Source organism: Terriglobia bacterium, assembly GCA_020073085.1.
Classification (GTDB): Bacteria; Acidobacteriota; Terriglobia; order JAIQFV01; family JAIQFV01; genus JAIQFV01.
In genome coordinates this window covers 1-57,671 of sequence record JAIQFV010000008.1, presented here as the reverse complement: position 1 = coordinate 57,671, position 57,671 = coordinate 1, and the positions used below count along the sequence as shown (strand labels likewise).

Annotated in this window: 45 protein-coding genes (1 of these 45 running past the window's edge); 23 read left to right on the top strand and 22 right to left on the bottom strand. The window is 55.6% G+C overall.

The features are described from left to right. A protein-coding gene (locus LAO21_09700; GenBank protein MBZ5552982.1) for a hypothetical protein crosses the window boundary here: on the bottom strand, window positions 1–72 show its beginning. It extends 258 nt beyond the left edge of the window; only the first 72 of its 330 coding nucleotides appear in the window; its start codon is at window positions 70–72; its stop codon lies off the left edge, out of view. A 385-nt stretch (window positions 73–457) separates the two neighbouring features. Here LAO21_09700 and LAO21_09695 point away from each other — a divergent pair, with 385 nt between their 5' ends. From LAO21_09695 to LAO21_09685, 3 genes are all read left to right on the top strand, one after another. Further along, entirely contained in the window at window positions 458–1,300 is an 843-nt protein-coding gene (locus LAO21_09695) for a tetratricopeptide repeat protein (protein ID MBZ5552981.1), read from the top strand. Window positions 1,301–1,457: 157 nt separating this feature from the next. Next, entirely contained in the window at window positions 1,458–2,120 is a 663-nt protein-coding gene (gene rnc / locus LAO21_09690) for a ribonuclease III (protein MBZ5552980.1), read from the top strand. 52 nt (window positions 2,121–2,172) lie between these two features. Continuing rightward, window positions 2,173–4,776 (top strand): AsmA family protein, encoded by a 2,604-nt coding sequence (locus LAO21_09685; protein MBZ5552979.1) that lies wholly within the window; start codon window positions 2,173–2,175, stop codon window positions 4,774–4,776. On the opposite strand, the gene LAO21_09680 is transcribed toward LAO21_09685, so the two are convergent. The 4 genes from LAO21_09680 to holB all read right to left on the bottom strand — a co-directional run bounded on the left by LAO21_09680 (window position 4,770) and on the right by holB (window position 9,184). Continuing rightward, window positions 4,770–6,470, bottom strand: coding sequence for a DUF3352 domain-containing protein (locus LAO21_09680; protein ID MBZ5552978.1), 1,701 nt, complete (start codon window positions 6,468–6,470; stop codon window positions 4,770–4,772). The genes LAO21_09685 and LAO21_09680 overlap by 7 nt on opposite strands. A 5-nt stretch (window positions 6,471–6,475) precedes the next feature. Next, complete coding sequence (pdxA, locus tag LAO21_09675; protein MBZ5552977.1) at window positions 6,476–7,492, bottom strand: 4-hydroxythreonine-4-phosphate dehydrogenase PdxA; 1,017 nt, start codon at window positions 7,490–7,492, stop codon at window positions 6,476–6,478. Then, a complete protein-coding gene (locus LAO21_09670) occupies window positions 7,485–7,667 on the bottom strand; it encodes an RNA chaperone Hfq (protein MBZ5552976.1) in 183 nt (60 codons plus the stop codon). Before LAO21_09670 ends, pdxA begins: the two co-directional genes overlap by 8 nt. Before the next feature lie 488 nt (window positions 7,668–8,155). After that, window positions 8,156–9,184, bottom strand: a complete 1,029-nt coding sequence (holB, locus tag LAO21_09665) for a DNA polymerase III subunit delta' (GenBank protein ID MBZ5552975.1) — start codon at window positions 9,182–9,184, stop codon at window positions 8,156–8,158. 433 nt (window positions 9,185–9,617) lie between these two features. Between holB and LAO21_09660 the strand changes: the two genes are divergently transcribed. Both LAO21_09660 and LAO21_09655 read left to right on the top strand, forming a co-directional pair. After that, a complete protein-coding gene (locus tag LAO21_09660; protein MBZ5552974.1) occupies window positions 9,618–10,862 on the top strand; it encodes a cytochrome C in 1,245 nt (414 codons plus the stop codon). A 159-nt stretch (window positions 10,863–11,021) separates the two neighbouring features. Next, entirely contained in the window at window positions 11,022–12,014 is a 993-nt protein-coding gene (locus LAO21_09655) for a DsbA family protein (protein MBZ5552973.1), read from the top strand. A gap of 35 nt (window positions 12,015–12,049) precedes the next feature. Here the strand turns inward: LAO21_09655 and LAO21_09650 are convergent, their stop codons facing one another. After that, window positions 12,050–12,340 carry a hypothetical protein gene (locus tag LAO21_09650; GenBank protein ID MBZ5552972.1) on the bottom strand — a complete coding sequence of 97 codons (291 nt, stop codon included), beginning with the start codon at window positions 12,338–12,340 and terminating at the stop codon, window positions 12,050–12,052. 1,192 nt (window positions 12,341–13,532) lie between these two features. Between LAO21_09650 and LAO21_09645 the strand changes: the two genes are divergently transcribed. Beyond that, a complete protein-coding gene (locus LAO21_09645) occupies window positions 13,533–13,718 on the top strand; it encodes a hypothetical protein (protein ID MBZ5552971.1) in 186 nt (61 codons plus the stop codon). Between the two features lie 377 nt (window positions 13,719–14,095). On the opposite strand, the gene LAO21_09640 is transcribed toward LAO21_09645, so the two are convergent. Then, window positions 14,096–16,630, bottom strand: a complete 2,535-nt coding sequence (locus tag LAO21_09640; protein ID MBZ5552970.1) for a carboxypeptidase regulatory-like domain-containing protein — start codon at window positions 16,628–16,630, stop codon at window positions 14,096–14,098. 536 nt (window positions 16,631–17,166) lie between these two features. On the opposite strand from LAO21_09640, the gene LAO21_09635 reads away from it, so the two are divergent. The 3 genes from LAO21_09635 to LAO21_09625 all read left to right on the top strand — a co-directional run bounded on the left by LAO21_09635 (window position 17,167) and on the right by LAO21_09625 (window position 21,312). Next, a complete protein-coding gene (locus LAO21_09635; protein MBZ5552969.1) occupies window positions 17,167–18,033 on the top strand; it encodes a universal stress protein in 867 nt (288 codons plus the stop codon). A 208-nt stretch (window positions 18,034–18,241) separates the two neighbouring features. Further along, window positions 18,242–19,060, top strand: coding sequence for an SDR family NAD(P)-dependent oxidoreductase (locus LAO21_09630; protein ID MBZ5552968.1), 819 nt, complete (start codon window positions 18,242–18,244; stop codon window positions 19,058–19,060). 188 nt (window positions 19,061–19,248) lie between these two features. Then, complete coding sequence (locus LAO21_09625) at window positions 19,249–21,312, top strand: (Fe-S)-binding protein (protein ID MBZ5552967.1); 2,064 nt, start codon at window positions 19,249–19,251, stop codon at window positions 21,310–21,312. Window positions 21,313–21,571: 259 nt separating this feature from the next. On the opposite strand, the gene LAO21_09620 is transcribed toward LAO21_09625, so the two are convergent. The 14 genes from LAO21_09620 to LAO21_09555 all read right to left on the bottom strand — a co-directional run bounded on the left by LAO21_09620 (window position 21,572) and on the right by LAO21_09555 (window position 40,966). Further along, a complete protein-coding gene (locus tag LAO21_09620; GenBank protein MBZ5552966.1) occupies window positions 21,572–21,778 on the bottom strand; it encodes a hypothetical protein in 207 nt (68 codons plus the stop codon). A 446-nt stretch (window positions 21,779–22,224) separates the two neighbouring features. Beyond that, window positions 22,225–22,581: a hypothetical protein gene (locus LAO21_09615; protein MBZ5552965.1), complete on the bottom strand. Its 357-nt coding sequence runs from the start codon at window positions 22,579–22,581 to the stop codon at window positions 22,225–22,227. Window positions 22,582–23,859: 1,278 nt separating this feature from the next. Next, window positions 23,860–24,840 (bottom strand): thioredoxin domain-containing protein, encoded by a 981-nt coding sequence (locus LAO21_09610; GenBank protein MBZ5552964.1) that lies wholly within the window; start codon window positions 24,838–24,840, stop codon window positions 23,860–23,862. A gap of 116 nt (window positions 24,841–24,956) precedes the next feature. Then, window positions 24,957–25,544: an OmpH family outer membrane protein gene (locus LAO21_09605; GenBank protein MBZ5552963.1), complete on the bottom strand. Its 588-nt coding sequence runs from the start codon at window positions 25,542–25,544 to the stop codon at window positions 24,957–24,959. A 242-nt stretch (window positions 25,545–25,786) separates the two neighbouring features. After that, window positions 25,787–27,262: an aldehyde dehydrogenase family protein gene (locus LAO21_09600; protein MBZ5552962.1), complete on the bottom strand. Its 1,476-nt coding sequence runs from the start codon at window positions 27,260–27,262 to the stop codon at window positions 25,787–25,789. A gap of 271 nt (window positions 27,263–27,533) precedes the next feature. After that, window positions 27,534–28,415 (bottom strand): metal ABC transporter permease, encoded by an 882-nt coding sequence (locus LAO21_09595; protein MBZ5552961.1) that lies wholly within the window; start codon window positions 28,413–28,415, stop codon window positions 27,534–27,536. 20 nt (window positions 28,416–28,435) lie between these two features. After that, window positions 28,436–29,386 (bottom strand): metal ABC transporter substrate-binding protein, encoded by a 951-nt coding sequence (locus LAO21_09590; GenBank protein MBZ5552960.1) that lies wholly within the window; start codon window positions 29,384–29,386, stop codon window positions 28,436–28,438. An 8-nt stretch (window positions 29,387–29,394) separates the two neighbouring features. Beyond that, window positions 29,395–30,684 (bottom strand): hypothetical protein, encoded by a 1,290-nt coding sequence (locus LAO21_09585; protein ID MBZ5552959.1) that lies wholly within the window; start codon window positions 30,682–30,684, stop codon window positions 29,395–29,397. Between the two features lie 816 nt (window positions 30,685–31,500). Then, the gene (locus tag LAO21_09580) at window positions 31,501–34,092 is read right to left on the bottom strand and encodes a carboxypeptidase regulatory-like domain-containing protein (GenBank protein MBZ5552958.1); all 2,592 of its coding nucleotides are present in this window, start codon (window positions 34,090–34,092) and stop codon (window positions 31,501–31,503) included. 112 nt (window positions 34,093–34,204) lie between these two features. Then, window positions 34,205–34,549, bottom strand: coding sequence for a hypothetical protein (locus LAO21_09575; GenBank protein MBZ5552957.1), 345 nt, complete (start codon window positions 34,547–34,549; stop codon window positions 34,205–34,207). A gap of 184 nt (window positions 34,550–34,733) precedes the next feature. Next, window positions 34,734–37,817: a CusA/CzcA family heavy metal efflux RND transporter gene (locus LAO21_09570; GenBank protein MBZ5552956.1), complete on the bottom strand. Its 3,084-nt coding sequence runs from the start codon at window positions 37,815–37,817 to the stop codon at window positions 34,734–34,736. A 94-nt stretch (window positions 37,818–37,911) separates the two neighbouring features. After that, window positions 37,912–39,123 carry an efflux RND transporter periplasmic adaptor subunit gene (locus tag LAO21_09565; GenBank protein ID MBZ5552955.1) on the bottom strand — a complete coding sequence of 404 codons (1,212 nt, stop codon included), beginning with the start codon at window positions 39,121–39,123 and terminating at the stop codon, window positions 37,912–37,914. Further along, entirely contained in the window at window positions 39,120–40,421 is a 1,302-nt protein-coding gene (locus tag LAO21_09560) for a TolC family protein (GenBank protein ID MBZ5552954.1), read from the bottom strand. Before LAO21_09560 ends, LAO21_09565 begins: the two co-directional genes overlap by 4 nt. A gap of 110 nt (window positions 40,422–40,531) precedes the next feature. Further along, window positions 40,532–40,966, bottom strand: a complete 435-nt coding sequence (locus LAO21_09555) for a hypothetical protein (protein ID MBZ5552953.1) — start codon at window positions 40,964–40,966, stop codon at window positions 40,532–40,534. A gap of 310 nt (window positions 40,967–41,276) precedes the next feature. Here LAO21_09555 and LAO21_09550 point away from each other — a divergent pair, with 310 nt between their 5' ends. From LAO21_09550 to LAO21_09500, 11 genes are all read left to right on the top strand, one after another. Further along, the gene (locus tag LAO21_09550) at window positions 41,277–42,197 is read left to right on the top strand and encodes an ABC transporter permease (GenBank protein ID MBZ5552952.1); all 921 of its coding nucleotides are present in this window, start codon (window positions 41,277–41,279) and stop codon (window positions 42,195–42,197) included. Continuing rightward, a complete protein-coding gene (locus LAO21_09545) occupies window positions 42,197–43,030 on the top strand; it encodes an ABC transporter permease (protein ID MBZ5552951.1) in 834 nt (277 codons plus the stop codon). The genes LAO21_09550 and LAO21_09545 overlap by 1 nt, the downstream gene beginning before the upstream one ends. 214 nt (window positions 43,031–43,244) lie before the next feature. Then, entirely contained in the window at window positions 43,245–45,071 is a 1,827-nt protein-coding gene (locus LAO21_09540; protein ID MBZ5552950.1) for an ABC transporter ATP-binding protein/permease, read from the top strand. A gap of 216 nt (window positions 45,072–45,287) precedes the next feature. Then, window positions 45,288–46,190 carry a YicC family protein gene (locus LAO21_09535; protein ID MBZ5552949.1) on the top strand — a complete coding sequence of 301 codons (903 nt, stop codon included), beginning with the start codon at window positions 45,288–45,290 and terminating at the stop codon, window positions 46,188–46,190. 49 nt (window positions 46,191–46,239) lie between these two features. Then, the gene (gene gmk, locus LAO21_09530) at window positions 46,240–46,869 is read left to right on the top strand and encodes a guanylate kinase (protein ID MBZ5552948.1); all 630 of its coding nucleotides are present in this window, start codon (window positions 46,240–46,242) and stop codon (window positions 46,867–46,869) included. Continuing rightward, window positions 46,866–47,090, top strand: a complete 225-nt coding sequence (rpoZ, locus tag LAO21_09525) for a DNA-directed RNA polymerase subunit omega (GenBank protein ID MBZ5552947.1) — start codon at window positions 46,866–46,868, stop codon at window positions 47,088–47,090. Before gmk ends, rpoZ begins: the two co-directional genes overlap by 4 nt. A 57-nt stretch (window positions 47,091–47,147) precedes the next feature. After that, window positions 47,148–48,350 (top strand): bifunctional phosphopantothenoylcysteine decarboxylase/phosphopantothenate--cysteine ligase CoaBC, encoded by a 1,203-nt coding sequence (gene coaBC / locus LAO21_09520; protein MBZ5552946.1) that lies wholly within the window; start codon window positions 47,148–47,150, stop codon window positions 48,348–48,350. 234 nt (window positions 48,351–48,584) lie between these two features. Continuing rightward, window positions 48,585–49,214, top strand: a complete 630-nt coding sequence (locus tag LAO21_09515) for a uracil-DNA glycosylase (protein ID MBZ5552945.1) — start codon at window positions 48,585–48,587, stop codon at window positions 49,212–49,214. Window positions 49,215–49,300: 86 nt separating this feature from the next. After that, window positions 49,301–51,475 carry a DUF3488 and transglutaminase-like domain-containing protein gene (locus tag LAO21_09510; GenBank protein MBZ5552944.1) on the top strand — a complete coding sequence of 725 codons (2,175 nt, stop codon included), beginning with the start codon at window positions 49,301–49,303 and terminating at the stop codon, window positions 51,473–51,475. A gap of 73 nt (window positions 51,476–51,548) precedes the next feature. Beyond that, window positions 51,549–52,496: a hypothetical protein gene (locus tag LAO21_09505; protein MBZ5552943.1), complete on the top strand. Its 948-nt coding sequence runs from the start codon at window positions 51,549–51,551 to the stop codon at window positions 52,494–52,496. Window positions 52,497–52,691: 195 nt separating this feature from the next. Continuing rightward, a complete protein-coding gene (locus LAO21_09500) occupies window positions 52,692–53,744 on the top strand; it encodes a DUF1175 family protein (protein ID MBZ5552942.1) in 1,053 nt (350 codons plus the stop codon). Window positions 53,745–53,789: 45 nt separating this feature from the next. On the opposite strand, the gene apbC is transcribed toward LAO21_09500, so the two are convergent. Next, window positions 53,790–54,878: an iron-sulfur cluster carrier protein ApbC gene (apbC, locus tag LAO21_09495; GenBank protein MBZ5552941.1), complete on the bottom strand. Its 1,089-nt coding sequence runs from the start codon at window positions 54,876–54,878 to the stop codon at window positions 53,790–53,792. Window positions 54,879–55,118: 240 nt separating this feature from the next. Between apbC and LAO21_09490 the strand changes: the two genes are divergently transcribed. The 3 genes from LAO21_09490 to LAO21_09480 all read left to right on the top strand — a co-directional run bounded on the left by LAO21_09490 (window position 55,119) and on the right by LAO21_09480 (window position 57,007). After that, window positions 55,119–55,676 (top strand): hypothetical protein, encoded by a 558-nt coding sequence (locus LAO21_09490; GenBank protein ID MBZ5552940.1) that lies wholly within the window; start codon window positions 55,119–55,121, stop codon window positions 55,674–55,676. Between the two features lie 499 nt (window positions 55,677–56,175). Then, on the top strand, window positions 56,176–56,589 hold the full coding sequence (locus tag LAO21_09485) for a nucleotidyltransferase domain-containing protein (GenBank protein ID MBZ5552939.1): 414 nt from the start codon (window positions 56,176–56,178) through the stop codon (window positions 56,587–56,589). A 22-nt stretch (window positions 56,590–56,611) separates the two neighbouring features. Beyond that, complete coding sequence (locus LAO21_09480; GenBank protein ID MBZ5552938.1) at window positions 56,612–57,007, top strand: DUF86 domain-containing protein; 396 nt, start codon at window positions 56,612–56,614, stop codon at window positions 57,005–57,007. Window positions 57,008–57,671 lie beyond the last annotated feature (664 nt).

Here is a 57,671-nt window from a genome sequence, read left to right as displayed (position 1 = left end):
ATCCGACAATACTGAGCTGATGGTAAGTCCCAGGGCTTTCAATCGGTCCTTTAATTCGTCGCTCAGTTCCACTGAATCTCCTGCTCCCAATCGGGTTGACCTTTTCTGACGCCAAAAATATTACCCCTCGCCCTCGGGAAAGTCAACGCAGGCGGAGGCCAAGCGGAGGGAGGCGGTTACCGGCAGCCAATCCAGGACGTGTTAGAAATGCCCCCGAGACGACTCAGAATGAACCGGTAAAGCGGGTTGCCCACTGGACGCCAGCCGTCGGCCCTCACCGTCGGCCCTCACCTTGACAGTGCCCCCTCTTTTGGTTAGCATTGCGGGACTCTCTCGGTGCCATGGAGAGTAGGCGTTTGATCGGAATACTGCGGCCATCTGCTCCCAGGTCTTTCTGTCGAGAACTTGCCTTCATCGCCTCCCGGAGAATCAATTCGTGAAGGAGAAAAGCCACTCTATGAAAAAGCGATTTGTCGCGGTCTTGGTCGCCACCATCCTCCTTGGGGGGATCTCCACTTTCGCGGCAGCACAGGCGCAAACGCAGCCCCAGACACCGGCCCCCAAGCCGGTGCCCAAGCAGCCCCAAGCCAAGACACAGCAGGAATATGATGCCTATTCAAAGTTCAGTTCGGAAACCGATTTCACCAAGAAGACAGCGATGGGAGAGCAATTCATCAAGGATTTTCCAGACTCTGAACTCAACGTCCCGTACGTTCTTCCGCAGGTGGTAGTGGGCTATCAACAACTCAACAACTACGAGAAAACCGTCGAGTGCGGTGAGAAGATCCTGGCGGCGGATTCCTCGAACGCCTTTGCCTTATTCATGCTCTCAACGGTGATTCCGGAGCGCATCAAAGACGATGACCTCGACCGCCAGCAGAAGCTCGACCACACCACGGACTATGCCAAGAAGCTGTTGGAGGTCGCAAACTCCATGCAAAAGCCCGCCCCGATGACCGAGGATCAGTGGAAGATGCAGAAGGCGCAACTTCAGGGCGGAGCCTATTCAGCTTTGGGGTTCGTGGCTCTGCACAAGAAGAGCTACGATGAGGCGATTTCCGAATACAAGAAGTCGCTGGAGGTTTATCCCAAGGATCCGATCGCCTATTATCGTCTCGGGCTCTCCTATTCCTTTGCCAAGAAGAATGACGAGGCCCTGAAGGCCTTGGCCACGAGTGTCGCGATGAATGGCCCTTCGCAAGCCAAGTCCTATCTGGAACAGCTGTACAAGGCCAAGAACAATGGCTCCCTGGACGGCTTGGACAAAATGATTAGTGAGGCGGCCTCCGGTTTAAAGTAGGCCGGCCAAGGAGGCTTTTGCCGCTTTCCGGGGGGGGAGCAGGCGCTGGCACGCCCCCTGTCGCGATGAATTGCTGGGGCGAGTCGAGTCGGATGGCGCTAGCCCTTTTCTTATTGTGGTGCACTATCGTATGTTTGAAGAGCTTGAATCAAAAATCGTGTACAAGTTCCATCGGCCTGACTTGCTGGAACGCGCGATGACGCACAGTTCCTGCGCGAATGAACAGGGGCTCTCAGCCGACAACGAACAACTGGAATTCCTTGGAGACTCGGTGTTAGGGCTGATCATCAGCGATCGCCTCGTGAAGCATTACCCCGAGCTCAATGAGGGGAAGCTTTCGAAGTTGAAGTCCTTCCTGGTCAGCGCGAAGAACCTCTACCTGGTGGCGGAGCGTTTGGAGCTCGGCAAATATCTGCGGCTCGGCCGGGGTGAAGAGAAAACCGGAGGTCGCGTCAAGCACGCGTTGCTCGTGGATGGCTTGGAAGCCCTGATTGCGGCCATTTATCTGGATGGCGGTTTTCAATCGGCTGAGCGGTTTGTGGACGAGTTCATCTTCTCCTGCGTCCGTGAAATTGACCTTGAGATGTTGGACATGACCGATCCCAAATCGGCGCTCCAGGAAAAGCTTCAGGCGCTTAAGCGCATGCCCGCCGAGTATATGGTGATCCGGGAGACCGGGCCGGATCATTGCAAGGTTTTCACCGTCGAGGTCCGCGTGGGCGATGATTTCCGAGGGGCGGCGGAGGGCATGAGCAAGAAAACGGCGGAACAGGAAGCGGCGCGACTTGCCCTGCGACACTTCTCAGGCGCTTCCGAATGAATCCGGGGTCCCTCAACCTCTCTCCTGAAACATCCATAGCCTCTTCCTTTTCATGAATCGATCCTCCTTCAAGAAGGTGTTCAAGAAGACCCTGCGGGTGGCCGTTATCCTTCTCCTCGTCGTGGTCATCCTCTCTTTCATCGTCGATATCACCCCCATTCATGATTTCCTGATCAACCGATTTTCCCGCCGAATCGAGACCGCCTTGACCCACGCCATGGGTCGTTCGGTGAAAGGGATCAACCTGAACTTCACCGTTATTTCAGGGCTTGGGTTCAACTTGGAAAATGTCTATGTCGAGGAAGCTCCCGGATTTGGGAGCGAGCCCTTTTTGTACGCGGATCGTGTTCATTTTGTCGTGAGTTGGCGTTCGCTTTTGCTGGGACGATTCGAACTCTCTCGAATCACGCTCCGACAGGCGAGCCTCAATCTTGTCCGCAATGCTGAAGGTCGATGGAATTTTGAAACGTGGTTCGCGGGTTCAGTGCCCCCCCCCGCAGAGGCGACGATCCCGGGCCCACGGGCCCAAGGCCGGCCTTCACCGCCAGGAACCATCCGCCCCCTGCCCTTGAGGATTTATCTTGACGGGGACCGGATTAACTTCAAGGATCTCAGCGGTCCTTACGAGAAGAAGGTATTCATCCTGACCGAGGTCACTGGAAAAATAGAGCCAGCGTGGTTCAGCAACGGGATCGACTTTGACGTAAAAATGAAGCCGACGAGGACAGATGTAGCAATGGAAAATTCAGGATCGCTCCGGTTGAACGGCTCTCTGGGTCCGTTCCCAACTTCTTCATTCTGGTCTGCGGGCATTCAAGGGCAGGCGAGGCTCGAGAAGTTTCCGTACTCTGACGTCTTCTCTTTGCTGACCGGGAGAACAACCTACCTCCATGGCCTGTTCGATGGGCGCGCCAGCTTCAACGGTCCACTGAACGGACCCCTCCATCTGAGCGGTGCGGTCGACCTCCTGGACCTGCACTCGTGGGCCGCACTTCCCCGGGAACAATTTCATTCGGCAACCCTCCAGTTCCCCCACGCGGATCTGCGCATCGGCGGTTCTTTCACGATTTCGGGGGCCCTGTTAGTGGTCGGGACGAGCCAGTTCACGGTCACGGGCGGACTTGATCGTCTTTCCCGGCCCGCCATGGACTTCATGGTGGTTTCGGAGAAATTCATGCTGGACGACGCGTTGAACGTAGCCCGCGGCTTCACCAGCCGGATTCCTCCGGAGACCCATTTGAGAGGTGAAGCAAAGGTGGAATATCGATTGACCGGACCCTGGGGTTCCCCTGTGATGTCGGGAAGGATATCCAGTCCGGAAGGGCGGATGGAAAGCCGGTTTCTAGCGAGTCCGGTGACGTTCGGTCCGGTAAAGATCTCGTTGGCCGATAGGGTTCTGGCCTGGGATTCCATCGAGGTGGGCAACCGCCGGCAACCTCCCGTCCAGTTCAGAGGCTCCCTTGCAAATCTCTTTGCACCTCCGCAGTGGACCCTGGAGATGACAGGGTCCGAAGTCGAGATCGAGGGCTTGGAGAAGATCGGACGCAGCCTGGGTTTCTGGCCCTTGGCTCCAAGGGCTGAAGGGGTGGCGGATTTTGCACTGCACTGGGGGATAGGGAAGAAGCCGGCAGACCGGGCATCCCTTACCGGCAGTTTCTCCGGTCACGACATCACGCTTCACCCGGAAGGCGCGAATGACCTTCACATGGATGCGGTCAAGTATGAAGGGAAGAACGATGCCTCCCTGCTTACCGTCACGCGGTTGACTTGGGGCGCCTCGATGGCGTCAGGCAATCTCCAGTTCCACGGACTGGATTACCGCCAGGGCGAGGCGAGGTTGAGTGCGAGCGTTTTGGATGTCGGTGAATTACTGCAGCTGGGTATTCAGGCGGGGATTCGTTTCGAGGGAACGCCTTCCGGGAACGCTCCGCCCTCATCTCGCCGTTCCGATTTCCATTGGACGGGGACGCTGAGCGCGATGACGCTTCAGTTCAATCGCCTCCGCGTGAATAATCTCCGTTCAGATTTCGAAGTTCTGCGCCATTCGCTGTTGTTGGATCGGTTCTCGCTGGAAGCCTATGGCGGGAGCAGCCAAGGCCACCTGCATCTGGACTGGCCGGAGGGACGCCCCCGTATGCGGGTTGAAGGGAATGCGGAAAACATGAATCTCGATACCCTGACGGCCTTGCTCACTCCGATGGATTCCGTGGTGGAGGGGAATGTCTCGGGCGAATATGCCTTTACCGGGGAAAAGCAAAAGGGCCAGTCGTGGAGAGACGCCCTCTCGGGCCATGTGCGCGCCAGTGTCCGCGATCTCAGAAACGTGGGTTTAAAAATTCCTCTTGCCGCAGCGGAGTTGCGCTCGCGCCTGAATATCTCATCCTCGGCCGTGCCTCGCGACACGCCATTCACGCTCGATCTCGATCTGGACTACACCCCGGAGACCATTAAGATTGGTCACGCCCACCTGATGCGAGGCGATTTCAAGGGGACTTTTTCCGGAACGTGCTCCAGGACGTTGGAACTGGATCTGGCCGGGACAGCCGAAAAATCAGCCCCCAGGAAAGGTCATCCTGCTACACCCATCCCCATCAGTATCCGGGGACCCGTCGACCATGTTCAAATCACCCTCACCGGGCCGGCTCCCCATCAATGAACTGCCCGAGTTCCTTGATCAAGTAAGGCACAAAGAATTCCGCATGATGAAACCTGAAGGAATCGAAAACCACCCTCTTCCTCTTTGATTTCTGAAGCAGAGTTCGTTCGATGCCGGAGGGACGGCGCGGAGTGCGACCCGGCGCCCTGGGAATTCTTTGCGGCGAGCGGCAGGGTAAGCGAAAGATATGGCGCATGAGGGTCGAGAGAGTGCGGAAGAGAAGCCCCCGGAGCCTCCGATTTCTGTTGAAGGGATTCAACGGCGGCAACTAAAGCATCTTTGTCCGGGCCAAAGTAAAGAATGTCGCCGCGAGTGGCGTATGCAGGGGCACCCGTCAGGACGGGGCCGAGGGGTGGGCGGGATTTGGATTCGAGATCTGAATAGAACACTGTGGCCGATCCCACTTGCTGAGATTTTGGCTGACGGTCCTCAGCGATGACTCTGGAAAAGGCATTCTGAAGTTTCAAGGGGTCGCGAGCCTTGAAGGCGAGCAGCCATCCCCTGCCTCTCTCGACGGATGTCCCTTCAGTCTCCAGGAATGCGACCGTCCCCGACAGGTTAGCCAGCAAATCGCGTTGGATGTGGAGGCCGAGCGCCCCCTCGAACATTGCGATCATTAGATCCCGATTCTGCGGGGCCTCCTGATCCGTCAAGATGCCGAGCGCCTTGGCAAAGGTGGACCACATTTCCTGCGCCTGCACGGTCGAGGCGTACCGGACCAACACCGTATTTGACGGAAGTGAACTCAGCGGAATCAGTTCCATCCCCTTTCCACTCTGGTGGACAAAGATCGAAATCAGGGAGGGGGTGGCGGGAGTTGGATCCGCCACTTGGAAATGCCATAGATCACGGACCCCCAGGGAGTCCGCCTGCGCACTGTAATGTATCGCTTGGATCCGGTTTAAACCCAAGGCATCCAAAAACTTTGAAGTTCTTGCGGGGTCTTCAAAGGGGGGATAATTGCGGACAAGGAAGTCGCGCAGGAGATTGAGCACGCTCGGGCCCGCAAAGAAACCTCGAAGAATGGGGCGATCCGGAAATCTCGGCGAGGATGCCTTCCAGGCGGTGGTGTCGGTGACGGATGGAGACAGCCCCTCCATAGCTGACAGGACCTCAGCAAGGGCTTCCCGTTCATTACTCAGGAGCACGGCATCGCGGTACACGGAAACGAGGATTTTTTGCCCCGGCTGGGATCGGGAGAGCACTGCCACATCCTTTCCTCCTAACGTCTCGGTTGTAATAAAAAAGTCCGGGAGGGAAAGTCTCTCTGCGATTGTCCGTGGCGTGAGCTTGAGGTTCTTCACCCAAAATGAATGGATCCGCACCATCAGGACAGCGTTTAATTTGATCGTCTGACCGGCTTCGGCGGAGGCTGAGGTGAAAATCAACCCGACTTGAGTCGAATTCAGCTGGCGCGGGGTCACCTCAAACCGGTTCAACAGGGCTTCCAGCCACGGCCGGGTCGAGGGAGTTTGAACCCCGTCGGTGGTTTCAGCCATGAAGCCGGGAGCGCGAATGAAATGAACGACGTCTTCCAGGTTCGGGATCTCAAAATAACCAATGCAGTCGGCGGGCACGTATGCATTGAATGGTTTGGGTTGCAGGAAGAGAATGGCGGCGACGACAAGAACCAGGGTTCCGACGAGCGCAAAGATCAGTTTTCTTTGTCTGGGGAGACGCAGCATTTTCGTCATGAGGCTCACGGAGAGCGTTTGGGGCGGTGGCCCTGGCGGGCGCGAATCAGGTCCCGACACTTTTCGATCGCATCGACTAGGGCGCTCTCGTTTGCGATCCCCTTCCCTGCGATGTCAAAAGCGGTTCCATGGTCTACCGACGTGCGCACGAAGGGAAGCCCGAGAGTGATGTTCGTGGCATGTCCGAAAGAAAGGGTCTTCACGGCCAGCATCGCTTGGTCGTGATAGGGGGACAGGACAGCGTCAAACTCCCCCTGTGCGGCCCGCAGATAAACGGTGTCGGCGGAATAGGGCCCGGAGACGTCCAGCCCCTTTCTCCGGCATTTCTTGATCGCGGGTGCAAAGATTTTGATCTCTTCATCTCCCAGCAGTCCACCCTCACCGGCATGAGGGTTTACACCGGCCACAGCGAGGCGCGCCTGACGGAATCCCAAGTCTTTTAAGGCTTTCACTGTGAGGTCTACTTTTCGTTCGAGCAAGGTGACGGAGAGCAAAGCGAGGGCACCCTTCAAGGGGAGGTGGGTGCTCAATAGCACCGTGAGAAAGCTCTTGGCAAAGAAGGCCATCGCGAAATCCCGGCTCCCGGTTGCTGACGCCAGCATCTCGGTGTGGCCGGAAAACTTCGAGCCCGCCGCCGCCCAAGCCTGCTTGTGGATAGGCCCGGTCACGATCCCGTCAATTTTTCCAGCAGCGGCCAGGTCGGCGGCCGTTTTCACGTAGTCAATCGACATCCGCCCGCACCGGGCGTCAATGCGGCCGGGTAAAATATTAAACCGGCGATGCTTCAGATCCAACAGGCAGGGATAGGTTCCTCGATCAGCAACCTCTTCGATGGTGGAAAATTGAGGGAGGTTCGGGGCCGTGGAAAAACTGCGCGCGGCGTCTTCGAGAACAAAAAGATCTCCAACCAGTACCAGGTTGACGTGTTGGGAAAGATTTCTCTTACGCAGGGCCTTTAGTGCGATCTCTGGTCCAATGCCCGCAGGGTCGCCGAGTGTCAAAGCGACCACGGGCTTAGTCATCGCCCGCCTTGTCTTCGTTTTCCTTGTACATGTAGCGGATGGCATGTTTCATCAGCAGCATATTGGGCTCCGTGGGACGATTCAGCTTGAGACAGCGCTTGTCGTACCACTCAATGGTGCCCCGCAGGACTTCGCCCTCGGTGAGAACCAACACCATGGGAGTCTTATTCTGCATTTGCTTGACGTAATAAAAATTCTCGGCGTTCGTCTGCTCGGGGGGGACTGGCTTCCTTCGCGGCTGGGTATCCCGGCCTTGATTCGGTTGCCGGATCTCCCGCTCGCTGGAACGGTCCTTGATGTCTGCCAATGAGGGACGAATTAGTTTTCGATTCACCTCTCACACTCCTTCATCCGTTTGGATGCACTTGACGCTTCGCAGGTTAATCATTCGGTCGAGATAAATATGAAGACGCTTGATGATGTAAGTAAAGCTTAGAACGAGAAACGGTATTAATTCATTCCACTTTCGCGGAAGCTCACCAAATATGCGTTAGTTGACGGATTTCAATTTTCGAGGCAGATAGGGTCGCTTCGGACTCCTCATTTACTCCCAACACGCTTCCACTGTGCTCGAATCACGAATGTGAAATTGGCAAAATTCTATCACAGGGGCTTGGGAGCAGCAACAAAAATTGTTGTCACACAGGGTGCTTTGGGATGGATTCAAGCCTCCCGCTCGGGGGAGCGAATTGAACTGGCCGAGGGGATACGGGTGAGCAGAAAGGCAAGATCCTCAAGGGCAATCAGGCGGTTGACGTTGATCCTCAGCCCGGAACTGATCGCATCCAGTTTGAAGAAGATGTCCGGAATCGAGGGCGGGGGAACCAATTTCGAAAGCTTTTGGAGGGACGAGAGGAGGTCAATATTGGTTATTTGCTCCTCCGGAGCCTGATGAATCAAGTAGAACAAATCCTGGAACAGAAGATAAAGGATATCCAGTCGTTCTTCGAAATGCTCCTTCTTTTTCCCCAGAACGTCGGCGGCCTCTATGATGCCCTCGGCGGAATGGGTCATGAGGGAGGCTTGGAGGAGTTCCATGACCTCCGATCGCAGGGAGCGGAATGACTCCAGATCGAGACTGAGGGCCCTGCCGAGACTGCCCTGGGCGAGGCGAGCGCACAGGTCGCGGTCCTCTGTCGTGAGGTCTGAACGATCTGCAAGAAACTGGCGCACCATGGACAATGGAACGGGGGCAAAAGAGAAAATCTGGCATCGCGACCTGACCGTCGGCAACAGGGAATGATACCTGGCGGTGAGCAGGATGATCTTTGTGGAGGGGGGAGGCTCTTCAAGCATCTTCAGAATCGAGTTGGCTCCATCATCCCTCATTCGGTCGGCTTCATCGATAATGATCACCCGGTAACGACCCTCGAATGGCTGATAAAAGACGTCCTTTCGTGCCTGGCGAAGTTGATCGATCTGCAGAAAGTGCTTTTCTTCCAACACCGCGACCACCGCCACGTCCGGGTGCGTGCCCGCATCAATCTTTGTACAGCTGGCGCAGTGGTTGCAGAAGGCCCCTTCTACTTCCAGGCAGTTGAGAGCCTTGGCCAACATCAGCGCAAGGGTACGTTTGCCGACCCCTTCACTGCCCGCAAAAAGCAGGGAGTCCGGAAACCGTTTGCTCTCCAAGGCCTGGCGGAGGGTTCGCACGATCGTTTCATTGCCCCGGAAATCTTCAAAAGAATTCATGCCGGCTCCAGTCCTGGGTCGTCGAGAGAGAAGATCGGGTATCCACCGACTCCATTCTCTCCGAAAAGTTACCCTAAGGATAGTCCCTGCGCAAAATGAATTTTTATTGTTCTGTGCCATTGATGAACTTCGCCTTGGCATGGGTGGAGCGAGTGAGCTAGAATCTTTTGCAGTTCAATGATCTCTAGAGGGCTGCATGCGCGGAAAGCCATGTTGAAGGACCCAAGTTGCGCCCAGGGTCTATCTGTCCAAATGAGTTGGGACCATAGAATCTTCCATTTTATGCAGGTCGAAATCGAAGAAACGGCCATCGAGCACGAATAGTTGACCATTGTCGTTTCAAGACCTTCTCCTGGTCCTCGACAGTCCTCAGGAATGCCCGGATTTAAAGACATTTTGTTCATACGACGAAGGAGGCCTTATGCGTTCACTGATGCTCCGAACCACTCTTTTTTTGGGAATTCTCTGCCTTCCTGGGGCCTTGTCTTGGGGACAAGACTGTGTGGAATGCCACAAGAAGGTAACCCCGAACATCGTTTCGGACTGGCAATTGAGCAAGCATAGCCAGAACGCTGTGACATGTTCCCTCTGCCACGGCAGCGAGCACCGGACAGCCGACGATTACGCAAAGGCTGAAATACCCACCCTCGGAACCTGTGGAAAGTGCCACCAGGATCGGGTTCTCCAGTTCGCTAAAGGAAAGCATGCGGTCGCATGGGCTGCGATGAAGGCGATGCCGACGTTTCACTATCAACCGATGGCATTGATAGAGGGTAAGAAGGGATGTGGGGGGTGTCATGAAATCGGCGTGAAAACCGATGCGGAAATCAGAGAACTGAAGGCAGCGGGCAATGGGTTCGGCGTGGCCTCGTGCGATGCCTGTCACACTCGACATACATTCTCAGTCAAAGAGGCCCGACAGCCACAGGCCTGTCAGACATGCCATATGGGTTTTGACCATCCCCAATGGGAGATGTACTCGGGCTCCAAGCATGGTGTCCGTTCTTTGCTCAAACAGGAGGGAGCGTTGCCTCCGACCGCTGCGGCCCCGACCTGCCAGACCTGCCATATGCAAAATGGCGACCACGGGGTCCGCACGGCCTGGGGGTTTCTCGCCGTCCGGCTGCCGATGCCGGAAGATAAGAAGTGGGCCGCAGACCGGGCAACCCTCCTGGAAGCGCTGGGCGTGCTGGATCCGGAGGGCAAACCTACCGGGCGCTTGGAGGTCGTGAAAGGGGCTGGAGTCGCTCGTCTCACCGAAGAGGACTGGCAAAAGGAACGCGACAAGATGACCACCACCTGCCACCAGTGCCACTCCGTCAATTTTGCGAAAGGAGAACTCGCCAAGGGAGATCAGATGATCAAGGAAGCGGATCATGTCATGGCCGAAGCGATTCGAGTGGTGGCGGGGCTCTATAAAGAGGGCCTGCTTCAAAAGCCCAGGAGCTATTCGTTTGCTTTTCCTGATCTGCTGGCGTTCCACGACGCCCCCACCGTGGTTGAGCAGAAACTTTTCGTCATGTTCATGGAACATCGCATGAGAACCTTTCAGGGAACCTTCCACGCCAGCCCGGATTATGCCCTCTGGTATGGCTGGAGCGAGATGCAACGAGATTTGACGGAGATCAAGGAAATGGCTGAGGACATCCGTTGGCGGGCAAAAGAGGCTAAGAAGTAGGGAAGAGTTTTTCCCGCCATTGACGAACGCAAATTCGGAAATGTGAGATACTGAATGGAGGAGTGGGGCGGAAGGTCATTGCCAACCCGCTTCTTCTAGATCCCATGATGAATTGGAGGAACTCTTCCGGTGTACAAGGGAAGGGAGCATGTCTTAACCATGAGAGATTATTTCAGAAAATGGGCTCTTGTCTTTGGCATTTGTGTGATCGCTGCATTGCTTCTTTTGACGAGCATGGCGTTGGGTGCACCGCAGGCTCAAACCAAGCCGCCGGTCAAGCCTTCCACCTCGGCGGGGTCAAAAGGTGCGGCCGCTAAGGTAGCTCCAAAGCTCGCGACCTCAGGCCCGGCTTCGGGGCAGGGGACCGACCTGGTCAACCAGCGCATTGCGGATCATCTGCGGTCAACCTTCAATGTTTCCCCGGAGATCGAATTGACTGTGGTGGGCAGGAGTTCTTCGAAGCTGATGGGTCTGGACACGGTCACGGTCGAAGCCAACGATGGAGTGAATACTCCCCACCGGCTGGAGGTCCTGGTAACGCCCGACAATAAGTTCGCCCTGATGCCTCAGATATTCGACCTCTCCGTGGATCCGTTTGCACAAAAGATGAAGGAGATTAACCTGGGGACCTCGCCGGTGAAGGGCAGCAGGAGTGCCGGGGTGACCATCGTCGAATACTCCGATTTTGAATGCCCCATGTGCGGCCAGGCCTACCACACCCTCGAGGACCAGGTGCTCAAACAGTATGGGGATAAGGTGAAACTGGTCTACAAGAATTATCCTCTGCCCAGTCATCCTTGGGCTCAGACCGCGGCCATTGCAGGGATGTGCGCTTTTCAGCAGGGAAATGACGCCTTCTGGATCCTCTACCGTACCTTCTTCGAAAACCAGTCATCCATCAAACCGGAGAATGTGAAGGCCACGGCGTTGGGAGCCCTCACCAAAACAAAAATTGATCTGACTGAGTTCGAGAAATGCTTCGACAACAAGTCCAGTCTGTCTCGTGTGCAGGCGGACATGGAGGAGGCGGGCGCCCTCAATATCCAGGGAACTCCGCTGTTCATTGTCAACGGAAGGCCGGTGCCGGGCGCGGTGTCGTTTAGCGTTTTTCAAAAGGTGATCGAGAACGCGCTGAAACAGAGGGGCAATTAGATTTTGATGATGGACTGGGCGGCGCATACCCTGATCTATCGGGGTGTGTGATAGAAAACAGGGGCAGGATAGAGGAGAGGGACAGCAACCGGTTTCCTCGTGAGCAGATCCGGAAACAGGTGGCTGTCCCTTTTATTTTTCCAGGTGTGAATTTCCCACAGGCCTAAGCGATCGAGCACGACCACAATGATCCATCCGAGCGGATACTGAGCAGGGCCCACGATCATCCGTTTCAAAGAAAGGGAAGACAAGGACAAGCACTTTGCTGAGATCCTCAGTTTAGCGAAATCCCAATAGTAGATTTCCAGTCTCTTTTTCAGCGGCATGATATTATTTCGCCGAGTTTTCCCCCCGAGTTCGATCCACCATTCCCTCGTCACCGGGTGTGGATGGCTAGCGCAAAACCGATCGCCTGCGAAGGGGCATGGTCTCACATCACTATTCAGGCAGACGGGACGTCTGCCTCACAAGACGATCCAAAAAGTGAGGACGAACTTACTCATTACAGACATTTTAGACAGGACAAGGATCCACGCGAGCCCTTGAACCAGGTCTCCATGCATCGCCCGCGAAGACGGATACGATGCCTGCCCCACGCCGCAATATTCAGCCTGATTGCAATCCGAACACAGCCGTCCTTCAGGTGTTTCAAACCGTATCATCCCCTCCAAGTGCTTTCTTCCCTCAACGCCGTTAAGGAGCTGTAGTAATTACAGTTACAAAAATAATCCGCATTGGCACATGTGTTGCATAGTAAGGGAGGTGAGATTGATGTTGGGCAAGTTCTTGACAGGGTAGCCACCAAATACAAAGCCCGTTCACAAGTTTCAATTAGGCAAGCAGAATCCGTTGGTAGCAAGGTTGCCCACCTTGAAAGGGCGAGAGGCGGAGGTCAGTCATGTGCAGATGTGGAGATAAATGCCGGGTGGTTACGGATTCGAAATCGGGTTTCCAGTACCTGCTCTACTACTGCGATTGCCGGAAGTCGTGGATCACCTTTAAGGTTCCGTCCCCACGGTCCTGACCAGAAGCCTGGGACATCGGTTTCGGAGGTCGGACGTGGTAAGAAGCTCAATCAAGGAGGCAAAGTTATGTTTGGTGTCGTAAGGCCAAAAGGTCTGAATGTTCCCGCGAGTTTTCAAACTTCCCCGTCCTCCCTGGAACACGTTATTCGCCTGGCCCTGTCACATTGCACGGTCATTATTTCAGATCGAAACTCAAAGAGAAAGCTGTCACGCCTGCGCAGAAAGGCGATTCATGCCTTGCACCGGGGTGGCGATGATCAAGTTCGGGATGCCGGCAGAGAGGTTGCCTCTTTCGTCAGGCAATTCGATCCGAGATTGACCACCAAGCTTGCCAGTTTGTGTGGAGATGAGGTTTAGTACCGAAGGAATCTGACGCACTTTCCAATGGGCAGCGGCAGGAGTTTGTCAAAGCCGCTTGTCATAACCCTTAATTCAAACACGATTTAAAAACCCGAAGCACTCCAGTCGGATAGCAAAAAAGGAGCAGAGAATTATGGCAGAAAAAAAGATTTCAAAAACGGCCCGCGCCAGCATGGCCAACCGGGAAATCACTCGTTATAATAAACCGTGCCCTCAGTGCGGGCAAAACATGGTGGCGACCCAGTTTATCAAGTCATCCGAACGCCCCGGCGGGATGTACTGGGTGTGCGATCAGGACGACTACGCCCAACGCACGTAGGCGTCGAAAGGACTATTGAAACCAGGGAGGCCCTCCTCACCGGTGGAGGGCCCAGGTTGACAACTTTCCTGGCTTCATCGTTGACAGACACGGTGGTCTCGAGACCAGATGGGTTAGACATCCTCTTCAGAAGCCCCTTCCCTAATTTCCACGCGACAGCAGACTCGGCACCACGCAGCACGAGCTTGCCGCGCGTCTGGCCTGCCATACCCAACTCGAACGCCCTCGGCGCCCCGTCACGCGTCATGGCCTCCTCACCAACCGGATGAAGCTTGGATTGAGAAAGAGGGATTTACCGCCGAGGCGGGGAGTTGGCAAAGGTTAGCGGGAAGGAAAGGACTCAAAACCTGCGGGTTCGAAGCGGCTGCCCGCTTCTCTCACCATACAATCTCAAAGTCTGCGCCATAGAAACGGCGGAGGTCACTGAAGAATTGCCCAAACTGGGGCGAGGCAAGATTGTTTTGCACATCCCGGGGATTGAAATGGTCGGTCAAATTAAAGACCTTACCGGTGATCTTTGCCCGGTATTTCCTCCACACCCTGAACTCCTTTGAGACGGCGAGGTCCAGGGCAAAGAATGCCGGGAAGCGGGTGTTATCGGCGTTTCGGATGCCGATAAAGTTCTGAATTTCATCGACCACGGAATAGGGGAATCCGCGTCGTGCCTCAAAGATTGGGGAGAGGGTCATATCCCACGGAATGTGGAAGATTCCCCAGGAAATGAACCTCTGCGGAGTATCAAACGGAAGATTGGAATACTGGTTTGGGCGAAGGAGTGGAATGGGAGTATTTCCGTAGAAGGCGTTGAAATTGTTTAAGTCCCCTTGGGCTTTGCTCTGTACAAACGAGGTGGTGAGCATGTCATTCTTGCGGAATTTGAATTCCAAAACAGTATCGAACTCATAGTACCGGCCCTGTCCCCGGTTGCTGAGAACGGTGGCAGGATCGATGGGAGAAGAAAAGCTGGGCTCCACCATAAACAGTCGCTTCGAATAGCTCTTCAGGAAATTCAACCGAACCCTCGCCCATGGAAGGGGGTTGTGATCGAATTCAATATTCCAGCTGATGTTGTATGGGGTGAAACTGAAATCGGGATTTTCCCGCTGTTCCGTCACTCGTCCGCGTGGCCCCACGTCAATTATGACGTTTTGGAAAAACAGCGGTGGCCCTAGCGGGGTCAGGCCATCGGGTCCGAAGAAAGTCACCACTCGATTCTGCTGCTGCTGGAAATTGGTTGCATTGAGCGGGACCTTGTCGTAGAAGAGCCCGAAGCCCCCGCGCAGGACCGTCTTTCCATTCTTAAAGGGGGAAAAGGCAAAACCCGCGCGCGGCGCAAGGTTGACCGCATCGGCGATGGTCTGGTTGTTGTATCGAAGTCCCAGGTCAAGCTGGAAGCGCGAATGAATCAGCCACTGGTCCTGGAAGAAGGCCGCAAACTCCGTATTGGACTGGCTCAGATTCCCGGTTCCAACAAATTGATCACTCTCCGCGAGTGTTCCATCGAGGCGAAGGACTTCGACGGGCAGGGAGCGGGAAAAACCGGTGTACCGTGAGTAGGTCACCCCCCCGCCGTACTTCATTTGATGGGTCCCCCAGGCATGTTTAGGGGGGAGGGTATAGACCAGGAGCGTTTCCAGCCGGTCACTGTACCGATTCTGGATGTTAAAGTAATTCCCGCTGTATGTCTGAGGTTGCAACGCCATCGGCTGCACACCCTGGCCCCAGATGTAGGCGTCGAAGTTGGTGAACTGGACCAGTCCGGTCAACAGCCCGCCCGACTTGGTGCTGAAATTGTCTGTGGCATTAAAAGAATAACCGCGTTGGCGGAAATTCGGCGTGACCACCTGGGGATTGAAATGATTCAGGTTCAGGAAGTTCTTGGTTTCCGGGAAGACATTCAGACTCACGGTCAGGATATCCCGGTTGGAAAGAGTGAAGTCGAACCGGGAATAGGAATTGAATGCTTCCGTTTTCATTTCATTCTGAGGAAAGGTCAGGCCGCGGACCGGGGACTTGATGATGTCATATTCAAAACTCTGGGCCCAACTGATCCGGTCCTTCAACAAAGGCCCCCCAAACGAAAGCCGTGGGGTATCGTCGGCTATTCCAACGATCTTCCCTCCCTTGATCCGTGGGCTGGGCAGAAAATCACTAAAAGAAAAATCCCATTTTGGCCCCGCAGGTTTGGTTTCAACCGTGGTCACTCCGCCGGTAAACCGGCCATATTCCGAGAGGTAAGGACTCTTAAATACCTGAACCGACTCCACGGCATCGATAGGGATATTAATGACAAAGTTCCCGGTCACTGGATCGCTGGAGACCGCCTGGTTCACCAAAACCGTGCTCTGTGATTCCTGTCCGCCCTTGATACTGATCTTGCCATCCGCGGTTCGAATGACTCCCGGGATGATCGGCAAGGTCTCCTCAATCTTCTTGACCTTCAGGGGTATCGTTTCAATGGTCTTTTCAGTAATCTTGCCGGCCGTGGGGCTCGATCCCACCGCCACTTCACTGGTGGGCTGTTCGGTGACCGTGATCTCCTGGGTCATCGTGATTTTCGGGACCATCAACACGTCAAGTTCGGTCACAACGTCCGGTTTTATTTCCACATGATCCTGGGTCAACACCTCAAAGCCCTCTTTGGAAAAACGGACTTGATATAACCCAGCGGGAAGCATCTCGAAGGTGAATCTCCCTTTTTCGTTGGAGTTGAGCGACTTGAAGACGCTTGCAAACTGGTCTTGCGAGACTTCCACCTTGGCGTCAATCACCGGTTTGGAGTTCGCGTCGATCAAGGTGCCGGATATGGATCCATACTTAGGCACAACCGGGGATTGGGCCACGAGGGAAAGCGAAGAGAGCAGGATGCACAAGACGACGGCAATACTTCGAAGGGTGGAATCTAATTTCATCAATTTGCCCTTTGTCACAGGATAATCAGAACCTTTGAATAGGAGGATACTTAGCCGCCTTTCCAACCCGCCATTATACACGACATCTCCTCATCCGAGGATGTATTCAATCACACCTTTTCGAAGCCATGGCGAAGTCGACCCGGTACCTTCACATGCCAGCTTATGGCCTAGACTCAGCCACACCGCGTGTCTTTTCCCTTTCAAATCTGTTTGTTTGATGTGACTGGGCCTCCGCAGGTTTACTTCCTTGATTATTCTTCTCCGTCGGAGCAGAATAACGGATGAAAGGCGGTAAACAAGTAATTTTTTGTTTCTTTTCGCATTCATTTGGCGCCACTCGTGGACGACCCGTTGGTTCCGGGTCGGACGTACCGAAACAGCGGTTCCGCCGAGGCGGGATCTCTCGGGAAATGAACAGAAACCCACACCTCTGGGCTGACCGGGCGGACAAATCAAGACCTGGCGCCCCTGAACTGGCGTTCGCCCCAGTTCAGTTCTTTACATCAGCAAGCTAATCGGGAAGGAAACTAGCCATGTCGCCGTTCGGACTGAGGACAATTCTCTGCCCGGTGGATTTCAGTGATCTATCTGCCCTGGCCTTGAAGTACGCTGTGGATTTCAGGAAGTGTTCAGGAGGCGATCTCTTGATTTTGTTTGCAAATCCCTTTTTGCCTCCCCCGCAACTGACGGGTCCACAGATTGACCAGCTTGCAGAGGCTTGGAACGAATCCAAGCGCTCGACCGAGCAGTACCTGGCTTCCTTTGTTGAAAAGCAACTCGGGGAAGCCCCAACAGGAATCGAGTTGATCGTCGTCGAATCCCCGCCGGTCAACGCCATTGTAGAGACGGCGGGACTGCGTACGGTTGACTTGATCGTTATGGGGACTCATGGGCAGGGAGGTGAGACCCGCATGTTGTTGGGATCGGTGGCGGAACGCGTCTTACGGGAATCGGGCTGTCCGGTGCTCACCGTTCGCCTGAAGAAGGAGAAGACTAAAACTCCGGCGGCCATTCGAAATATCCTTGTACCCATCAATTTTTCAGTGGTATCCAGGATGGCCCTGGTATCGGCAGGACGTATTGCCGAGTGCTTCGGGGCGACGGTGTCGGTCCTGCGGGCCATCGAGCCTTTTGAAGAGCCCTGCAACGAGGCTGATGAAATGACTCGTCTGCAGGCCTGGGTTCCTCCTGAAATCCGCAAGAAATGTGAAATTCAAGAATTTGTGATTAAGGGAGAAGGAGCTGAGAGGATTGTGTCCTTTGCCGAGGAAGAAAAGATCGATCTGATTGTTCTTGGCGCCCAACACCGGAAATTTTTTGATTCCACCATTGTGGGCACGACGACACTCCGGGTGGTGCGGCACGCCCCTTGCCCTGTGTTCACACTCATTCGCAAATGACGGGGTTTGAGAGGCTGTGTCTTCGGGGCTGCTTATTTTCCACGGCCGGGACGGGCTGTCGTGCTCGCCGGCCGCCTCCTTTTTTCTCCCTTTTTCTTGCCGACGGGCTCCAGCCCATCTGTTATCATTCACCACTATCCTCGGTGATTCAGGGTTTGACGGCCCCCGGGAGTGAGGGGGGAATAAAGCGCCCATTGGAAAGGGATTCATGCACCGATCCGCGGGTAAACGGATCATCATCACGGGAGGGACCTCCGGAATCGGAGCTGCGCTGGTCCGGGAGTTCGCCCAACGCGGTGCGCACGTGGGAACCCTGGCCCGACGGGAGCCGGAGCTTCAAAGGCTTTGCCAAGAACTTCGGACCCGCTTTCCCCGTCAGATCTTCTGCTGCCAGCCGGCGGACGTTCGAAAAGAAGACGAGCTTGAAGCGGCAATGGAAGCACTGACTCTTGGACTCGGCGGCTTGGACATCGTCATTGCCAATAGTGGCATTGGAGAGAGAAAGAGTGCTTTCAGTTCCCACCAATGGGAGCTTGCCCGAGAAACCCTGTCGGTGAATGTCTTGGGTGCAATCCACACATTGGAAATCGCAAAGAATTACTTCTTAAAGCACCAGCAGGCCGGACAGCTGGTGGGCATGAGTTCGGTGGCAGCGGCCCGCGGCTTTCCCCGCAGCGCCGCTTACTGCACTTCGAAGGCCGCCCTGGCCATGTATCTTGAAGCCATTCGAGGAGAGTTGGCCGGCGGCGGCATTGACGTTATTTCTGTTCATCCGGGTTTCATCAGGACGCCAATGACGGCCCAGGTTCGATCCATGCCCTGGTTGATGGATGCCGAACCCGCGGCACGTCGCATTGCTCAGGCCATCGAAATGCGGAAGAAGCGCTACATCTTTCCTGCGCCCATGCGCGTGGTTTACTGGTTTTTGAAACACGTGCCGGATCGGATGTACGACTATTGGTGCACTGACCGCGGGCACGGGAGGCAGAAGGTGGACGTGAAGATGCCGGGTGAGGGGATGGACTGAGCTCGTTCAAGGGCAGAGGCTTTCCTGATCCCTTGAAAAAGGCCGACGCGGCGAGGAACAGGATTCGCAAATCTCAGGGACGCTCTGCCAGCCCCATCGTCCTTTGCTACAAACCTCTGCGCTTGAGGGCACGGGCCCATCTTTCGACGACAATCTGACTCAAGAAAAGGGGGGAAAGGACCCGCGTGATGACCGCTCTAATCTTTGCCGTGGTAGTAGTGATTGCGGTGGGATACTTCTTGCGCACCGTATACTACCGCATTCGGCTGCTGATGGCTGCTCGTCCATCCGACCGCTTGGACCAACCCGGCCGGCGGATCAAGGCGGTGTTGCTCTACGCGTTCGGCCAGAAGAAATTTCTGGTGGGGGAGCAGCCCGCGGGCTGGATGCATTTCTTCATCTTCTGGGGATTTGTCATTCTCGGTGTGCAAATTCTCACCATGTTCGGGCGGGCCTTTTCTCCACATTTTTTTATCCCCGGATTTTCGCCTTCGGGGATGGGCGGCCCATTCCTTTTCATTCGGGACATTATGGAGCTGGTGGTGATCGTCGCTGTGCTGGTGGGACTTTACCGATGGGAGATTTCCCATCCGCGCCGTCTTCAGGGGTTCCAGCCTGCGGAATCACGTCTGGCGGGCCAATCACACTGGGAAGGCCCGCTGATTCTGCTTTTCATCTTCGTCATCATGGCGGGGGGCCTGTTATATGACGGCGGCCGCCTCTTGTATCTCGCGGGCGACCGCTGGGTGGAGGCCGAACGGCGATGGGAACCGGTCAGCGCGATGGTCAGCACGTACGTTTTGGCGCCTTTGGGTTTGCATTGGGCGAGGGTGATCAGCGAAGGGGCGTGGTGGGCGCACAACCTCGTCGTCCTCGTTTTTCTGAATCTTCTGCCTCGCTCCAAGCATTTCCATATCGTTACTTCGATCCCGAATGTGTTTTTCCGCAAGCTCGAGCCCGCCGGGGCGTTGAGCAAGATGGACCTGGAGAACTCTGAAGCATTCGGCACCTCTCGGATTGACCAGTTTACCTGGAAGCAGGACCTCGACATGTTCAGCTGTACGGAGTGCGGCCGCTGCACATCGCACTGCCCCGCCACGATGAGTGGGAAGGCGTTGGCCCCTCGGCAGCTCCTTCTCGACCTGCGAGATTACCTTTACGAGAATCAGCACGAGATGATTGGAAAGAAACGGGCGGCGACGGAGGCAGCTGTCGGGGAGAACATCGTCGGCGAGAAGTTAATCCACGACGAGGTGCTCTGGGCCTGCACGACCTGCCGCGCTTGCGAGGAAGCCTGCCCGGTGCTCATCGAGTACGTGGACAAGATCGTGGACATGCGCCGCCACCTCGTCCAGGATGAAGCCCGATTCCCGCCGGAGATCATCCGGACCTTTAACGGGATGGAGACCCACAGCAATCCCTGGGGTCTAGGCTCGCATAAACGGGCGGACTGGGCGGAGGGTTTGGATGTCCCCCTTATTGCACAGCATCCCGAGGCAGAATACCTCTACTTTGTGGGATGTGCCGGGGCGTTTGATGATCGAAACAAGAAGGTCACCATCGCGTTCACCAGGATTTTGAAGAAGGCCGGAGTCCGGTTTGCCATCCTGGGCGCCGAGGAACCCTGCAATGGCGAGACTGCAAGACGGCTGGGAAACGAATACCTGTTTCAGAATATGGTGGAACACGCTATCGGGATCTTCAATAAGTATGGCGTGAAGAAGATCATCGTCAACTGTCCGCATTGCTTTAATACCTTTAAGAACGAATATCCTCAATTTGGCGGACACTATGAGGTGGTCCATGCGGCCGAATTGATCTCTGAACTCATCAAAAAGGGGAAGCTGCAACTCCGGGAAACGGTTACGCAACCCCTGCGCGTGACCTATCATGATTCCTGCTATTACGGTCGCTACAATGAGATCTACGACACACCCCGGGAGATCCTTGCTCAAGTCCCGGGAACAAAGCTGCAGGAAATGGAACGGCACAAACACACGGGAATGTGTTGCGGCGGCGGGGGAGGATGGATGTGGATGGAGGAGCCCCAGGACAAGCGGGTGAGCCATCTGCGGGTGGATCAAGCCCTGGAAACCCGCCCGGACGCCGTCGCAGTCTCGTGCCCGTTTTGCATGATTATGCTCAGTGACGGCCTGAAAGCAAAGAACGCTGAGGAAACTGTGCGGATGCTCGATGTGGTCGAGATAGTGGAGGGTGCATTAACTCAAGGAGATCCCACAGAAGGCGCATGAAGTGGGATCGGTGAGGATTTGGGCCGGCGCGCTCAGATGCAGCCCCCGATGACATCGTGAATTCAGGTCCGTTCATGAAGGTCAACACGCCTTGGTAAATGTGTGAGGTCGATTCCTTAAAGAAGGCTTCAGGAAGCTCCCTGTCGCTTAGGTCCTGATGTGCCTTTTTGCTTTGATTTTGAATTTCAGGTTGAACCCGACGTTGGGTTCGGGGGGAAAGGGGATCAATCATTCCGAACGAGATAATGGAAAGACCACCTCAGCGGTTTGCGGCCTTCTTAAGCGTTTCCTCCAATCGATCGTCGATATCCTTCAATTCCCGGTATCTGTAAAGGCTGGGGCTGAAGTCCAGCCCATGTTCCACCCTCAAATGACGGATCAATGTCAACTTCTTCGGTTCCTCTGACACCCCATCCCCGGCTTGAGCCGACCGATGCCCTTCAGGTACCTTGATGGTCGACCCCACTGCGACTCCTCCTGGTCGCGGTGCCTCGGGAGAGGCCTTTGCGTTTCCTCGGAGAGAATTGGATGATTGCTCAGGTTGTGCGGAGGAAAGGGGACCTGAGCCTCCGGACGCTTGCGTCGATATCGGGTGCGGTGAGAGTACGGATGCAGGTTGAGCGGATTCGACGGTTGCAGGTCCCGGCTGGACATTTTTTAAGATCCCAATCAACAAATAGACAGCCAGCAACACCAAAATCGGGACGGCAATGTACAGACTCCTTGAAAGAAATTCCGCGGAAAGCAGCGAACTGAGTCTTGAAGATGGAGTAACGGTCGAGAATGGAACTTTCCCCTTTTGGGCAGGCGAAAGGTGTTTTTCCGAGCGGATGACTTCTTTCGGAGCGGGAGGGGATTGAGAGGATTTCATTGGGTGCACGGGCGATACGGGAGAAACTGCTTCACTAGTGGTCAGCGCATCCCCACTTCGATCTTCCATCCGCTCTTCAATAATTGGTTCAATCCGCTGTAACCTGCTTGCTGACCCTTTTGCGTTTCCTTCGGCGCGGCTCGGTAACTGCATGTCCGATAAACCTTGGCCTTCGCGGGGGCTCTCCTTTTTTGCCCGCGCTTGGTCATAAAAAGCTTGGAGGCGAGAACTGGAGGCTCCGTATCTTGGGAGTTCACGACGTGGGGCCGACGAAGTCCCATCCAAACTTGTTCGGAGAGGAGGGGAATAGCTCTCTTGACGTCCTGACGTCCCCAATGATCGGGCTGCCTTTCCAGGGGAGACCGGATGAGTTCCGTCCAGGAAAGATTCGATCCCAAGGGGATCAATCTCCTGATCACCCTGTTGGATCGGACTTGAGGATGACATTCCCTGCTTAGTGGAAACCCCGGAGTTGGCCGGGGGAATTCCCGCATCGCTGGCCGGTTCCCGGTTTCCGGGTTGGCCTCCCCACAGCATCTGTGCCGCTGCATGTAGGGTGCTCTCCGCATGCGCCGGATTTTTCACCATCTGGATGGGTGGAGGAGGGTCGGGCACGATGATTCGCTCAAAAAGTTCGGAGAGGCTCAATTCCGAAAAAGGAGGTATTGGAACTTCAGCCTCATCCGAGGGATTCAATCCCACACCATTTGGCGCAGGGATGTTCGAGGGCGAAATAATGGCTGTGCCGTATTCCTCGGGGGGGGGTTCTTTTACCAGTTCCACCAAGGGTCTGTTATACCGCTTCTCCAAAATGGCGCAATCCCGTTCCGACAGCCCGTTCTTAATTGCTTCCCGGATCACTCTCTCCAGAAGGCTCTTAAAGGCCATCCAACCTAACGCCCTTCTGAAGTACACAATTTCACCGGGTGCGGGCAGGATGGTGCGGTCATCGATGTTCAGAAAGACACGCAAGCCAGAATGTGAAGTGAACTCCGATCGAAAAGCGTCGCTGCTGACCTCGAGAATGTACTCGAGGAGAAGAATCTTGAAGTAAAGGATCGGATCACTCTCCGAGGATTGAGGCCGCAGGTCATAGAGGCTGAAAAAGGGTTGTGTGATGGCGCGAAAATCACACGTCGAAGTAAGACGTTCGAAAAACCCCGGTGGAACACAAACCCTCACTGCATGTTCTGCCTGTCGTTCGGGTTGGGAGGGGTGGGGTCTCAAATTCACGGTCGCCTCATTCGCTATGACCCGATGGTAAGGGCAGGAGGAGACTTTGTCAAGATTACGACTGATTCTTCACCACGGTTCCAAAGGTGAAATCTCACTCAAAGCACCACTCCGCGACTGACGGCTGGCGGGTTACAGGCGAACTGCTCCCATAAAGGAGGGACTTTTAGACCGCGCCTCCATTTTACTGGACGCACGATATCAGGCTTGGGCTCATGGCTTTAAGGTTCACCTGGACCTCCTCAACAGGATCCCACCGCAGACCCGGTTGGCATCGACGCCCAATCTCAAATTTGAAAATTCAGGTGCTGCGCGGTTCGAGAAGGGGTTTAACTTCGGAATAGAAGTTTATGTGGGAATGAGCCTGGGGGGGGACAAAAAAAGCGGAACCCCGTTTTCCGGGTTCCGCTTCAGTATGGCCACGATGCGAATGGATCGAGGTTCTAGTTGGGGCTCTTTTTGAGCTCTTCCTCAATCACTTTTTGGAAGGAGCTGAAAGGCTGTGCCCCAGGAAGCTGATGTCCGTTAATGATAAAACCGGGAGTCCCGGTGATACCGAGCGACTGCGCCTCGGTCATGTCCGCTTTGACTTGAGGCAGCGTCAGTTTGTTATCGTAGCATTCTTCAAATTTCTTGGCATCGATTGGAGTCTTGGCCACGAACTCAAGGGACTTCGCTTTCACGTTCTCCGGCGTAATGGCGGACTGGTTTTCGAAGAAACTGCGGTATAGCACCCAGAAGGCGTCATTGTTCTGCCTGCTGGCGCAGAGACCCGCGATCGCCGCATTCTCGGCCCACGGATGAAAGGGAAGAGGAAGGTTCTTGTAAACCAGCTTGACCTTGTCCCCGAACTGTTTCATGACATCGTTTTCGACCGTGCGATAGGCCTGGCTGCAGAACGGACACTGAAAATCAGAATACTCCACGATCGTCACCTTGGCATTCTTATTGCCGCTCACCGGTGCGTTTGCCGTGTTAATCTTTTCCATATTTTCAGCGAAGGGGTCCTTTGAGAGGTCAAGGATTTGTCCGACTATTGCAAACTTGTTGTCGGGGGTTGCCAGAATCTCGAGGCGGTTCGAGTTTGGGCCATTCTTGAACTCAAGCGTCACGGAATCCAACCCGCTTACCTTGGAGGCTGATCGTGCCACAACCGAGATATCCGTATTGGGTGGTATCTTGCTTGAGAACGCATTTTGGATCGTGTCAATAAGTCGCTGATTCGCTTTATCCAAGGCCGCGGGAGCGGCGGGGGGAGTGGACGGATCCTTGGCTTCCGGCTTCTTCGGCGTTTCGGCAGGGGGCTTCCCCGGGGTCGTGGCTTGTCCGGCCGCCATCAAAAGCGGAACTGAGAGGACAAGGATCATCGCAAAAGTCAAAAACAGCGCAAAATGAGAGATCTCTTTTCGAATTCCATTGTTCATAAAGTTATGACCTGATTCCTTTCAATGGCCCACTGATCTCTTCGATTCATCAAGGGAGTCAGGGGTTGTTATCATTCGTCCTCGTCCCGTATGGCTCTTGCAGGATCCGGGGCGCCCTACTTCTTCGGTGTTGCCGGTGCGGCGGCTGGCTTGGGAGCAGCGGCTGATGCGGACTGAGCATCAAATCGGCGGATGATCTCGGTTGTAATGTCAGTGGTAGGGCTGAAGTAGAGCACGCCCCCCTGGGCGGAGGAACTATCAATTACAAGCGAGTAATTCTGTTCGGAGGCATAGGACTGGATCACCCTCATGATTTTGGTGCCGATGGTGTTAATGGCCTCGTCCTGGAGCTGCTTGAACTCGTTGCTCGCATCCTCGCCGGCGCGGGTCAACTCTTTCTGCTTCGTGTCGATGAGCTTCGATTTCTGCGTCTGGGCCTCCTCGCTCAAGTTCTTCTCCTGCTTCTTCAACTCGGCCGTCAAGTCCTCGATTTCCTTCTTTTTCTTTTCGAGCTCAGCTGTCTTGGCGTCGTATTTGGTTTTCAAGGTATCAGCAGCCTTCTTACCCTCGATGGACTCGAGAATCGCAGTCTGCATGTTGATCACTCCGACGCGTGAGGCGTTGGAAGCCTGCGCGAAAAGAAGGGAGGCGCCCAGAAGTCCTGCCATTCCAAAAAACATTCCAGCAATAGTTCTAATCTTCATTGAATCTCCTCAATATGGATTGCTTCTGACCCTGAAGCATGGATCCCGGGTCATCTAAGCTTCGCTTTGCCTTTAGGTCGGGATGGGGCAGAGGGCGAATTCAGGCAACGAGAGCGTTGGGGTCAAACTTCAGGTGACTTCCATCAACTGGTCGGGCCCGTCAGGTCAGAGCTTACATTCAGGCAGGTCGCAATGGCAGCGAGCGCAAGGCATCCTGCAAAAACCACATATGATAAAACACATCATTCATTTAAGTCAACCCACACGCTCTTCGTCTGGGTGTACAGATCGAGTGCCCCCATACCGAGTTCGCGCCCAAATCCGGACTGTTTATAGCCTCCAAAAGGCATGGACGGATCATACACATTATAAGTATTGATCCAGACAGTTCCGGCCTTTAGTTCCCGGGCCACGCGATGGGCTTTCTTGATATCGCGCGTCCATACGGCGGCGGCCAGCCCGTACATGGTCGCATTCGCCTGACTCAAGCCATCGTCGACATCTTTAAAGGAGAGCGTGGCGAGTACCGGGCCAAAAATCTCCTCTCGCGCGATGGTCATCTCCGGATGAACCCCGTCAAAGATTGTGGGCTGGAGAAAACTCCCTTTGCCGTTGACCTGTGCCCGTTCGCCGCCGGTCACCAGGCGTCCCCCTTCATTTTTTCCCAATTCGATATAACGCATGACCGAGCGGAGCTGACCCTCGCTGACCAGGGCCCCCAACCGAGTTTTGGGGTCGAGGGGATCGGCCGGCTGCAACTTCCTGGTCCGGGCGATGAGCTTCTCCATCAACTGATCATGGACCGACTCCTCGACGAAGAGGCGGGAGCCGGCGGCACACACTTCACCTTTCCCATAAAATATTCCCAGGTAAGCACCCCGGGCGGCGGCATCCAGATCTGCGTCAGCGAAGACGATATTGGGCGATTTTCCGCCAAGTTCCAGCGAGACTTTTTTCACTGTACCGGCCGCTTTTCGCATGACCTCGCGGCCGACTTCAGTGGAGCCTGTAAAAGCGATCTTGTCCACCCCCTTGTGCTCGACCAGGGCATCCCCCACGGTCGCGCCCTTGCCGGTGATCACGTTGAACACGCCGGGAGGAACGCCGGCTTCCTGCGCCACGGCCGCCAGCTTGAGTGCTGTGAGGGGTGTCAGCGAAGCGGGCTTATGAATGACCGTGTTGCCCGCGGCCAGGGCCGGCGCAATCTTCCAGCTCGCCAGAAGAAGCGGAAAATTCCAGGGAGTGATCGCCGCCACTACTCCTACGGGTTCCCGCAAGGTGTAATTGAAATAGTTGCCCTTTGCGGGAATCGTCTCACCGAGAATCTTCGTCGCCGACCCGGCGTAATATTGAAACACCTCAACCACCATCGGCATATCCACATAGCGCGACTCAAAGATGGGTTTGCCGTTATCCAGCGTCTCGAGCCGCGCAAACTCGTCAATGTTTTTCTCAATCAGGTCGGCCATCTTCCAAAGCAACTTGCCTCGATCCGCGGCGCTCATCTTCTTCCAGGCATTTCCTCGCTCGTCGAAGGCCCGCCGAGCCGCCGCCACCGCCGCGTCGACGTCCTCTACTTCAGCCGAGGCGATGGTCGTGATGACTTCTTCGGTGGCCGGATTGGTCGTCTCGAAGGTCTTTCCTGCCGCGCCATCGCGCCACTCACCGGCGATGAAGAGTCGCTGGGCTTGAATTGCTGGGACCGAAGCTGCGCTCATAAGAGGCTCCTTTACGACTGAGGAATTCTGTGTGAATTCGATTGGATCTGCATTATACCATTGGATATTGGCCACTGCACGGGCGGGAGAGAGCGCCGATTCGAATGAAACATTAAGACAGCCCGAATTGCGGTGAAATGACTATGAGATGATCGGCTCCCCTCGTTCCTCCGTTGTGCCGAGGTGAAGTGGAGCTGGGGCGACAGGAGCAATCAGAAAATCGAGACTCTCGCCAATTCGACAAAGTCAGGTCTCGGTTGAAATCTCCTCTTTAACGATCGGATGGTGTCGTGGTCTTAACCTGCGAGATGACCTGCTGGATCTCTCCCGCCGCGCGTTGGCGGTGGAACAGAAAATGCAGCAAGAACATGAATGCGAGAACTCCTCCGAAGGTGCAGACGATTGTGGCCCCCGTCGGCAGATCGAGTTCGACCGAGAAATACACTCCAAGTGCAGAAACCAGCGTCCCCATTGTCCACCCAATGGCCAACCGGCGGCCGATCCGGTCTGCGAACAACATGGCTCCGACAGAGGGCACGATCAGATAACAGAAAACCAGCAATACCCCTGCAATGGCCACAGAGGAAGTGACAACGAATCCGAAGGAGGCGTAGAACAGAAAATCCCAGAAGCGAGTTGAAATGCCTTGAGCTTCTGCAGCTGCAAGATTAATCGAAATCAGCAGGAACTTCTTCCGGAAGACAAAGTGGAATAAACCGATCGCTCCATAGAGCAGCGCGGTCTTGCCGACCTCCCGACCCGAAACCGCCAGAATATTCCCGACGAGCATGTCCTTAAGGTGCTCAGTCTCTCCGGTGGCCTTGCTCATGGCCAGGATAGCCGCAGCAGAGGCGACAGCATAAGCAATCCCGATGATGGCTTCCTGGGGGATGCGCGCATGTCGAACCCGAAGAAGCGAAAAGACAATTGCCCCCAGAAACGTGAAAGCCAGGCTGAGCCAGTACGCCCCCGTTCCATGAGGGTCCATTCCCATGAGGATGGCCACTATGGCCCCAAGCGCTGCAATCTGGGCCAAGGCGAGGTCAACGAAGATGACCCCGCGCTCGACGACGTGCACGCCCAGATAAGCATGGATGCCTGTCAAAATCAAACTCGCCAGAAACGGCATTAACAAAAATGGAAGAATCTCCATTGGACCTCCTCGATAGAGTCCTATTGGGCCGCCTTAAACGCTTTCGTAAGCAATGCCACATCGTAATCGAAAAGTTTGAAGTAATCGGTCACCTCCTTCTCACCTCCCACCGATGGCAACAGGACGACCACCTGGGCTCCGGTCTGGCTCGCGATACTGTTGGGCGTCTTTAGATCGAAGTACGGTTCCACCATAATCACCTTCACGCTCTCGCGGCGCATCATTCCAATCAGGTCCAGCGTGTGGCCGGGGCTGGGCGGGATACCCGGCCGCGGCTCCACAAAGTTGACCACGTTCAGGCCGAACCGCTTCGTGAAGTTGGGCCAGGAGCGGTGATAGGTGATCACTTTGCGCCCGCGAAATGGCCTCATTTGATCGTCCCAGTTCTTCTCCGCCACGGTGAGGCGCTGGCTGAAGGACTGGAAGCGTTGCTCGAAAAAAACCTTGTCTTCAGGTCTTATTTCCGCCAGCCTCTGTTGAATTCCGCGGGCGATGCGGCGGCCGTTTTCCGGTTCGAGCCAGTAGTGCGGATTCCCCAGGGGATGCACATCGCCCATGGCCCGCGTGACCGTGCCCGTGGGAATCTCCAGGATTTCCGCGAACTGGGAAGCATCCAGGTAGCCAGGGGCTCCGACTTGAATGCGGGGGTTGCCCGACTGCGTGATGAGCGGCGGCAGCCAGCCGATTTCCAGTTGAAGTCCCACCACGATGAGCAAGTCGGCCTTGCGCAGTTTCAACAGGAAGCTGGGCTTGGCCTCCACGTAGTGCGGATCCTGATATCCGCGGGCAATCGATTCCACTTCAATGTGGTCGCCCCCCACCTCTTCCGCAAGCACCGCCATGTCTGTCGTCGCTGTGACGACCTTCAGTTTTGCCGCGGCTTTCGCCGGTGAGGAAAGGAGCATTGATAGCGCTGCCGCTACCATAAGCATCAAGAATACGGGGAGGAACTGATTGATTCGTTGGATCATGGGGTCTCCTAGAATGGGTGGGCGCCATGCGCCCCAAGAGAAAATTGAAGTTGAAAACGTAACTCATTCCCGTCGCGGCCTTCGGCATAATGGGCAAACCGATATTGTCCGCGGATTTGACTGAACTCACTGGGCCAGTAGGTCAGGATGGTTGAAAACCCGCTGTCAATCAGATTCGCATTGTTTGACCGGGCGGAGCGATCATAACGTCCGCCGATAAACCATCGCCTTGCAAGTTGATAGTCGCCGGAAGTGTAAAGGCCAAAGGCTCGCTGGACGTTTCCTGTCTGTTGCCGCTGGCTCCAAATGAGTTCAGTGCGTCCCACGAAGGAATGATAGATGGCCCGTCGCAATGGCTTCCAGTGCACAGTGGCGTCCATTCCGTAAAGTTGGGTGAGAAATCCACTACCCAACTCATTGTGACCCCGGGCATAAGACAATCCCAGATCCAAGTTTGTGGATTCGGTCAGGTCGCGGTACCCTCGAAGGTGTCCCACCAGACTGACATCCCGATTTCGGCTGGATTTGAAGACATCAGCGGAATCCCCGCGGAAGACCTGCAATGTTCCTTCCAGAAGAATATCCCTGGGTGCGGGAAGGATCCGGGTCACAGAAAGGCCCGCGTCGTTGATTCCATCTTCACCTCCCACAAGGCTCCCGGTGACTAGAGGCCGATCAGTCCAGGGCAAGACGTGGTTGTGCAAGGTATTCACCTTGCCGAAAGCCGCACGCATCTTACCGGCTCTGACGACCAGTCCTGCTGGCAGTGAGGTGAAGGTTAAGAATCCTTCTTCGAGGTTCACACCTTCCTCGCCGAAGGAAAGGAAGAAATCGGCACGCGCGTAGGGATCGACGATGGCCTGAAACCCCACCTCGGATTCGTGCATCTCCAGTGTGGGAACGGGGTTCAAGGGATTCCTGCCGATGGAACCGAGGAAATCCCCAATCACACTGATGTCGGGGTTCAGTGCCTTTGCAGCGGCGCTGGAACCTCCATAGACGGGAATCTGGCCAGCAGATTCTCCGGACAGGGTAGGCGTGGTCGGAATAGTCTGGGGAGTCGGTGGTAACTGAGCCGGCGGGGGCGCCTGCGGCTCAACTCCTTGCAGCACGGGCGCCGTCGGGACGTTTCGGGCCACCGCGGCCAGGATGGCCTTGAGGTCTTTGATCTCTGACTCCAAGGCCTTGATTCGCTCTTCGTTGGCCTTCAGCCGTTCTTGGATGTCGTCTTTGGATTGCGCCCAGAGCATTGTCGAGGTGAGCAAGGCCAAGCAGGCGAAAACCTTCAGTAGTCGCATGACACCCTCCAAGTAGTACTTATAGAATTGTGAGGTGGAATTCCCACGGGTGCGCCGTGTCACTACTTTAAAGTAGTGAAAAAGGACCGACTAGCAGAACGGAGGTGCGCGTCCACGCGTGACAGCCGGGGCGTGGGAATGGAAGCCACCGGGTGAAGACGCAAGCGACAAGGAGATTGCCGGGGCAGGCTCGGGAGCGGAAAAGTAGGCCGGGGGACCGGCAGCGAGATGCCGGGCGGCCCGACAAGTCATGCAGAGAAGAGTGCTCGGAACAGGGGAATGCGATCGTCGGCCGAGTTCATGAACAGCGGTCGTTGGAGGAACCCATCCCTCCATTTCATGGCGATGCAGCGTAATGACACAAAGCAGATTGAGCTGCATCAACAACAGAAAACAGGAAGTAACCCGCTTAGGAGATCGGTGCTTCAAGCGTTTACTCGCCATTCGTCCATTTTATCAAAGCTGTTTGACGTTGTCACAAAGTACCGAGATTCAAGAATACGGGCCGGTTGACAGCGATTCAATAGCCGGGCTCTCACCGCCTCATGTTTCACCTTCATGGGAGGGCCGCCGAGTGACCTCCGTGCTCCTCAAACACTCGAATTATGCCGTGAAGGAGGGATACACCACAGGCACGCGATTGATACGGGGCTGTTCGATTGTAGGGTGTCCTAAGAAAGTGGCCATCTTGTCTGTGGGCCACAGAGCCTTCGTCGTATGAGAAATAAACGGTCAAAAAGGGGGACCACGCCTGGTAGCGGCAGTCCCCATTTTTCCCATGATTCCGCGTCAGGTACCTCTCTCCACTACCGCGGTCTAAAAGTGAAAGCCCAGTTCGAGCGCTTCGGTGCGCGGCGTGACGAAGTGTGTGCCGCTGAAGGTAGACAAGTAGTTGTACAGTGCGGTCTTATTCATCAGGTTGATCACCGTAAAGCGCAAACTCCATTTGTGCCGGTCACCGTGAAAGAGGTTGTCAACGCCTAGTGCCACGTCAAACAGGTTCCGCCCTTTGATGCGAGCTGGATTGCGGTCGTCATCCTGGGTGCCTGGGGCTGGGATGTTGATTTGGGTCGATCCGTATGCGGACGGCGCGCAGCTTGTCAACGGCGCGGCCAGCGTCGGGAACACATTTCCGCAGAAAAGTCCCGCCTGAATCTGCTGGTCTGGTGTCAGGGCGGTGAGGTCGACCGGAGTGGTCGTATCCGTGGCAAAGGGAACGGCGCCGGCCACCAGGCCGCTGTCGTATCGCCAATTGAACCCGATCCAAGGGCCGGTACCCTTCCATTGGTACTGGACGTGTGTGCTCTGCTGGAACGCCTGGTCGTGGTCAATACGAAAAACGCCTGGCGGGGGTGGTTCGTTGAAAATCAGACCCCCGACTCCCGGTGGAAAGAACCGGTCACGCGAGGTTCCGAGGACGGTCACCAATGAAAATCCGTGGAAGTTCGGCATGCTCACGCGCACGGCGACTCCATCAATCTTCGATTTTGCCCACTGAACGGGGAAGGTCAGGGGTGTGCTGAATAAGACGCCAAAGTCATAGTCGGGAGTGGTGTATTTCCAATAATAATCCGCTGCCACGACGAGGTGTTTTCCGAACGCCTGCTCGATCCCCGCGCTAAGCAGATTGCGATAACCCGGCTTGGGGGGTATTGCGCCACCCCCGGGGCCACCCAATCCACCAATTCCCGTCGAACCGGAAAGCAGCAGGTTCTCGTTGTACGGAGTGACAATGGCCCGCCCATAGCCCAGGCGCAGCAGTGTGTTGGTTTTTTTGATGTTGTAAGCGAGGGCAAGGCGTGGCTCCGGCGCCGAGGCGCTGCTCAGTCCGCGGTAAAAGTCGCCGCGGAGGCCCAGGTTGAAGGTCCAGTTCCTGACGGTAATTGCGTCCTGAACATACAGGGAAGTTTCTTTGATGTCCGTGTGGTCGTTGAAGTTTAGCAGGCTGCCGGCGCGAGACAAGTCGAATGGCAGGAGCCCCGGCAAGAAACCGTCATTTGTAGTGTCCCCCGGGTTAACCGTCGAACATCGGGTGGGATCGACCGGGGTTGGATTCGAGTCCGCCCCGCCTGAGGGAAGCAGGCAGGGTGCGTTGAACCTCGGATCTGTGAGGCCCAAACTGAACTTCTCGTTCAGTAACCAGTGTTGAAATTGCACACCCACCTTAATGTTGTGCGCACCCTTCACGTAACTGAGATCGGAACGCACTCCGAGGTTGGTGAGATGCCTGCTTTGAGCGAGCGTCGCGGGCAGGTCCGAGAAGACATCCGCGCTCGGATAATAGTGATAGCGATCCTGGCGCACAAAAGCGCCCACCGTCAGGGCCGTATTCGCATTAAATACGTGCGTCCATGCGGGCGCGAAATTGAACGTGTTGATGAGTGCTCGCTGGTCCTGCCCCGCGGTCACCTGATCGAACTGATTGGGCTGCTGGAACCAGGAGCGGGCATAATTCAGGTTCACGTGGAAGGTGTCTTGCGTGCTGGGCTGAAAATCCACGCGGTCGAAAATGTTCTCGGAATTTCCTTTGGCGTGGATCACTTGCAACTCGGGGGGATCGAGAAAGCGGCCGGACTGGAGCCCGTTTACGGTTATAAAGTTTCCCCATCGTTGGCTGCCGACGGCGAAGTTGAAGCCAACATTGCTCGTCCCGAACGAGCCATACGAAGCATTCACGTCGCCTGTCGGCCGCAGGTTAAGACCCGAGCGTGTCGTCACGTTGACGATCAAGGTGGTCTTGTCGCCATACTCGGCCGGAGGAATCCCGTTTACGGCTTCAAGAGATTGCACCGACCCCACTGGGATCTGGTTGGAGAAGGACTTGCTTTGCTGGTCAGTGATGGGCTGTCCGTCTACCGAGAAGGCGTTTTCTTGATGCTCCCCCAGACCGTGCATGAAGCCATTGGAATCGGCGGCCACGCCCGGAGTCGCAAATGTGATCAGAGAGCTGATTGAGGACGAGGCGCTTTCCAACGGCATCTTCGAAAACAGGTTGCGATCCACATCCGTGTGGGCCGTCGGGTCGTTTTCGACCAAGTCTCCCGCCTCGCTTTGGACAGTCATTGTGGTTTCTGCCGTTGCCAACTTCAAGTTCACTTCGAGATTTATCGTCACCAGCGAGCGCACATCGATATCCTGCGTGTACGACGCGAAACCAGGGGCCGTCACTAGCAGGTGATACGGATTGAATGGTATGGTCGTGAAACGAAATTTCCCTTCTCTGTCGGTGGTTGCGCTTCGCTCAAAATGGCTTAGCGGATTGTGAATTTCGACTGTGGCGTTTGGTACGACACCCCCTGAAGGATCTTTGACTACACCCTCGAGGGTCCCTGAAGACTGTGCCCAAGAACTAAGGGTCCCGAAAATGAGCCCAATGGAAAGCGTGAAAAAGAGAATGTGCTTCTGCATATGAAATCTCCAATCCAATCATCAAAAAATGATATGTGAATACAGCCCGCGGGTGAAAGCGCCTGGCGCTTTTCATTTGAGGCTGCGTTGAAAAGAGTCAAATTGGAATTGATTAGAGATTCAAGGGAGGGGGCCCACGGGTGGTATGGGAAAAAACACAGAGGGCGGAGGATCCTTCCGCCTCGAGCTCCCGCGCTGCCAACACCTCAGGAATGCGGACTATCAGATAGGTTTGGACCGCCGCAAGGCTGTGATACGTCTGTCCAGTCCTGCATAACCCGCAATCCGAGTGAGGCGTAGGGGAGGTTGCTGACGTTGTGCTGTTAAACGCCGTGTGTTGGGATCGGAACAAACTCGGAAGGTGCAGGTAATAGTGAGCATCGAGCGCAAACTGCACCACCACAATCTGCGCAATGAGTGCTCCGATCAGCAGCCTGCCTCTGTGCTTTGATTTCATAGTTTCCCAAACAGGCCGGAAGTAACGTGTGGATGCCACCACACGAAACAAAACAGCGTCAATGACAACGTCCCTGATCCTGGATTTCAAATCAGGACATCTGCCTACTGATCAGGTCTGTGGGTAGTAAGATCTTAATACTCCACCCGGATCTGCTGGCAGCAAATGCTGATTCGCTCCCCCCTCAAACCTTCAGTACATCATCCTTGCGGGCAACGAGGGCATACAGAACCGGGGCGAGAAAGATGGACAGAAGCAGGCGCGAAATCATCCCGCCGACGATGACGATGGCGAACGGCTTCTGCGAATCGCTGCCGATCCCGGTCGACATGGCGGCAGGAAGAAGACCGAAGCAGGCAACCAGCGCGGTCATCAGAATGGGGCGGAGCCTCAGGAGGGAGGCCTCATAAGTCGCCGTGAGGGGGTCCTTCCCTTCGAGGCGAAGCTTGTTGATGAAAGAGTAAAGAATCACGCTGGTTTGGACGGCGACACCCATCAGGGCGACAAATCCAAGCCCCGAGGAAACGCTGAAATCCGTTCCCGTCAGCTTGAGGGCCAGCAAGCCGCCGACCGGCTGGGTAACGAGCACGCTGAACATGATGATCAAGGGGAATTTCATGTTGCCGTAAAGGGCAAAGAGAATGAGCAGGATGATGAGCACCGTCAGAGGAACGATGATCTTCATCTGGGAGCGCGCCGCCAGGTACTCCTTATATTCGCCCCCCCAATCGAACGAATAACCGATCGGAAGCTTGACCTGCTGGTCCACCTTTTTTCGCGCTTCTCCGATGGCGCTCGCAAGGTCCCGGCCCTCCACACTGAACTGAATCCCGACGTAACGCGAGTTCGATTCGCGGTAGATGAAAGAAGCGCCGTTACTGACTTGAATATCAGCAAACTGGCTCAAAGGAAGATGCTGGCCGTCGGGGGTGGCGATCAGCAGGTTCCGAATGGCGTCCATGTTTTCCCGGAATGGCTCCTGCATCCGGACAACCAGGTCAAATTGGCGTTCTCCCTGGATGACTTGGCTGGCCGCTTTTCCCCCAATCGCCGTCTCAATCAGCGTGTTAATGTCGCCGACGTTGAGCCCGTAACGCGCGATCTTGTCCCGGTCGGGCACGATAAGGAGGCTGGGCTGACCCAGTTCCTGGACAATGCTGATATGAGTGATTCCCGGCACTTGGGAAATGATGCGTTTGACCTCCTTGGATTTCTCTTCGAGAGTGGCCAGATCCGTGCCAAAAATCTTGACCGCCAGGGCACTCTTCAATCCGGTTTCAGCCTCATCCACGGCGTCCTCGGCCGGTTGCGTGTAATTAAAGATGACCCCGGGAAAGGCAGACAGTTTTTCCTGGATGGCGTCGATCAATTTCGGTTTGGTCCGAATTTCACCCCGCCATGAAGCGTCATCGTAAGGCTTCAAACCGACGTAAAACTCGTTGTTGAAGAACCCGATGGGATCTGTGCCGTCGTCCGGCCGGCCCAGCTCGTTGGCGACCGTGGTGACTTGCGGAAAGCTCATCAGGATGTTCCGGATCTGGGGCGACAACTTCGCAGCCTCATCGAAGGAAATCGTGTAGGGTGTTGTGGCCCGGACCCATAAGGCCCCTTCGTCCAGATGAGGCATGAATTCCGCGCCGATGAAAGGGATCAGGAGCAGGGAGGCTCCAAAAATTCCCACGCAGATCAAGGTGGTGACCGCGCGATGCCTCAGACACCAGCCCAGCGCCACCCCGTAAGAATTCCGAATGCGTTCGTAGATCTTCACGTCCGGCTCTTTGATATGTTTCTTTAGAAGGAAGGCACACAGGACAGGGAGCAAGGTCAGCGAGCAGATCAACGACCCCACCAGGGCAAAAGACATGGTGTCGGCCATCGGCTGAAACAGCCTGCCGGCGGGCCCGGTCAGCGCGTAAATGGGCAAATAGCCTGCAATGATCACGGCAATGGCATAGAAAATCGGGCGTTCCACATCCCGCGCCGCCGCGCGGATGACATCGATCAGGTGGTACTCCTGTCCGCGGCGCGCCGCGAGTTCGCGAAAGATATTCTCCACCATGACCACCGCGCCATCGACGATGATGCCGAAGTCAATCGCCCCGATCGAAAGCAGGTTGGCCGGAATGTGCCTCCAGTCCAAACAGATGAAGGAAAACAGGAGGGAAAAGGGGATGGTCACGGCCACAATCAACGCTGTGCGGAAGCTGAAGAGAAGCAGGCCCAGGATGACCAGGACCAGGACCATGCCCAGCAGGAGGTTTTTTTCCACCGTGCGGGTCGTTTCCTCGATGAGATAGTGCCGGTCGTAGAAGGGGACGACCTTCACATCCGGGGGAAGCACGTTCTTGTTTAGGTTTTCAGTGACCTGCTCCACCTTGTCAAGAATCACCTGCGCCTGCTCTCCCACCCGCATGAGAATCACACCCTCAACCGCATCATCCTGCTTCATGTAACCGAACTGGCCCAATCGGACAGCGTGGCCAATCTCGACTTTGCCCACGTCGCGCACATAGGTGGGGACCCCGTTGTGCGTGGCGACGACGATGTTTCCGATGTCCTGAGGGGTCTTCACCAGGCCCAGGCCCCGGACATAGTAAAACTGGCCTCCGGATGAATAGAATCCTCCCCCCGCATTGGCGTTGTTATTGCCCAACTGCTGCACAACCTGGGGGACCGTGACACCATAAGAGAGGAGCTTGTTCGGATCCAGCAGGACGTGGTACTGCATCGTTGCCCCGCCAAAACCTGAATCATCGGCCACACCCTGGATGGCGCGATAATGCCGTTCCACCACCCAGTCCTCAAAGGTCTTCAATTCCTGAGGCGTTCGGTCGGGACTCTGGAGGACATAGCGATAAATCAATCCACTCGGGCTGAACAGGGGAGCGAGGGTGGGCTGAATGCCCGCCGGCACCGAGGCGTTGGGGAGTCTTTCGAAGGACTGCTCGCGTACAAAGTAGGGATCCGTGTTGTACTGGAAGTTCATCTGGACTGATGACAGTCCGTACAGGGAGATGGAGCGCAGTGCCTGCAATTGGGGGATGCCATTCATTTCCAATTCAATCGGGATGGTGATGAGGCGCTCCACCTCCTCGGCGGCGTGGCCGGGCCACTGCGTGATGATCTCCACGTGCGGCGGCGAAAGATCGGGATACGCATCAATGGGCAGCTTTTGAAACGAAATGACCCCCCAGATCATCAAGAAGATCATGGCCATGACGATGAGGAATCGCTGGGAAAGCGCGAAGGATACGATGCGATTGATCATAAGAATGTTTTTCGGAGCGCGAAGATCCTGACCGCCTTGAGAGGTGGAGGAACAGGATTGGGCTCACCCCTCCGAATCTTCCACAAGAACCTCTTCACTGCTGATAGGTGTTGGCAAACTGCAGGAAGAGGCTTCCCGCCGAGACGATCTTCTCCCCCTCCTTCAGTCCGTTCGTTATTTCGATTTGGTCTTTCTGTTGGGTCCCGATCGTGACCAGTCGTTGCGCAAACTTGTCGGCCCCTGCCTGGACATATACAAAGGGCTGGTTGTCGGCGTTGTACAAGACCGCGGAGGCAGGCGCGACAAGCACGTCTTTCTTGGTCTGAGTGTGGATGACGACGTCCATGAAGAGGTCCTTCTTCAAAAGCCCTTTGGGATTGCTCGTCACAATTCGGACGGGGGTGGTCCGGGTCGCAGGGTCCACCATTGCCCCGATGTACGAAATGACCCCGTGGAAGGCCTCGGGGAGGGCGGTGCTGGTTTCCTCCACGAGATCCCCCACCCGTACGGAGGTCAAATCCTTCTCATAAATGTGCCCCTGGACCCACACCGTCGACACATTGCTGATCAGAAAACAAGTCGTGGCCCCCGCTTGGATCAGTTGTCCTGGAAACACGAGTTTTTGAATCACCATTCCGCTGATGGGCGACCTGACGGCAAGTTGAGGACTAATCGAGACTCCCTGTTTTTCGCCTTCCTCGATCTCCTTTTGAGTAATCCCAAATATTCTCAATGCCTGGAGAGTGGTTTGCATCTGGGTCGCGGCGTCGTTATAGTCGGCCTGGGCCCCTTCGAGATCCTTTTGCGCGATGGCGTGATGGTCCAACAGGTCCCGACTCCGATTCAGGGTCGAGGTGGCCAAATTCAATCGGTTATGCGCCACTCGATAAGCTGCCACGGCGGTTGTCACGTCCGGGCTTGAAACCTCCAAGAGAGGCTGTCCCGCTTTGACGTAAGTTCCGGTATCCACCAGAATCCGGGTGATGGGTCCGCTCACCTGGGCGATCGCCTGGGTGGTGTGGTCATTGTCCCAATCGACGGTCCCCGTGGTGCGAATGGTAAGGGCCCACGTGGTCTTCTGAACCGGGAGGATTTGAAGATGGGGGAGCTGGTTCGCAGGAATGACGAACAGGCTCGGTTCGTTATTCTCAGGCTCGTGGCTCGCGGGACGCGTGGCTTCTTTTGACGTGCTGCAGGCTGAGGTGAATATCGCGAGGAGGCCCGAGAGCAGAAGCGCCGCGCATCGCTGCCTCCCGGCGGGGAGGATCGGCAACCCGGCAAGAAATCTCTGTTGAAGTTTTGTCATTGCAGCACCTGCTTTCCGACCACCAGGTTGATTTGTTCGGCGCTCAGCATGAACGCCGCGAGGGCCTGACGATAAGCGAGCTGAATGGCGCGGTAGCTGCGCTCCGCGTCGAGCAAATCAAGCAGGCTAGTGGCTCCCTTGCGGTAGGCGTAGTTGCTAATCTCGCGCGATTGCGTGGCCTGCCCTAGGTAGCCCGATTCATACAACGAGACGATGCGATCATTTGTCTTGAAACTGGAGTAAGCATTCACGACGTCAGTGAGCACGCCGACGCGTGTTGCGGACTGGGATTCCTCAGCCTGCCGAGCGGCCACCTTGCTGCGCGCGATCTCCCCCTGGTTGCGATCATGAACGGGGAGATCGATGGAAAAGCCAAATCCAACTCCATTGACCGGCCCGTTTCGCTTGTACTCCCATTCGCCCGTGAGATCGCGCGCACGGTTGCCGTACGCCAGAGAGACCGTGTCGTCAGCGAGCTTGACGGCGCTTTGGGCCGCCTGAAAGTCGGGACGCTCAAGCAAGGCCTGCCGCGCGAGTTCATCGGGTCCGAGGGTGTACTTCTTGTGGCCCAGTTCACCCAGCACATCAAAATCTTCGGCCACCGTTTCGTACCCGAGCAGTTGCCTTAACGCGGCTTTGCTCTGCACCAGGGCCAGATCCGCGCCCGAGACGTCCTGTTCGAGCTGAAGTTTCTGCAGGGCGATCTTCAAGTAGTCTGCCTCGGAGATATCCCCGGCATCAAGGCGGCTCTTGTTGATGGCCACGACCTCGGAGAAGTCTTTCAGATCCTCGTTCGAGAATTGGAGGTTGGATTTTGCGAGCAAGACGTTGACGAAAGCCTGCGCCACTTGAAATTTCAGTTGGCGTTCGAAATCGGAGACGCCTTTGGAAACGAGGTCCGTCGTATCCTGGGCCACCACGGTTCGTTTTTGGCGTTTTCCCCCCCGCTCAAAGGTGTAACTAATGGATTGGAGGAATTCTTGATTGTTCCGAAGATTGTCCCCGGTGAGCTGGCTGGGGTTGAAGATCGGAAAATCTTCGTTTGTGGTAGTGTACACGGGGTTCGGCTTCAACGACGCGGTGATTTCGTTCGCTTTCGACTGGTCGACATTCAGGCGTTGTGCCCGCATCGCCTGGTTGTGTTCCAACGCGAGCTGAATGGCCTCGCCCATGGCGATGACACGGATCGGCTTCGATGGAACGGGAGGCGACGGCGCTTGCGCCCGGAGGGGACTGCAGATCAGAAAAGGACCAAGAATGAATACCAAGGCCCTGAGGCGGTTTGCCCATGGGATCATGGACGGGTTCTCCTTGCAAAGCTGTTGCATTGGCAATAGCTTTCCTGCAAGCGGGTTACACATCTTGCAGTCAAAGATCGTTAGAGTTCAAATCGAAGAAGATCAGGGAATTAGCATGCAGATACGCGGGGGGGGCCTCTTTTTTGCATGGCCAGGCACAAATCCAGGAATGGAGTGACTCGATCGGAAGGTGTCAGCAGCAGGGAATTCACCAGGGAAGGGCTGATCAGGTGAACGATCGCCACCTGCTTGATCAGCGACTGCGACCATGCGCAGGCCAGACAAATGCCGTCCCCCTGGTTTGTTGCTGTTCCACGAAGGCTGGAAAATGAGGGGTGAGGGGATACAACAGTCCCGGCCGCCCCGGATGAGCTGGAAATTGCAGGAGCAACCTGGGACAAGTCAAGTCCCTGTTGGGTCAGGCAGGTGTGCTCCAGGGAGAGGGCAAATGAAAAGAACGAGAAGGCGCAAAGCACAAGGATGGAAATCATGCGCCGCTCTCTGCGGTACAAGGCCTTCGTCGTCGCTCTGGTATGCAATCTCATTCGGGACGCGTCATTCTATCAGAATGAAATTCTGAATATCAACTTCTATTCACAACAGCATGTTGATTCATAATGGAGGCGGTGGGGTTGCCTGGGGTTCCTCTTACCCGCAGAGTTGAGGCGGCCTCCAGGGGGTGTTTTGTTATAATGCCCGTTCAGGAGCGGTGGTCTGATTGAGCACCCTGAATGGAGAAATGCTGATTTTCATTTGGGCCCCAAGACGGCCTGCCCCGGACCGTTGAATTTGCAATCCTGAGTGCCGTTTCAAGGGCTCCATCTGGGACCCATCTTCGACTGAATCGCGAGACTCATGTTTCTCATATTTCTTCGACGATTTGCTTTCATGGGACTCAGCATCTTTGTTGTCGTCACCTTTATTTTCCTTCTCGTCCACCTTGTCCCCGGTGACCCCGTTCTTCAAATGTTGGGGGAAGGCGCCCAGCCCGTCGATGTCCAACAACTCCGGCACGCGCTGGGGTTGGATCAGCCCGTTTACGTCCAGTACATTCACTACGTGGGCAATCTGTTACACGGGAACCTCGGGACCTCATTTCGGTACCAGGAACCGGTCCTGAGAACCCTGCTCAGGCGCTATCCTGCCACGATGGAACTGAGTCTGGCGAGCCTGGTGCTCGCTTTGCTGTTCTCCATCCCGGCGGGCATCCACGCCGCCGTCAAATCGAATACCGGGCAAGATCGGTGGATCAGCTTTTTTTCACTGCTAGGACTTTCACTCCCCAACTTTGCCCTGGGGCCGCTGCTGATCCTGCTTTTTTCAATCCAGCTGATGTGGCTCCCGGTTTCCGGCATCGGAGGATTGAGCCATCTCGTCCTTCCGGCGGTCACCCTCGGGCTCGGGTTGGCGGCGGTGACGACGCGAATGGTTCGCTCGGCAATGCTCGAGGAACTCGGCCAGGATTATCTCCGGACCGCCTTATCCAAGGGATTGCCGCGGCGCACCGTCCTATACAAGCATGCCTTGAAGAACTCCATGATTCCGATTGTCACGGTGGTCGGGCTGCAATTTGGGAACCTGCTCGCCGGAACCTTTGTCACCGAATCCATTTTTTCCTGGCCCGGCATCGGTCGACTCACCCTCCAGGCGATCCAGTTTCGTGACTATCCTTTGGTCCAGGGATGCATCCTGGCGATCGCGCTGACTTACATTGGAGTGAACTTCCTGACCGACCTGGCTTATCTTCTTGTCGATCCGCGCATTCGAATCGAATGATGTCTCCTGACGTGATGTTCCCAAACAACCGGCTCGCTCTATTCAGCGCAGGGTTTGTCGCACTGCTGATTGTGGTGGCGATATGTGCAGGATGGATTTCGCCCTACGACCCGGCAGTTCAGGACCTCGCCAACCGTCTGAACGGCCCCTCGACCACCCATTGGCTGGGCAGTGACGAATTGGGCCGTGACGTCCTTTCCCGGGTGATCTATGGGACCCGCATTTCAATTACGGTCAGCGTGGCGGTCATGCTGGTGTCCTTCCTGATTGGGAGTTATCTCGGGGCCATCGGCGGATATTTCAACGGTTCACTGGACCTCGTTTTGAATATTGTGTTGATCAACAGTTTCATGGCCTTTCCCGGGGTCCTGCTGGCAATTGCCTTTATCGCCTTTTTGGGACCGGGGCTGTCGCGACTGATCCTGGCGCTTTGCCTGATCGGATGGATCGGATTTGCACGTCTCGCGCGCGCACAGTTTCTTAAGACGAAGGAAATGGATTTCGTCACAGCCGCCCGGGCTTCGGGCGCCTCCAGTGCGCGCGTGATCTTCATTCACATGGTTCCCAATACGATTCAGCCGATCGTGGTGCAGGCTTGCCTGGGCATGGCGAACACGATCCTTGCCGAGGCCACACTCAGCTTTCTTGGATTGGGTGTCCCCCCTCCAACCCCCAGTTGGGGCTCCATGTTGAATGATGGCCGTATCCACCTTTTCGACGCGCCCCATCTGGTCCTCTTTCCCGCCGTGGCGGTGATGCTGGCGGTCCTGGCGTTCAATTTTCTCGGCGACGCCTTGCGAGATTTCTTTGATACCAAGGGGTCGAAGCTGTAGTTCCTTTCTGTTTAACACGTAGGCTCAGACAACCTCAGTGTGTTGAAGAACATCTGGTTGAACCAGCCCGTGGTTCCGTAGGGCCGCAACACTCAGGGAGTGCCCTCCGGTAATTTCTGGGCAAACGGTTCGCTGAAATCCGCGTGGCTCTGGAAATTGTCTTTTTCGCAAAAGTCCAGTATAATGAGTGGTTTTTATTCGTCTGTTTCAAAGCATGCAAAACGACACCCGAAAACTCTTCCATTACGTTCGCAATTATCTGGCAATCTTCTTGCTGGCCGTAGTGCTGATGGCCGCAGTCGGCGCCTTTGAGGCCTTGGTCCCGCTCACGCTGAAAATCGTCTTTGATAAGATCCTCACTCCCACCCCTGTCGCTTCTGTTCTTCCGCTTCCCCTGCTCCACAAGACTGTTGATCTCATCTACCTGATTCCGCTGAGAAATTACTCGTTATGGCTGGGCGTGGCTCTTTTCATTGTGGGAACAGCTTTGGGCAAAGCCCTGTGTGACTATTCCGGGAATTACCTGATCAGTTTTGTGGGCCAGTCGGTGGTGATGAATCTCAGGAACGACCTGTATAAAAAGATCCTCAACCAACCGGCCTCGTTCTTTCATGGAAATTCGACCGGCCGGCTCATCTCTCGCGTGACCAACGATATTGAGAAAATTCAGAATGCCGCCTCCACAGTGATGGCAGACGCCTTGCGCCAGATTTTTACTTTGGTGGGGATGGTTTGTGTTCTGGTCTCTATGAATTGGTTGTTGGCCCTGGTGGCCGTGCTCCTGGCCCCCCTGGTGGCGCTCCCTTCGGTGAAGTTCGGACGGAAGATCCGCCGCACAACGCGCTCCAGCCAGGACAACATGGCGGACATTTCAAACATTCTCCACGAGACGATTACCGGCATACGGATTGTGAAGGCCTTCGTCATGGAGCGGTTTGAGTTCCTGAAGTTCAAGGAAGCCAGCCGGAAATTGCTGCATTTGAATCTCAAGTGGGTGCGCGTCCAATCGCTTTCATCCCCTTTAATGGAAGTGCTGGGAGCGGTCGTCATTGGCGGGTTGTTGTATTACGCTCAGACGGAAATTCACTCTGGAAGGATGACCCCGGGAACGTTTATTGCGTTCATGTTCGCGCTGTTTAAGATGTATGACCCGGTCCGGCGGATGAGCGGAATTAACAATGCGTTTCAGCAGGCCATGGGGTCGACCTCCCGCGTCTTTGAGTTCCTGGAGCTGCCGGAAGAAAAGGCCGACGACGCCAAAGCCCGACCCCTGGTCGAGTTCCGGGACCAAATTATTTTTGACAGGGTGAGTTTCAGCTACGACCACGAGGGGCCGATTCTAAAAGAAGTTTCCCTGACGGTGAAAAAAGGAGAAGTCGTCGCCGTCGTGGGTTCAAGCGGCTCCGGTAAGACCACATTGCTGAATCTGATCCCCCGGTTCTTTGAGGTGACCGGCGGGCACATCATGGTGGATGGAAGTGATATCCGTGAATTCACCCGGGAATCGCTCCGGGCTCATGTCGGCATCGTCACACAGGAGACGATCCTGTTTAACGATAGCGTACGCAGCAACATTGCCTATGGCCGTCCTCAGACCAGCCAGGAAGACATTGAGCAGGCTGCCCACACGGCCTTGGCCCACGATTTTATCCAGCAGATGCCAAAGGGATACGACACGGTGATCGGGGAGCGGGGACAGCGGCTTTCCGGTGGAGAGCGTCAGAGAATTGCGATCGCGAGGGCGATTTTGAAGAACCCTCCGATTTTGATCCTGGACGAGGCGACTTCAGCGCTTGACTCGGAATCAGAGCTTTACGTCCAGCGCGCCTTGGGAAACCTGATGAAAGGGCGCACGGTGTTTGTCATTGCCCATCGGCTGTCCACGGTCCGGAGCGCCGATAAAATCGTGGTGTTACAAGACGGCCAGGTTCAGGAAGTTGGGACCCATCAGGACCTGTTGGATCATGGCGGGGTCTACCAGCGTCTCTATGAGATTCAATTCGCCGAGACCGATTTCGCTCCGTGGGTGGAGGCAAGTTAGAAGAGACAGCGATCAGCTGTCAGCCTTCAGCTATCAGCTTTCAGTTATCAGCAGTCAGCTATCAGTTCTTTAGGACCTTATTTTTAGAGAAAAATGCGATTTGGCCTCAGTATCAACTATAGAGTTTGAACAAGACCCAGCTTCAGGGTTGATGGCTAAGAGCTGACTGCTGACAGCTGATAGCTGAATGCTGATGGCTTATTCAGGAACCAACCAATGATTCTCAGCATGACCGGGTTTGGACAAGGGCAGGTCAAGGGTGCTGATTTTGTCATCACCATCAGCTTGAAGTCTGTCAATCATCGCCATTTCGATGCCACCTTAAGGATGCCGCAGGAATTGCAGCCGTTCGAGAATGAGATGAAGGCGCTCCTTAAGGAAAAGCTTGTCCGGGGCTCGATCATCGTCAACGTGATCATGGACAACACGGGCGAGGTGTCTGTAAAAATCAATGCACCCGTGGCCGCAGCGTACCTTCGTGCTGCGAACGAGATCAAGACCAAGTTCAATCTCAACAGCGAGCTGAATCTGGATTCGATTCTCAGGTTGCCCAACGTGGTCACCTTCGGAAACGCCGACCTCCTGAGTAACGAGCAGCTGAAGGAAAGGTTCCACCCCGTTCTTGAACAGGCCCTGCAAAAGGCCGTTTCTGAGATGCAGGCGATGCGAAGCCTGGAAGGAAAGCAATTGGAGAACGATGTCCGGGGGAGGACCGGCGTCATCGGACAACACGTGGACTTCATCGAGAAGGCCCTGGAATCGAACGTCCAGGCAATTTTCGAGAAGTTGAAAGAAGAAGTCATGCGGCTCACGCAGTCGGCCAACGTGGATCCCGCCCGGTTGGCGCAGGAGGTGGCGTACCTGGCTGAGAAAGGCGACGTTACCGAAGAGGTGACCCGGCTCAAGAGTCACGTCAAACAGTTCCTGGCGTTGCTGGATAGCGAAGGGGAGATTGGGAAGCGGCTGGATTTTCTCCTCCAGGAGATGCACCGCGAGACAAACACGATCTTATCGAAGACATCCAGCGCCTTCGGCGGGGCTCGGGAAGCCAGTGATCGCGCCCTTGAAATCAAGGCGGAGATTGAGAAGTTGCGCGAGCAAGTCCAGAATGTCGTCTAAGCCGGAACGAGTTGAAGGGCAACCGGATCGGGGTGACCGCGCGGTGGATGTGCAAAATTCAGGAGTCCTGTTTATTGTCTCAGCCCCCTCGGGATCGGGAAAATCGACGCTGGTCAGACGAGTTCTGAAGGAAGTGGGCCGCCTGCGCTTTTCCATTTCTCATACCACCCGGCCCGCCCGCCCGGGGGAGCAGCATGGCGTCGATTATTTCTTCGTGACACGTGACGAATTCGAGCGGATGATTCAGGAGGAGAAGTTCGTCGAACATGCCGTTGTCTTCGGCAACCATTACGGGACCAGCTGGCAGGCGATCGAGGCCGTCCGGTTGTCGGGCGACGATGTCATCCTGGACATCGATGTGCAGGGTGCGGCGCAGGTGAAGCAACGTTTTGGAAGGGAAGCGCCCTCCATTTTTGTGCTTCCTCCCTCCTTCGCGAGCCTGGAACAGCGGTTGCGCGGGCGCAGCTCAGACGGGGATGAGGTGATTCGGGAACGCCTGGGCCGGGCACGACAGGAAATCCAGGAGTACAGTAAGTACGATTACGTGATCATCAATGACGAAATCAACCGTGCCACTGATGCGCTCCGCTCCATCATTGTTGCTCATCGAGCAAGTCAGTCGCGTTTGGAGAAACAGATCGAGAATATTCTTCATACCTTTGGAGGCAATCCAGAATGATTAAGCTTCCACCCGGAGTGGACAGCAAATTTCGGTATGTTCTGCTCGCCGCAAAACGAGCGCGTCAATTGCAGAGCGGGAGCCCTCCGCTCATGCCGGCCACCGGCAAGAAGCCGACGCGCACAGCCCGCGAAGAGCTGGAACAACGCGCCTTGAAATTCGAAATTCTTCCTCCTCCCGACGAGGGGGAAGAGGTGAGCGAGAAAAAGAAGAAAAAATAGTCCCCCGTCTGCGGACCCGAGCGTCTGCCCGGGGGCAGCCGAAGAGCGAGTTGACAAATGAAGGTCGCGCTGGGAGTGACAGGGTGTATTGCCGCCTACAAGGCGGCGGAATTGCTCCGGCTCCTGCAACAACGCCACCTCGATGTGCAAGTCGTAATGACCCATCACGCCCAGGAATTCGTGGCGCCGCTGACCTTTGCGGCCCTTTCCGGCCAAAAGGTGATTACGGAGATGTTCGACCGCTCCGGAACGGCTTCGTCCAATGTTGAATCAGCCATTGAACATATCGCCGTGGCCCAATCGGTCGACCTGCTGCTGGTGGCGCCGGCGACGGCCGACGTCCTGGGAAAGTTCGCTCACGGAGTGGCCGACGACTTCCTTTCAACCCTCTATCTGGCCACGAAGGCCGCTGTCGTGGTCGCGCCCGCGATGAATTGCGAAATGTGGGACCACCCGGCGGTCAAGGAAAACGTGGCCACGCTCCGGGCCCGGGGCGTGCGCGTGGTCGAGCCCGAGGAAGGTTATCTGGCCTGCGGGATGGTGGGACAGGGACGACTCGCCGCCAATGACAAGATTCTCGAAGCCGTTTGCGAGACGCTGGGGTTGACCGACGACCTGGTGGGCGAGTCGATCCTCATCACCGCCGGGCCGACACAGGAGGACATTGATCCCGTCCGTTACATTACAAACCGTTCTTCGGGCAAGATGGGTTATGCGCTGGCTGAAGAGGCGATGCGGCGAGGAGCCCGGGTTACCCTGGTGAGCGGTCCCACCGCCCTTGAACCTCCTACGGGAGTGGAATTTGTGCCGGTGCGAACCGCTGCCGAAATGGGAGAAGCGGTCGGGAAACACTTTAAGAACTCAACAATTGTCATCAAGGCGGCCGCCGTCGCGGATGTCCGCCCCGCCCACCCGGGCGCTTCAAAGATCAAAAAAGAAGAACTGCCTGCTGCCATTGAAGTGGAGCCGACGGAGGATATTCTGGCCTCTCTCGGCCGGTCGAAGAACGGAAAATTCCTGGTCGGGTTCGCGGCCGAGACAGGTATGTCCCTGGAGGGGGCAAAGCAGAAATTGAAATCGAAAAACCTGGACCTTCTCGTCGCCAACGACTTGAACGAGGTGGGCGCCGGTTTCGACGTCGACACGAACCATGTTCAGTTGTTGCGTCCGGATGGTTCAGTGAGAGATGTCCCCCTCATGGCGAAGGCCAAAGTGGCCGGCAAGATCCTCGACGAGGTTATTCAGTTGCGGAAGCGATGACCCAGGGTCGCTGTCCCGATAGACATCCGGGAGCTGCATTTACTTACTCCATTGAACCCATCGAAGTCCATCCAAGACATCCTCGATTATTTGAGGGAGATCGGGATCAGCGAACTCAGCGCGGATCGGATCCACAGACCCAGAGGCGATGTGCCGCGGGAGGCTGAGCCCGATCGGGGCGCCACACCGGTTCCCTCGCCGAGCGCCTCTGATCCGCAGCCGGCATCCTCCGCGATGTTTGCCAGCTCGGTTCCCCCTCCCCAAACCGGTTCCCTGTTCTCGCCGGTTGAACCCTCAACCCGGCAAGAAACACTTGATGAAATCCGCTCCGATCTCGGCGACTGCCAGCGATGCAAGCTGGCGCCGCTCCGGAAGCATATTGTGTTCGGCACCGGGCACCCCCGGGCCGCACTGATGTTTGTGGGAGAGGCGCCAGGCGCTGATGAAGATGAACAGGGACTGCCCTTCGTCGGACGCGCGGGTCAACTGCTGACGAAGATCATTGAAGCCATCAGTCTCAAGCGCGAGGATGTATACATCTGCAATGTCATCAAGTGTCGTCCTCCGGAGAACCGCGCTCCTGAGCGGGATGAAATCGACTCCTGCGAGCCTTTCTTGAGCCGGCAGATCCAATCGGTCCGGCCCAAGGTAATTGTATGTCTGGGTTCCCCCGCCATGCAGACCTTGCTCAAAATCAAGACGGGGATCACGCAGATACGAGGTCAGTGGTTGGATTACAACGGAATCAAGCTGATGGCGACTTTTCACCCTGCGTACTGCTTGCGCTGGCCTGACAAGAAGCGCGAGGTGTGGGAAGACATGAAGAAGGTGCGTGACTATCTGAGATTTGTGAACGCCTTGTAGAGGCGCCCCGATGGGCGAGCGCTCTCCCGAACCACACTGCTGCACCTTTACCGTCCAGCCGGATGTCTGTTCGGACTTAATTCAAAATGAAATCGCGCGCAGATGTCTATTTCCAAACCTCTGTGAACCTCCTGCTCGCGGTCGGCTTCTTCACCCTGGCGTCGACGGGCCGAGTGGACTTTCCCTCAATCCTGGTCTTTTCGCTGGCGTACTCGGTCTATTTGTATCTCGGTCTGAAACGACGATCCTTCCACCTGCCGGCTGAGCGCGTCTCCCTCTTTTCCAAGGTCTACATCGCGGTCTTTCTCCTGGATATGGCGTGGCTCTCCCGGTCTTTCGTGGAAGCTGCCATCCACCTTCTCATCTTCATTCAGATTCTGAAGTTCTTCTCCGAGAAGAAGGACAAGGATTATTTCTACTTGATCGGAATTGCCTTCATGGAATTGTTGGCCGCGGCCGCCATGACCATCAATGCATCGTTTTTCGTGGCCTTCCTAGCCTTTTTGACGCTGGTCATATCCACCCTGACCAGCTTCGAAATCAAACGTTCCCAGCAGGAACTGAGCGCCGGGGCCCCCCGGAAGGCCGACGACGGGGCTGCCCGCCTGGTTGCAGCCCCCATCAGACCCCGTCGTTTGTACGGGGCCCTGGCTGCGGCCTCCGCCACGTTGAGCATCGGGATTGTTGCCTCTGCCGTCCTGTTTTTCTTTGCTCTGCCTCGCGTGGGAGCAGGTTTTTTCAGCCGGTTGAATTCCCCGACGCAATCCCTGACAGGGTTCTCGACCACGGTTCAGTTCGGTTCGGTCGGCTCTCTAAAGAAGAACCTGTCGATTGTGATGCGGGTAAAGGTGGAGGGCGACCCGCGCCAATTCGAGGGGGTGAAGTGGCGAGGCATCGCCTTGAACTGGTTTATCGGAAACTCCTGGCGCCGAAGTCTTGAAATTGATCCGGGAAAATTGTCGCGGGACGCCAGCGCCAGCTACCATGTTCTTCCGGAGCAAATCCCACCGCCTCACCGCCTTGTCCGTTATCAGGTCTTCCTGGAACCGATCTCCACCGAAGTGCTGTTTGCGGCAGCCCGGGCCCGGGCCATCCAGATCCAGGCGCAAGTGCGGATGAACAAGGGCGATTCTTTTGTGATGATACGCCAGCCGTACACTCGCATCCGTTATGACGCCGTCTCCGATATCGGTCCCCCTCCGGCCACAACACTCCGTCAGGCGGGCACGGATTATCCCCCGGACTTTGGAGAAGATTATCTGGCTCTCCCGGCGATCGACCCCCGAATTCCTGATTTGGCCATGAGGATGACGCGGGGGGACACCAACAACTACGATCGCGCCCGGAGTGTCGAACGATACTTGAGGGAGAATTTTGGATACACACTGGATTTGCCTGCCGTGCGAGAGGACGATCCGATCGCCCAATTCTTGTTCGTGACCCGTCGAGGGCACTGTGAATACTTCGCGTCCTCGATGGCCATCCTATTGCGGACCCTGGGAATCCCCTCTCGAGTGGTCAATGGTTTTCAGACCGGGGAATACAATGCAATCGGAGGGGATTTTATTGTCCGGCAGGCGGATGCCCACAGTTGGGTGGAGGTGTTCTTTCCAGGATATGGCTGGGTGGCGTTCGATCCTACCCCGGCGGTGGCACCGACCGTACAATCCACCGCCTGGATCACCTTGAATCATTATCTCGACGCCCTGGAGTTGTTCTGGATCAATTGGATTGTGGGGTACGATGCCTTCCATCAGGTCACGCTGTTTCAAGGTCTCCAGGGCAAGGCCCTGTCCTTCAAGAACGCCATGGAACAAATCTGGTTGGCTTGGACGACGGCCTTCTCGAGTTATTTGCGTACGGCCTTGTTCTCGGCTCAACCATTTTCCGGACAACCGCGCCTGTGGGAGCGGGGGGGACGATCGTTTCTGTGGGGAGGGGGCGGACTGCTCATTCTCCTCGGGGCATGGGGGATATGGCGCCTGGTACGCCACCGCCGGCTCGTCCGGTCGCCTCAACCCCATCTGGTCACAGAGATCTTCTCACAGTGGTTAAAGACACTCGCTCGCCGCGGATTCCATCGCCACCCCAACCAGACACCCATGGAGTTTTCGCAGTCGATCGGTGACGCGCGAATTCGCGCGGTGGCAGTTGAACTCGCCATGCTTTACAATGCGCTGCGGTACGATCCGTCCCGCCTAAATGCCCAGACATTTCTTGCTTTCAGGTCAAGACTCCAATTCGAAAGAAGCAACCTGTGAAGGGCAGAAACCAAAAAACTTGGTACAATGCATAGAGCCCGCCGTATGTTTCGGGCAGTAGGGGGAATGATTCATGGCTTGGACTGGGATTTTGATGCTCATGCTGATGGTTCTGTGGTTCGCGCTCCGTTATGCGCGGATTGAGAAGAAAAGGCCTTGGCCGGTGTATGGCCTCCTCGGCCTCTTTGTGATTCTTGCGGCGGAGGGTCTGCTTCGGATGAAGGTGTATTTTGTCGTCCATTACTTCACTCCGCTGGTGTGGTCGGGCTATATCCTGGTGGCGGACGCAGCCGTGTATCGACTGACCTCCCGCTCGCGCCTCAAAGACTCTCCCCGAAGTTTTTTCTGGTTGGCGTTGTGGTCGATCCCGCTCTGGCTTGTGTTTGAGGCCTACAATCTCCATCTCAGAAACTGGTCCTATTTGAATCTCCCTCAGGATATGTTTCTGCGATATCTCGGATATGGCTGGGCCTTCGCAACCATCTGGCCGGCGCTGTTTGAAACGACCGACCTGCTGAATGCCCTCGAGATTTTCGAGCCTTCCCCCGAGGTCGTTTCAGCCGTGCCCTCCCGACGCCTTCTTGTCGGCAGTCTCCTGATCGGATCGGTCATGCTGGTCTTTCCTTTAATGGTTCCCCAGCCGGCCGCGTCCTACCTTTTCGGTTCCGTTTGGCTGGGAATGATTTTTGCCTTGGACCCGATCAATTACTGGTTGGGGCGACGATCGCTCTGGCGGGATTGGATCAGAGGCCACCGCCGGGAGATTTACTCCATGTTGCTGGCGGGCTTGTTCTGCGGTTTTCTCTGGGAGTTCTGGAACTTTTGGGCGATCGCACGCTGGAAGTATGTGTTCCCGATCATGCAAGGGGCGAAAATCTTTGAAATGCCTCTGGCGGGATACCTTGGATTCCCTCCCTTTTGTGTGGAGTGCTTTGTGATGTTTGAATTTGTCAACTTCCGGGCGGGGAAAGCCCGGGAGAAAGAGACCCCCCTGATGCAGTCGTCTTTCGTTGATTCGTAGGACGAACACAGAAGAGGATGGATGCAATTCTCCCCCCACAGGTTATTCATTGGAGGTGTTCTTCTTCTGAGCTCTGACTTCTGACATCCGACTTCTGACTTCCCCTGAAGGGCTGAATTGTCTCCAAGGGTTGAATTAATTCTGTCCCGATTAGCCTTGTTAGAATCCAATGGCCCCGCTCCGCGCTCCAGCTCGATGCGAAAAAAACTATTTGTCAGTATTTATCTGGTCCTGCTCGGGATTCTCGGCATTTCCTTCCTGCTTCCCTCAAAGATTATTGTTGGACCGGGTCGAATTGACCTTCCTGCGGATGGTATCTCCCGGACACCTGTTCGTATTCAGGTCGAGATGCCGAGAGTACGCCGAATCTTTTTCCCCCATCCGAAGATCAGCACTCAGATCGTCCAAGGCGCTGACTTTGTCAATCTGTTTCCAACGGACGAAGTACGGTTGAGTGAGCGGGGAGTCTCGTACTTTATCAAGTCCAGGGCCGCCGAAGGAGAAGCGGTGATTCGCTTCAAAGTGCACAACGCAGCGGCCGGCGAGGTGCGTGTGTTTACCCATACCGTCAGCACAGATTCAAACCAGGACGGGTTTCCGGACTCCTTCCAGCTCACCTCCTTCACCGACCGGGAGAATTTTCGGCGCGCCTTCACATCGATCGCCGATCTCCAGGTCCGTCAGATGAGCCCGGATTGGCCGGCGGGCGAGCATCATGCGGCAGGTTTTGTGTGCTTTGCCATTCGGGAGGCACTGCGAAGGCATTCGGACACCTGGCAAAGACGGTTTGGCGCCCTCCTGCCATTACCCTCCATCGAGAAGTACAGCTTCCCGATGACACCGCTGGGCGAGAAGATCTTCCGGACGCGAGGGGGGGCCTACCTTCCTACTGACCTTGCGAATGAATTTTTCTCAGATTGGGTCGACGCGGGCTCCCTGAAGGAATTCAATGTGACGTTCACCGGGAAGGACCGGGATCGCGCTCAGAGAGGCGATCTGATTTTTTATTCAACCCCGGGGGTCCGGGATTCACCTTACCTGGTTATGATCTTCTTGAAGGACAGCTCCATCAAGTCTTTGGGGCAACAGGACAACGTGGTTTATTACGAGGAGGGTCGTGCGGGGGGAGCCGGGGCAGTGAAAGAAACACGGCTCGACCTGCTCGAACAGGATCCCGAGCCACGACTGCGGCCAGTGGAGTCAAACAAATTCTTCTTAGGATTCTTCAGGTTGAAGATTCTCTATTAGATTCTCACTCTTGAGATCGCGTACCCCCGGGCCGCTGAGTGCTTATTACATGACCCCTGCGGGGACTCCGGGTTGTTTAAAGTTCGATATGCTGATTTGCGCGGCGAGTTGCTCGGCCACCCGGGTAAAGACCTTTGAAAGATCAGAGTCGGGCTGAGTGACGGTGATGGGCAAGCCCGTGTCACCGCCCTCACGAATGGAGACGTCCAGGGGGATTTCACCCAGGAACGGAACGTCAAATTTCTCGCTCGCCTTCCTCGCTCCGCCGTGTGAAAAAATATCGCTCCGGTGGTGGCATTGGGGACAGAGAAAGTAACTCATGTTCTCCACCACCCCCAGGATGTCCACCTTCATCTGTTTGAACATCATGATGGCCTTGCGGGCGTCCTGCAGCGCCACATCCTGCGGCGTGGAGACAACCACCGCACCCGTCAGGGGCACCGATTGCACCAACGTCAGCTGAACATCGCCCGTTCCCGGCGGCAAATCCACCATAAGATAATCGAGTTCCCCCCAGCTCACCTGCTTGAGAAACTGCTGGATCGCGCTGTGGAGCATGGGTCCGCGCCAGATGACCGGCGTATCCCCGCGGTTGAAAAACCCCATGGAAATGACCTTCAACCCATGCTTGATGACCGGGACGACGCGCTCGTTTTGAACGATGGGCTGCTCGGTGATTCCCAGCATCAGGGGGATGTTGGGGCCATAGATATCACCATCCATCAGGCCCACCCGGGCTCCCATATTGGCCAGCGAAATGGCGAGGTTGGCAGCAACCGTGGATTTTCCGACACCGCCTTTACCGCTGCCCACCACCAGGATGTTGCGGATGCCGGCAATCGACTGTTTTTCGGGGATGCCCATGGTGGCCACTACTTTGGCATCCATTTGAACATTGACCTGAGTGACTCCAGGGAGCGCGGAGACCACGGCCTTCGCCTCGTCCCGCATCTTGTCACGAACCGGGCACGCCGGGGTTGTGAGCACGATCTTGAACGCCACCTGTCCCCCGCAGATCTTGACTTCCTGAACGAAACCGAGGGCGACGATGTCGCGGTGCAGATCCGGATCGTTGATTGCCCTCAACGCATTGAGTACCGCTGATTCAGTGACTTGGACACTCTGGTCTTCCATGGCAACTCCCTTTGAGTCGATACACAAGGTTGAAGAGCAATCTTGCTTTTCCCTGCCGGCAATTGAGGTGTGGTGAAATAAATGCCATTTTAATGTAGTTTCCAAGGGAATGCAATTGCTCATTCCGTCTTTCCGTTGCCTGAGCGTCCTCGAGTCCGCTTCAGCGGACTTGCCTTCGTACAGCGCCGGTTCACCGGCGGGTAACAATCCCCCCAAAGCAGCTACCCCGATTCATCGGGGTTGCCGGCCTTTCTCTTCCTAGCTTTTTTGGATTTTGGAATTTGGTTTTTATTTGGAATTTGGCGGTTTGGAATTTGGAATTTGCTTCAAGTATGGTGGGTAACGATCCCCTCGAAGCAGCTACCCCGATTCATCGGGGTTGCCGGCCTTTCTCTTCCTGGCTTTTTTGGATTTTGGAATTTGGTTTTTATTTGGAACTTGGCGGTTTGGAATTTGGAATTTGCTTCAAGTATGGTGGGTAACGATCCCCCCAAAGCAGCTACCGCGATTCATCGGGGTTGCCGGCCTTTCACTTCCTGGCTTTTTTGGATTTTGGAATTTGATTTTTGTTTGGAATTTGGGATTTGGAATTTGGATTTTGTTCCAACCATGGCGGGTAACAATCCCCCCAAAGCCGCTACCCCGATTCATCGGGGTTGCCGGCCTTTCTCTTCCTGGCTTTTTTGGATTTTGGAATTTGGTTTTTATTTGGAATTTGGCGGTTTGGAATTTGGAATTTGCTTCAAGCATTCATTGGAGTCGTATCTTTGCAATCTACATTTAAGCGGCAGGATATGATTTCGGCGTATCATTTTAGGGTCAATTCTAAATCCTCAATGTTTCTCCTGCACAAACATCAAAATTGAAAATTTAGACCCTAATGCTTTGTTCCTCATTCCGTCTTTCCGTTGCCTGAGCGTCGTCGAGTCCGCTTCAGCGGACTTGCCTTCGTACAGCCCCCCGGTTCACCGGCGGGTAACGATCCCCCCGAAGCAGCTACCCCGATTCATCGGGGTTGATTTATTTGAAGCGTCCCGTTAACGGGGTGCTGGGTTTGGTCCCGCTTGAGAATCAGGGTTCGATGAATCGAGGCTTCCAGCCGTGCGCCTCGCCGTTTCCTCGGAATTTGTAGTTGTCCGGATCTGACCCCACAACATTTGAATCGTGGTTTTTCTGGATTGGCGCACTTGACGAAATGGACGAAGCAGACCAAATAGACGAAACAGACAGGTTTTCTGACTGAACAGACCGATAGACTATCTTTGACGAACCTTTCGGAATGCATTAACATCGTTCCATGGACAAGACCCGCGTCCGCGATCTCATTGCCGCAATTCAGGCAGCCATCCCGCCTGTGTTGGCGATTTACGCCTATGGCTCCCAAGTCAGTGGCGCCGTTCATCCGGAGAGCGATTTAGATATCGCGGTCCTAATGCCTTCCGGGGAGAGCGTTCCGGAACGGGTTTTACTTCAACTGTGCGGAGACCTGGAATCGTTGATGGGTTGTCCCGTTGATATCTCTGTCCTGGATTTGGGCTCATCGGTGGTTCACTGTCATGAAGTGGTAACTGGTGGAGAGCGCCTCCTGGGGGCCGATGAAATGGCGATTGCCGACTTCGAAATGCGGACGCTATCTTATTACGCCCGCCTCTGCGAGGATCGCCGGCCTGTTCTTGAAGCCTACACGGGGGAGCATTCCCTTGACGAATAATCCCGCTCCCCCAGATGAGGTCATGCTCAATAAGGCTGGAATCATTGAACGATGCCTGCGCCGCGTCGCGGAGGAATATGCGAACGACCCGACCCGTCTTCAGGACTTCACTCGCCAGGATGCCATCATATTGAATCTGGAGCGAGCGTGCCAGGCGGCCATTGATTTGGCGATGAGAGTTGTGGCCCGTGACCATTTGGGCATTCCCCAGAGCAGCGCTCACGCATTTGATCTGCTCTCTCGATCAGGGCGGGTTACCCCGGATTTGGCTCAAACCATGCATGCCATGGTGGGATTTCGGAATGTGGCCGTGCATCAATACCAGACCTTGAAACTCGATATTTTGCAAAGGATCGTCGAAGAGTCCCACACCGACCTTGCCGCTTTCTGTGCCTGCCTCGGCTTAAAGATCACCTAGTTTCCCCTATTGAGCAGCGGGGATGGATACCCACCCCCGGCCTGAACTATCAGAACTGTTTTTGACCGACCGGTCCGACCAGCTGGCCTTGACGAAATAGGCGAAGCAGACCCCTTCGCTGCTGATCCAGGGTACCAAACGGGGGATTATTTCGGGGGCAAAAAAACAGCCAATAGGGCCTAAATTCTCTCACAAGCGGTGCGAGAATTGATCGCCCCTGTCCCCTGGGGCCATCATGTCGAATTACTGAAGAAAGTCAAAGATCCCGCCGCCCGCGTCTATTACCTCCTTTTGAACCTTTCGACTTTAAACTCCTGGCCGCCGTGGCGGGTTGAACCTAGAACTTTGAACTGGTTCTAATTCTGCGTCATCCGCGAAATCTGCGGATGGATCAGCTGTCGAATGTCGCTGCCCCCTCGATCATAATCCAACTCCGTAGGAGTGGCATTCGCCGCGGCGAATAGAACCGAACACCACTCCATTACCCTTCTGGGGGTTGAGCCCCCGGAGGGGTGCCAGATGAACTGCTGAATCCGGTCCTTCAGATCTTCACCAGTCTGAAACTGCAGAAATTCGGACGAGGGATAACAATTGATGCGGGACTGTCGCGCTCAGGAAATCTCCAAGCAGCCCATTGGAATATCTGACGATCGAATGCCTCGGG

Bases quoted from the DNA above. Each gene is read 5' to 3' on its own strand.
- LAO21_09610 (MBZ5552964.1), bottom strand. From the start codon at position 24,840: ATGAACAATGGAATTCGAAAAGAGATCTCTCATTTTGCGCTGTTTTTG.
- LAO21_09540 (MBZ5552950.1), top strand. From the start codon at position 43,245: ATGCAAAACGACACCCGAAAACTCTTCCATTACGTTCGCAATTATCTG.
- coaBC (MBZ5552946.1), top strand. From the start codon at position 47,148: ATGAAGGTCGCGCTGGGAGTGACAGGGTGTATTGCCGCCTACAAGGCG.
- LAO21_09600 (MBZ5552962.1), bottom strand. From the start codon at position 27,262: ATGAGCGCAGCTTCGGTCCCAGCAATTCAAGCCCAGCGACTCTTCATC.
- LAO21_09595 (MBZ5552961.1), bottom strand. From the start codon at position 28,415: ATGGAGATTCTTCCATTTTTGTTAATGCCGTTTCTGGCGAGTTTGATT.
- LAO21_09680 (MBZ5552978.1), bottom strand. From the start codon at position 6,470: ATGACGAAAATGCTGCGTCTCCCCAGACAAAGAAAACTGATCTTTGCG.
- LAO21_09505 (MBZ5552943.1), top strand. From the start codon at position 51,549: ATGGCTTGGACTGGGATTTTGATGCTCATGCTGATGGTTCTGTGGTTC.
- LAO21_09480 (MBZ5552938.1), top strand. From the start codon at position 56,612: ATGCTCAATAAGGCTGGAATCATTGAACGATGCCTGCGCCGCGTCGCG.
- holB (MBZ5552975.1), bottom strand. From the start codon at position 9,184: ATGAATTCTTTTGAAGATTTCCGGGGCAATGAAACGATCGTGCGAACC.
- LAO21_09515 (MBZ5552945.1), top strand. From the start codon at position 48,585: ATGTTTGCCAGCTCGGTTCCCCCTCCCCAAACCGGTTCCCTGTTCTCG.
- LAO21_09565 (MBZ5552955.1), bottom strand. From the start codon at position 39,123: ATGACAAAACTTCAACAGAGATTTCTTGCCGGGTTGCCGATCCTCCCC.
- rpoZ (MBZ5552947.1), top strand. From the start codon at position 46,866: ATGATTAAGCTTCCACCCGGAGTGGACAGCAAATTTCGGTATGTTCTG.
- LAO21_09555 (MBZ5552953.1), bottom strand. From the start codon at position 40,966: ATGAGATTGCATACCAGAGCGACGACGAAGGCCTTGTACCGCAGAGAG.
- LAO21_09655 (MBZ5552973.1), top strand. From the start codon at position 11,022: ATGAGAGATTATTTCAGAAAATGGGCTCTTGTCTTTGGCATTTGTGTG.
- LAO21_09695 (MBZ5552981.1), top strand. From the start codon at position 458: ATGAAAAAGCGATTTGTCGCGGTCTTGGTCGCCACCATCCTCCTTGGG.
- LAO21_09510 (MBZ5552944.1), top strand. From the start codon at position 49,301: ATGAAATCGCGCGCAGATGTCTATTTCCAAACCTCTGTGAACCTCCTG.
- LAO21_09560 (MBZ5552954.1), bottom strand. From the start codon at position 40,421: ATGATCCCATGGGCAAACCGCCTCAGGGCCTTGGTATTCATTCTTGGT.
- LAO21_09605 (MBZ5552963.1), bottom strand. From the start codon at position 25,544: ATGAAGATTAGAACTATTGCTGGAATGTTTTTTGGAATGGCAGGACTT.
- LAO21_09580 (MBZ5552958.1), bottom strand. From the start codon at position 34,092: ATGCAGAAGCACATTCTCTTTTTCACGCTTTCCATTGGGCTCATTTTC.
- LAO21_09485 (MBZ5552939.1), top strand. From the start codon at position 56,176: ATGGACAAGACCCGCGTCCGCGATCTCATTGCCGCAATTCAGGCAGCC.
- LAO21_09630 (MBZ5552968.1), top strand. From the start codon at position 18,242: ATGCACCGATCCGCGGGTAAACGGATCATCATCACGGGAGGGACCTCC.
- LAO21_09625 (MBZ5552967.1), top strand. From the start codon at position 19,249: ATGACCGCTCTAATCTTTGCCGTGGTAGTAGTGATTGCGGTGGGATAC.
- LAO21_09670 (MBZ5552976.1), bottom strand. From the start codon at position 7,667: ATGCAGAATAAGACTCCCATGGTGTTGGTTCTCACCGAGGGCGAAGTC.
- LAO21_09650 (MBZ5552972.1), bottom strand. From the start codon at position 12,340: ATGCCGCTGAAAAAGAGACTGGAAATCTACTATTGGGATTTCGCTAAA.
- LAO21_09590 (MBZ5552960.1), bottom strand. From the start codon at position 29,386: ATGATCCAACGAATCAATCAGTTCCTCCCCGTATTCTTGATGCTTATG.
- LAO21_09500 (MBZ5552942.1), top strand. From the start codon at position 52,692: ATGCGAAAAAAACTATTTGTCAGTATTTATCTGGTCCTGCTCGGGATT.
- LAO21_09535 (MBZ5552949.1), top strand. From the start codon at position 45,288: ATGATTCTCAGCATGACCGGGTTTGGACAAGGGCAGGTCAAGGGTGCT.
- LAO21_09660 (MBZ5552974.1), top strand. From the start codon at position 9,618: ATGCTCCGAACCACTCTTTTTTTGGGAATTCTCTGCCTTCCTGGGGCC.
- LAO21_09645 (MBZ5552971.1), top strand. From the start codon at position 13,533: ATGGCAGAAAAAAAGATTTCAAAAACGGCCCGCGCCAGCATGGCCAAC.
- LAO21_09575 (MBZ5552957.1), bottom strand. From the start codon at position 34,549: ATGAAATCAAAGCACAGAGGCAGGCTGCTGATCGGAGCACTCATTGCG.
- pdxA (MBZ5552977.1), bottom strand. From the start codon at position 7,492: ATGACTAAGCCCGTGGTCGCTTTGACACTCGGCGACCCTGCGGGCATT.
- LAO21_09585 (MBZ5552959.1), bottom strand. From the start codon at position 30,684: ATGCGACTACTGAAGGTTTTCGCCTGCTTGGCCTTGCTCACCTCGACA.
- LAO21_09685 (MBZ5552979.1), top strand. From the start codon at position 2,173: ATGAATCGATCCTCCTTCAAGAAGGTGTTCAAGAAGACCCTGCGGGTG.
- LAO21_09635 (MBZ5552969.1), top strand. From the start codon at position 17,167: ATGTCGCCGTTCGGACTGAGGACAATTCTCTGCCCGGTGGATTTCAGT.
- apbC (MBZ5552941.1), bottom strand. From the start codon at position 54,878: ATGGAAGACCAGAGTGTCCAAGTCACTGAATCAGCGGTACTCAATGCG.
- LAO21_09640 (MBZ5552970.1), bottom strand. From the start codon at position 16,630: ATGAAATTAGATTCCACCCTTCGAAGTATTGCCGTCGTCTTGTGCATC.
- LAO21_09550 (MBZ5552952.1), top strand. From the start codon at position 41,277: ATGTTTCTCATATTTCTTCGACGATTTGCTTTCATGGGACTCAGCATC.
- LAO21_09545 (MBZ5552951.1), top strand. From the start codon at position 42,197: ATGTCTCCTGACGTGATGTTCCCAAACAACCGGCTCGCTCTATTCAGC.
- LAO21_09570 (MBZ5552956.1), bottom strand. From the start codon at position 37,817: ATGATCAATCGCATCGTATCCTTCGCGCTTTCCCAGCGATTCCTCATC.